The organism is Rhodococcus sp. As11 (assembly GCF_048957735.1).
GTDB lineage: Bacteria > Actinomycetota > Actinomycetes > Mycobacteriales > Mycobacteriaceae > Rhodococcus > Rhodococcus gordoniae.
Genome location: NZ_JARDJE010000006.1, coordinates 1 through 57500 on the forward strand (window position 1 = coordinate 1; position 57500 = coordinate 57500).

Annotated in this window: 54 protein-coding genes and 1 riboswitch (1 of these 55 running past the window's edge); of the genes, 26 read left to right on the forward strand and 28 right to left on the reverse strand. The window is 68.1% G+C overall.

The window, feature by feature from the left end; genetic code table 11:
• Window positions 1-228: 228 nt before the first annotated feature.
• The 4 genes from PV766_RS09580 to PV766_RS09595 form a co-directional block, all read right to left on the reverse strand.
• A complete protein-coding gene (locus PV766_RS09580) occupies window positions 229-999 on the reverse strand; it encodes an ABC transporter ATP-binding protein (protein ID WP_026003035.1) in 771 nt (256 codons plus the stop codon).
• Window positions 996-1781 (reverse strand): ABC transporter permease, encoded by a 786-nt coding sequence (locus PV766_RS09585; protein WP_064064618.1) that lies wholly within the window; start codon window positions 1779-1781, stop codon window positions 996-998. The genes PV766_RS09580 and PV766_RS09585 overlap by 4 nt, the downstream gene beginning before the upstream one ends.
• Window positions 1759-2772 carry an ABC transporter substrate-binding protein gene (locus tag PV766_RS09590; protein WP_064064617.1) on the reverse strand — a complete coding sequence of 338 codons (1014 nt, stop codon included), beginning with the start codon at window positions 2770-2772 and terminating at the stop codon, window positions 1759-1761. Before PV766_RS09590 ends, PV766_RS09585 begins: the two co-directional genes overlap by 23 nt.
• A gap of 36 nt (window positions 2773-2808) precedes the next feature.
• A riboswitch (TPP riboswitch) is annotated at window positions 2809-2905 on the reverse strand.
• Window positions 2906-3729: 824 nt separating this feature from the next.
• Window positions 3730-3876: a hypothetical protein gene (locus tag PV766_RS09595; protein ID WP_167352103.1), complete on the reverse strand. Its 147-nt coding sequence runs from the start codon at window positions 3874-3876 to the stop codon at window positions 3730-3732.
• A 220-nt stretch (window positions 3877-4096) separates the two neighbouring features.
• Here PV766_RS09595 and PV766_RS09600 point away from each other — a divergent pair, with 220 nt between their 5' ends.
• On the forward strand, window positions 4097-4291 hold the full coding sequence (locus PV766_RS09600) for a hypothetical protein (protein ID WP_059381617.1): 195 nt from the start codon (window positions 4097-4099) through the stop codon (window positions 4289-4291).
• Window positions 4292-4348: 57 nt separating this feature from the next.
• Here the strand turns inward: PV766_RS09600 and PV766_RS09605 are convergent, their stop codons facing one another.
• On the reverse strand, window positions 4349-4546 hold the full coding sequence (locus tag PV766_RS09605) for a CsbD family protein (RefSeq protein ID WP_016933004.1): 198 nt from the start codon (window positions 4544-4546) through the stop codon (window positions 4349-4351).
• Window positions 4547-4665: 119 nt separating this feature from the next.
• On the opposite strand from PV766_RS09605, the gene PV766_RS09610 reads away from it, so the two are divergent.
• Entirely contained in the window at window positions 4666-4842 is a 177-nt protein-coding gene (locus PV766_RS09610) for a hypothetical protein (protein WP_165369246.1), read from the forward strand.
• Window positions 4843-4855: 13 nt separating this feature from the next.
• Here PV766_RS09610 and PV766_RS09615 read toward each other — a convergent pair whose 3' ends face one another.
• Window positions 4856-5875 carry a magnesium transporter CorA family protein gene (locus PV766_RS09615; protein ID WP_084421872.1) on the reverse strand — a complete coding sequence of 340 codons (1020 nt, stop codon included), beginning with the start codon at window positions 5873-5875 and terminating at the stop codon, window positions 4856-4858.
• A gap of 29 nt (window positions 5876-5904) precedes the next feature.
• The gene (locus tag PV766_RS09620) at window positions 5905-9387 is read right to left on the reverse strand and encodes a protein kinase domain-containing protein (RefSeq protein ID WP_421096929.1); all 3483 of its coding nucleotides are present in this window, start codon (window positions 9385-9387) and stop codon (window positions 5905-5907) included.
• Window positions 9388-9545: 158 nt separating this feature from the next.
• On the opposite strand from PV766_RS09620, the gene PV766_RS09625 reads away from it, so the two are divergent.
• The 7 genes from PV766_RS09625 (at window position 9546) to PV766_RS09655 (ending at window position 18337) form a co-directional block, all read left to right on the forward strand.
• Window positions 9546-9905: a hypothetical protein gene (locus PV766_RS09625; RefSeq protein WP_016934846.1), complete on the forward strand. Its 360-nt coding sequence runs from the start codon at window positions 9546-9548 to the stop codon at window positions 9903-9905.
• 7 nt (window positions 9906-9912) lie between these two features.
• The gene (locus tag PV766_RS09630) at window positions 9913-11040 is read left to right on the forward strand and encodes a class I SAM-dependent methyltransferase (protein WP_421096930.1); all 1128 of its coding nucleotides are present in this window, start codon (window positions 9913-9915) and stop codon (window positions 11038-11040) included.
• A 95-nt stretch (window positions 11041-11135) separates the two neighbouring features.
• Window positions 11136-11978: a Bax inhibitor-1/YccA family protein gene (locus PV766_RS09635; protein ID WP_064064614.1), complete on the forward strand. Its 843-nt coding sequence runs from the start codon at window positions 11136-11138 to the stop codon at window positions 11976-11978.
• A 134-nt stretch (window positions 11979-12112) separates the two neighbouring features.
• Window positions 12113-13498 (forward strand): cystathionine beta-synthase, encoded by a 1386-nt coding sequence (locus tag PV766_RS09640; RefSeq protein WP_064064613.1) that lies wholly within the window; start codon window positions 12113-12115, stop codon window positions 13496-13498.
• Window positions 13499-13511: 13 nt separating this feature from the next.
• Window positions 13512-14663, forward strand: coding sequence for a cystathionine gamma-synthase (locus tag PV766_RS09645; RefSeq protein WP_129976966.1), 1152 nt, complete (start codon window positions 13512-13514; stop codon window positions 14661-14663).
• Window positions 14664-14915: 252 nt separating this feature from the next.
• Window positions 14916-16826, forward strand: a complete 1911-nt coding sequence (locus PV766_RS09650) for an SEC-C domain-containing protein (RefSeq protein WP_421096931.1) — start codon at window positions 14916-14918, stop codon at window positions 16824-16826.
• A gap of 149 nt (window positions 16827-16975) precedes the next feature.
• Window positions 16976-18337, forward strand: a complete 1362-nt coding sequence (locus PV766_RS09655) for an NlpC/P60 family protein (RefSeq protein WP_165369245.1) — start codon at window positions 16976-16978, stop codon at window positions 18335-18337.
• A 108-nt stretch (window positions 18338-18445) separates the two neighbouring features.
• On the opposite strand, the gene greA is transcribed toward PV766_RS09655, so the two are convergent.
• Window positions 18446-18940: a transcription elongation factor GreA gene (greA, locus tag PV766_RS09660; RefSeq protein ID WP_016933815.1), complete on the reverse strand. Its 495-nt coding sequence runs from the start codon at window positions 18938-18940 to the stop codon at window positions 18446-18448.
• Between the two features lie 245 nt (window positions 18941-19185).
• Window positions 19186-19614 carry a DUF4307 domain-containing protein gene (locus PV766_RS09665; RefSeq protein WP_064064609.1) on the reverse strand — a complete coding sequence of 143 codons (429 nt, stop codon included), beginning with the start codon at window positions 19612-19614 and terminating at the stop codon, window positions 19186-19188.
• A 162-nt stretch (window positions 19615-19776) separates the two neighbouring features.
• Between PV766_RS09665 and mca the strand changes: the two genes are divergently transcribed.
• From mca to PV766_RS09680, 3 genes are read left to right on the forward strand one after another with little or no spacing between them, the layout of a single operon-like run.
• Complete coding sequence (gene mca / locus PV766_RS09670; RefSeq protein WP_207213539.1) at window positions 19777-20655, forward strand: mycothiol conjugate amidase Mca; 879 nt, start codon at window positions 19777-19779, stop codon at window positions 20653-20655.
• The gene (locus PV766_RS09675) at window positions 20652-20978 is read left to right on the forward strand and encodes a hypothetical protein (RefSeq protein WP_064064607.1); all 327 of its coding nucleotides are present in this window, start codon (window positions 20652-20654) and stop codon (window positions 20976-20978) included. The genes mca and PV766_RS09675 overlap by 4 nt, the downstream gene beginning before the upstream one ends.
• Window positions 20979-21021: 43 nt before the next feature.
• The gene (locus tag PV766_RS09680) at window positions 21022-23016 is read left to right on the forward strand and encodes a thioredoxin domain-containing protein (RefSeq protein WP_129976964.1); all 1995 of its coding nucleotides are present in this window, start codon (window positions 21022-21024) and stop codon (window positions 23014-23016) included.
• Window positions 23017-23020: 4 nt separating this feature from the next.
• On the opposite strand, the gene PV766_RS09685 is transcribed toward PV766_RS09680, so the two are convergent.
• A complete protein-coding gene (locus tag PV766_RS09685) occupies window positions 23021-23683 on the reverse strand; it encodes a TetR/AcrR family transcriptional regulator (protein ID WP_016934525.1) in 663 nt (220 codons plus the stop codon).
• Window positions 23684-23868: 185 nt separating this feature from the next.
• Here PV766_RS09685 and PV766_RS09690 point away from each other — a divergent pair, with 185 nt between their 5' ends.
• Complete coding sequence (locus PV766_RS09690) at window positions 23869-25983, forward strand: ABC transporter permease (protein ID WP_421096932.1); 2115 nt, start codon at window positions 23869-23871, stop codon at window positions 25981-25983.
• Here PV766_RS09690 and PV766_RS09695 read toward each other — a convergent pair.
• Window positions 25980-26897: a mechanosensitive ion channel family protein gene (locus PV766_RS09695; protein ID WP_064064603.1), complete on the reverse strand. Its 918-nt coding sequence runs from the start codon at window positions 26895-26897 to the stop codon at window positions 25980-25982. The two genes, PV766_RS09690 and PV766_RS09695, sit on opposite strands and share 4 nt — an antisense overlap.
• Before the next feature lie 74 nt (window positions 26898-26971).
• Window positions 26972-27640: a PAQR family membrane homeostasis protein TrhA gene (gene trhA, locus PV766_RS09700; protein ID WP_064064602.1), complete on the reverse strand. Its 669-nt coding sequence runs from the start codon at window positions 27638-27640 to the stop codon at window positions 26972-26974.
• A 157-nt stretch (window positions 27641-27797) separates the two neighbouring features.
• Here trhA and PV766_RS09705 point away from each other — a divergent pair, with 157 nt between their 5' ends.
• Entirely contained in the window at window positions 27798-28565 is a 768-nt protein-coding gene (locus PV766_RS09705; protein ID WP_064064601.1) for an isoprenyl transferase, read from the forward strand.
• Between the two features lie 37 nt (window positions 28566-28602).
• On the opposite strand, the gene coaA is transcribed toward PV766_RS09705, so the two are convergent.
• Window positions 28603-29535: a type I pantothenate kinase gene (gene coaA, locus PV766_RS09710; RefSeq protein ID WP_421096933.1), complete on the reverse strand. Its 933-nt coding sequence runs from the start codon at window positions 29533-29535 to the stop codon at window positions 28603-28605.
• Window positions 29536-29686: 151 nt separating this feature from the next.
• Here coaA and PV766_RS09715 point away from each other — a divergent pair, with 151 nt between their 5' ends.
• The 4 genes from PV766_RS09715 to PV766_RS09730 all read left to right on the forward strand — a co-directional run bounded on the left by PV766_RS09715 (window position 29687) and on the right by PV766_RS09730 (window position 34805).
• Complete coding sequence (locus PV766_RS09715) at window positions 29687-30877, forward strand: DUF885 domain-containing protein (RefSeq protein ID WP_129976961.1); 1191 nt, start codon at window positions 29687-29689, stop codon at window positions 30875-30877.
• Between the two features lie 95 nt (window positions 30878-30972).
• Window positions 30973-32268, forward strand: a complete 1296-nt coding sequence (glyA, locus tag PV766_RS09720; protein WP_421096934.1) for a serine hydroxymethyltransferase — start codon at window positions 30973-30975, stop codon at window positions 32266-32268.
• A 162-nt stretch (window positions 32269-32430) separates the two neighbouring features.
• On the forward strand, window positions 32431-33117 hold the full coding sequence (locus PV766_RS09725) for an isochorismatase family protein (RefSeq protein WP_421096935.1): 687 nt from the start codon (window positions 32431-32433) through the stop codon (window positions 33115-33117).
• 335 nt (window positions 33118-33452) lie between these two features.
• The gene (locus PV766_RS09730; RefSeq protein WP_081494094.1) at window positions 33453-34805 is read left to right on the forward strand and encodes a PhoH family protein; all 1353 of its coding nucleotides are present in this window, start codon (window positions 33453-33455) and stop codon (window positions 34803-34805) included.
• 55 nt (window positions 34806-34860) lie between these two features.
• Here PV766_RS09730 and PV766_RS09735 read toward each other — a convergent pair whose 3' ends face one another.
• Together PV766_RS09735 and PV766_RS09740 are read right to left on the reverse strand one after the other, a co-directional pair.
• Window positions 34861-35286: a carboxymuconolactone decarboxylase family protein gene (locus PV766_RS09735; RefSeq protein ID WP_064064596.1), complete on the reverse strand. Its 426-nt coding sequence runs from the start codon at window positions 35284-35286 to the stop codon at window positions 34861-34863.
• A 69-nt stretch (window positions 35287-35355) separates the two neighbouring features.
• Window positions 35356-35778: a limonene-1,2-epoxide hydrolase family protein gene (locus tag PV766_RS09740; protein WP_129976958.1), complete on the reverse strand. Its 423-nt coding sequence runs from the start codon at window positions 35776-35778 to the stop codon at window positions 35356-35358.
• Between the two features lie 161 nt (window positions 35779-35939).
• Between PV766_RS09740 and PV766_RS09745 the strand changes: the two genes are divergently transcribed.
• Window positions 35940-36530, forward strand: a complete 591-nt coding sequence (locus tag PV766_RS09745) for an LGFP repeat-containing protein (RefSeq protein WP_242496753.1) — start codon at window positions 35940-35942, stop codon at window positions 36528-36530.
• A 123-nt stretch (window positions 36531-36653) separates the two neighbouring features.
• On the opposite strand, the gene PV766_RS09750 is transcribed toward PV766_RS09745, so the two are convergent.
• Both PV766_RS09750 and glpX read right to left on the reverse strand, forming a co-directional pair.
• Complete coding sequence (locus PV766_RS09750; protein ID WP_421096936.1) at window positions 36654-38069, reverse strand: class II fumarate hydratase; 1416 nt, start codon at window positions 38067-38069, stop codon at window positions 36654-36656.
• 91 nt (window positions 38070-38160) lie between these two features.
• Window positions 38161-39195: a class II fructose-bisphosphatase gene (gene glpX, locus PV766_RS09755; protein WP_016693944.1), complete on the reverse strand. Its 1035-nt coding sequence runs from the start codon at window positions 39193-39195 to the stop codon at window positions 38161-38163.
• Window positions 39196-39377: 182 nt separating this feature from the next.
• Between glpX and PV766_RS09760 the strand changes: the two genes are divergently transcribed.
• Window positions 39378-39947, forward strand: coding sequence for a DUF4245 domain-containing protein (locus tag PV766_RS09760; protein ID WP_255162362.1), 570 nt, complete (start codon window positions 39378-39380; stop codon window positions 39945-39947).
• A gap of 36 nt (window positions 39948-39983) precedes the next feature.
• On the opposite strand, the gene PV766_RS09765 is transcribed toward PV766_RS09760, so the two are convergent.
• The 3 genes from PV766_RS09765 to PV766_RS09775 are packed head-to-tail and all read right to left on the reverse strand — an operon-like array spanning window position 39984 to window position 42174.
• The gene (locus tag PV766_RS09765; RefSeq protein WP_421096937.1) at window positions 39984-40241 is read right to left on the reverse strand and encodes an exodeoxyribonuclease VII small subunit; all 258 of its coding nucleotides are present in this window, start codon (window positions 40239-40241) and stop codon (window positions 39984-39986) included.
• Complete coding sequence (xseA, locus tag PV766_RS09770; RefSeq protein WP_129976956.1) at window positions 40238-41503, reverse strand: exodeoxyribonuclease VII large subunit; 1266 nt, start codon at window positions 41501-41503, stop codon at window positions 40238-40240. Before xseA ends, PV766_RS09765 begins: the two co-directional genes overlap by 4 nt.
• Window positions 41500-42174 carry a lipid droplet-associated protein gene (locus PV766_RS09775; protein WP_129976955.1) on the reverse strand — a complete coding sequence of 225 codons (675 nt, stop codon included), beginning with the start codon at window positions 42172-42174 and terminating at the stop codon, window positions 41500-41502. Before PV766_RS09775 ends, xseA begins: the two co-directional genes overlap by 4 nt.
• Window positions 42175-42274: 100 nt before the next feature.
• Here PV766_RS09775 and PV766_RS09780 point away from each other — a divergent pair, with 100 nt between their 5' ends.
• Window positions 42275-43276, forward strand: a complete 1002-nt coding sequence (locus PV766_RS09780) for a 4-hydroxy-3-methylbut-2-enyl diphosphate reductase (RefSeq protein WP_064064589.1) — start codon at window positions 42275-42277, stop codon at window positions 43274-43276.
• 79 nt (window positions 43277-43355) lie between these two features.
• On the opposite strand, the gene PV766_RS09785 is transcribed toward PV766_RS09780, so the two are convergent.
• Complete coding sequence (locus PV766_RS09785) at window positions 43356-44201, reverse strand: DUF6542 domain-containing protein (protein ID WP_129977290.1); 846 nt, start codon at window positions 44199-44201, stop codon at window positions 43356-43358.
• A 54-nt stretch (window positions 44202-44255) separates the two neighbouring features.
• Complete coding sequence (locus PV766_RS09790; protein WP_421096938.1) at window positions 44256-45419, reverse strand: DNA recombination protein RmuC; 1164 nt, start codon at window positions 45417-45419, stop codon at window positions 44256-44258.
• A gap of 77 nt (window positions 45420-45496) precedes the next feature.
• On the opposite strand from PV766_RS09790, the gene PV766_RS09795 reads away from it, so the two are divergent.
• Window positions 45497-46675, forward strand: coding sequence for an exonuclease SbcCD subunit D (locus PV766_RS09795; protein WP_421096939.1), 1179 nt, complete (start codon window positions 45497-45499; stop codon window positions 46673-46675).
• Window positions 46672-49650 (forward strand): AAA family ATPase, encoded by a 2979-nt coding sequence (locus tag PV766_RS09800; protein WP_421096940.1) that lies wholly within the window; start codon window positions 46672-46674, stop codon window positions 49648-49650. The genes PV766_RS09795 and PV766_RS09800 overlap by 4 nt, the downstream gene beginning before the upstream one ends.
• Window positions 49651-49657: 7 nt before the next feature.
• On the opposite strand, the gene PV766_RS09805 is transcribed toward PV766_RS09800, so the two are convergent.
• Window positions 49658-50899, reverse strand: coding sequence for an AI-2E family transporter (locus PV766_RS09805; RefSeq protein WP_421096941.1), 1242 nt, complete (start codon window positions 50897-50899; stop codon window positions 49658-49660).
• Window positions 50900-51053: 154 nt separating this feature from the next.
• On the opposite strand from PV766_RS09805, the gene PV766_RS09810 reads away from it, so the two are divergent.
• Entirely contained in the window at window positions 51054-51491 is a 438-nt protein-coding gene (locus tag PV766_RS09810) for a hypothetical protein (RefSeq protein WP_006550691.1), read from the forward strand.
• Between the two features lie 36 nt (window positions 51492-51527).
• On the forward strand, window positions 51528-52607 hold the full coding sequence (gene ychF, locus PV766_RS09815) for a redox-regulated ATPase YchF (RefSeq protein ID WP_421096942.1): 1080 nt from the start codon (window positions 51528-51530) through the stop codon (window positions 52605-52607).
• Window positions 52608-52674: 67 nt separating this feature from the next.
• Here the strand turns inward: ychF and PV766_RS09820 are convergent, their stop codons facing one another.
• Together PV766_RS09820 and PV766_RS09825 are read right to left on the reverse strand one after the other, a co-directional pair.
• On the reverse strand, window positions 52675-53352 hold the full coding sequence (locus PV766_RS09820) for a response regulator transcription factor (protein ID WP_255162373.1): 678 nt from the start codon (window positions 53350-53352) through the stop codon (window positions 52675-52677).
• Entirely contained in the window at window positions 53313-54512 is a 1200-nt protein-coding gene (locus tag PV766_RS09825) for a sensor histidine kinase (RefSeq protein WP_255162375.1), read from the reverse strand. Before PV766_RS09825 ends, PV766_RS09820 begins: the two co-directional genes overlap by 40 nt.
• A 100-nt stretch (window positions 54513-54612) precedes the next feature.
• Between PV766_RS09825 and PV766_RS09830 the strand changes: the two genes are divergently transcribed.
• Entirely contained in the window at window positions 54613-55527 is a 915-nt protein-coding gene (locus PV766_RS09830) for a hypothetical protein (RefSeq protein ID WP_421096943.1), read from the forward strand.
• Window positions 55528-55604: 77 nt separating this feature from the next.
• On the opposite strand, the gene PV766_RS09835 is transcribed toward PV766_RS09830, so the two are convergent.
• From PV766_RS09835 to PV766_RS09845, 3 genes are all read right to left on the reverse strand, one after another.
• Window positions 55605-56105 (reverse strand): AAA family ATPase, encoded by a 501-nt coding sequence (locus PV766_RS09835; protein ID WP_242496750.1) that lies wholly within the window; start codon window positions 56103-56105, stop codon window positions 55605-55607.
• Window positions 56106-56220: 115 nt separating this feature from the next.
• Window positions 56221-57009, reverse strand: coding sequence for a hypothetical protein (locus PV766_RS09840; RefSeq protein ID WP_371053593.1), 789 nt, complete (start codon window positions 57007-57009; stop codon window positions 56221-56223).
• 75 nt (window positions 57010-57084) lie between these two features.
• On the reverse strand, window positions 57085-57500 hold the end of the coding sequence (locus PV766_RS09845; RefSeq protein ID WP_421096944.1) for a pseudouridine synthase. It continues 559 nt past the right edge of the window; 416 of the gene's 975 nt are visible here — the last part of the coding sequence; its start codon lies beyond the right edge, outside the window; it ends in the stop codon at window positions 57085-57087.

The window sequence follows — 57500 nt, forward strand, 5'->3', positions numbered from 1 at the left end:
TGGCACCACCACTACCTCGACCGACCGGAATCAACATCACCCATCTGTCTCAGACAGGTTGACAACTACCGAATTGCCGTAGCGGCTGACGATTCTCGTCGCGGATGGACGTGTGAACCGGAAGTCGACGAGGGCGCACCCGGCCTCTCGCCGGAGAGAAGTTCCCCTGCGGCTGCCCCTGGCCGGGCACGTGGAGGGTGTCGACCAGTAGATCCCCGAGGCGGGCGACTATCTCGGCGACATCCTCCGCTCCTCCTCACGACGTGAACGATGCAGGACCTCCATCAGTTCGTGCTCGAGCGCCACGAACTCGCTCGACACGCACGTCTCCAACGTTCGCGGCCTGGGCAGGGGCACGCGCACCTCGTGCTGCACGCGGGTCGGACGCGGACCGAGGACGACGACACGGTCGGACAGCAGCACCGCCTCGCGCACATCGTGCGTCACCATCAGCACCGTCCACCGATGCTGCTGCCACACCTCCTGCAGCCACAGCTGCATCTCGGTGCGGGTGAGCGAATCCAGCGCCCCGAACGGCTCGTCGAGCAAGAGCACGTCGCGCCCTTGCAGCACGGTGCGGGCGAGCGACGCGCGTTGACGCATGCCACCCGACAGTTGGTGCGGAGCAGCATCCTCGAAGCCGGACAGGCCGAAGGTCGGCAGCAGCTCGCGGGCGCGGGCTCGGGCGTCGGATCGTCGCACACCCTGCACCTCGAGGCCCAGGGTGCAGTTGTCGAGCACCGTCCGCCACGGGAACAGCAGGTCCTTCTGCGGCATCAGCGCGACCCGTCCGGGCGCGGCGGGAAAGTCGCCGATGAGAACCTCACCGGCGTCGGGCTGTTCGAGTCCCGCGACGATCGAGAACAGTGTCGACTTGCCGCACCCGCTCGGTCCGATGAAGGACACGAATTCGCCCGGCGCGACGGAACAGTCGATGCCGTCGATCACCGCCCGGTCGCCGTACGCCTTGTGGACCGACGCCACCGTCACTGCACTCATGTCGCATCCTTCGTGAGCGCCCACGGCGCGACCAGCCGTTCGACGACGTACGTCAGCGCGTACAGCGTGAGCGACAGGACGGCGGTGACCGCCACCGCCGCGAGCACGAGATCGGTTCGGAACGAGTTCTTCTGGGCGCTCATGTAGATGCCCAGACCGGATGTCGCGCCGACGTATTCGGCGAAGACCGCACCGACCACCGCGTAGGTGATGCCGATCCGCAGGGCGGTGAAGAAGCGGGGGAGTGCGCCGGGCAGGCGCACGTAACGGAACTGCTGCCACCGCGACGCACCCATGCTGCGCAGCAACGCTCCCGCCTCCCGGTCGGCCGCCGCGAATCCTTCGAGAAGACCGATGGCGACGGGGAAGAACGTCACCAGCGCGATGACGAGGATCTTCGGCAACAACCCGAAACCGAACCAGATGATCATCAACGGCGCGATCGCGATGATCGGCAGGGTCTGCGACACCACGAACAACGGCACGAAGGCCTGTCGCAACCACGGTGAGAAGTCCACCGCGATCGCGAGAGCCCACGCGAGTGCCAGTGACACGGCGAACCCGACGAGGGTCACCTGCAGCGTGGACCAGGCGTGCCCGGCGATGTCGACGCGATGCACCCACCCCTGCGTGAGAACGCGTGCGGGGGAGGGCAACACCTGCGGGCGGATACCGCTCACCACGACGTACGTCTGCCAGATCCCGACCAGCACCCCGGCGACGAGTACGGCGGGAACGAATCGACGTGCGCGGCCCGTGTTATCGGTCTTCGAGATAGTCATCGGTGACATAGGTCGACCAATCGGGCTCGGTCGTCAACGGGCTGCCGTCGGGTCCGGACAGCAGGCCGTTCTCGTAGAGAAACCGGGCGTAGCCCGACCATTTCCCGGCGTCGAGGACCCCGACGGCACCGGAGGCGTCGCGCATGTACTCGGCGGCGAGCATGCGCTGACTCTCGTAGACGAGTTCCTCGTCGGGGAAGGCACCCGGATTCGCGTCGATCAGGGCGCGTGCCCCGCGATCGGGGTCGTCGGCCGCGATCCGGTAACCCTGGTCCAGAGCCTGCACGAAAGCGCGGGCCTGCTCCGGGTTCTCCGCCATCCAGTCCTCGTTGCCGTCGACGACGATCGCATACGCGTCCGGGAAGCCGTAGTCGGTGAAGCGGAAGTACCGCATCGGCAGGCCGCGGTGCTCTGCCTCGAGACCCTCCCATGCCAGGTACGACACGGTGAAGTCCGCGGTGGACGAGTAGACCGCCTCGTACGAGGACGTTCCGAGCGTCACGTTCTCGAACTCCCCGCGGCCGCCGTCGTTGCGGATCACCTCGGCGAGCATCTCGTCCTCACCGGGGTTCGCGAAGCCCGCGAAGGTCTTGCCGTCGAGATCGGCCGGCCGCGTGATCTCGGCATTGTCGGCCCGCACGGCGATTCCCGTCGCCCAGTGCTGCAGAGGTGCGAGGACCGCGACGGTCCGCGACCCGGCGGCCCTGGCGATGGTGGAGCCGGCGTGCGTGGAGATCCCGAACTCGGCGCTCCCGGCGTCGACGAGGGTGTCGGGCGTCGCATTGTTGTACGGCAGGATCTCGACGTCGAGGCCTGCATCGGTGAACAGCCCCTCCTGCTGCGCCACGTACAGGCCGGTGTGGTTGGTGTTGGGCGTCCAGTCCAACGCGAATCGGATGGTGTCGCTCCCGGAATCGGACGAGCACCCGGTGACCGCGGAGAGTGCGGCGACGAGGGTGAGCAGTCCGGCGAGAGTCCGCCGCGCGTTCACTGCGCGGAGCGGGAGCGGAACGATATGGGGGCAGGCACGGTCATGTCGGGACATCCCTTCGTCAGCATTACCTGATCAGGTTCGACGGGTGTGATCTCAGCCCCGCTCGTGCGGAGCACCCCGTGTCACGGGCGACCCTAGCACTGCGGCTCCCACACGCACCTCCGGGGCGGCGTCGGTCCGCGTACGACTACGCGACGCGAGGACGGCGAAGGGTCCGTCGGTGAACCCCGACGGGCCCCTTCTTCTGCTGTTTTCCGTGGAGCAGACCCCGCTCGACGGTATTCGGGCGTACGAACCGCTTCGGCGGTGTTCGATGCACACGAACCGAGCGGGGGGTGCGTGCATCGATGGGAGCCGTAGAAGCTGCTGCGGTGATCGGAAGTGCCCTGACGGCACCGATGGTGTCAGGACCGGCACCGGCGTCGCGTGCCTCTCGTAGGTCGGACTCGGACAGACACTGCACGACCAGTACGAGTTGTGGCACCACGAACTTCCCGGTCCCGCGCAGCGGAGGCGGAAAGTGTTGTGCGGCGGACAGTCTCTCGGCGGTTTCATCACCGGCTGCTTCGCGGAACGGGACTTCGACGGAGATCGGTCTCGACGGCGTTCCCCGGTCTGTTCGGCGACGCACCCACGGTGTCGCCGGAGGTCTTCGAAGATCCGGGAATCGTCCACCGGTGGCTCGACTACGACGAGGAGGGCACAGCGGCGTCGTCACCCCGACGAAACGCGGTGCACCGATCGGGGGAGCGAGGTGACGTCGATTGCGGAGCCGGCGCGGAATCACACCGCCCGAGACGGATCATCCGCACGAACGCAGATCGGTTCTGCCCGGCTACGACCATATCGACGTGCTCACTGCGGCAGCCGAACAGAACGCAGCCGAACAGAACGACGGGCAGCCCGAGCCGGTATCGCCGGCACCGGCCGACTACGCGGCCGGGTGAGGTGTGATCAGGCGCCGCGTGCGGAGAAGAGCGAGGTGTAGTCGTGCGGGCCGCTCACCTCGGCGACAGCGGTGACGGCGTCGATCTCGGCGTCGGCTTCCGGAGTGGTGGGCGCGAGGAAGAGAGGGTTGTCGAATTCTTTGTTCTGGCTCATGGCCGTCCTTTCGGGTGCGGTCGGGGAGACCCCGGCCGTGGGGCAATGCGAAGAAGAGGGGCCGCGGTACACGCGGCGGGGAACTCTCACGTCCGGTCCGGAACCTTCGGGCACCGAGGTGCGAGGTTGCTCATCCCATGCGAGCCGAACGATGCTCCCACCCTACACCAGAAGCTTCGCGCGACGTTTGATCGGCGAGTTGCGTGGGAAGACACTCGGCATGGCTACCTACAGAGTGATCGATCCGACCGGTAACGTCGTGGACACCAAGGAAATCGAGAGCGCGGACGACGCTCACGCCTGGTTCGTCGACCAGCGCGCCGACAACAGCGAACTCGGCTGGCGCATGGAAGCGCAGAACGAACAGGACGGTACCTGGCACTTCTTCGACGACACCGAGGGCACCTCGAAATAGTCCCCACACACACGCGGTGCCGGTAGTCGCAACTACCGGCACCGCGTGTATCGGGGACTACTTCTTGAAAGCGTCCTTGACGTGCTCGGCGGCATCCGAGACCTTGTCGCCGGCCTGCTTCAACCCGCTGGAGGTCTGGTCGCCGCGACCCTCGGCTTCGAGATCACGATCACCGGTTGCCTGACCGGTGTTCTCCTTGATCTTGCCGCCTGCTTCTTCTGCCTTGTGCTTTGCCTTGTCGACGAAGTCGGCCATGGGTCCTCCTATGTCATCGAACGTTGCCCTTACGGAGTACCCGACTCGAACCGAGCGAAACCGAACACGGCGTACTCGTCCGTGTCAGACTTCGACGACAGACAGCCAGGAGGAGATCGATGTCGCATCCCACCAACCCCGGGCCCGAGGGCGACGACCCGATCGGTGACGCCCCGGACGCCGACCCCGAACTCGTCCGCGACGGTCCCGTGCAGCACCGTCGATCCGCGGGGGCGGTGATCGCCACCGTCGCGGTGGTCGTCGTGATCGTCGTGCTGCTCGTCGTCCTTCTCTGAGCGCGGCGAGGGATCACAACCAGTCCCGCTTCTTGAACAGCACGTACAACGCGATCGCCGACACCGTGATGATCGCGACTCCGGTGAGCATGCCCCACCACTCGCCGAAGCCGGGATAGGGCACGTTCATGCCGTACCAACCGGTCACAGCGGTGGGGACCGCGATGATCGCGGCCCATCCCGTCAGTTTCTTCATCACGATGTTCAGACGGGCGTCCTGCAGCGACAGGTTCGTCTCGAAGACGGTGTTCACCATCTCGCGGAGCGACTCGGTCCACTCCGCCGCCCGCATCACGTGGTCGTACAGGTCGTTGTACGAGCTGTCGAGTTCGGGGTGACGGTTGTTCTCGGCGCGGGTGCGCATGACCGCGTTGATGATCTCGCGCATCGGCAGCACCACTCGCCGAAGTTGCACGAGTTCCTTGCGGAGACGGTAGACGCGACGCTGGATGTACCGAGTGGACGCCTGATCCTCGAAGAGGCAGTCCTCGAGGTCCTCCGCGGCGTCGTCGAGTTCCTGAATGGTCTCGAACTGCCCGTCGACGACCGTGTCGAGCAGGCCGTGCACCAGCGCCCCGGGCCCGTACTGGAGCAGGTCCGAGTTCTCGTCCCACCGGCGCACCACCTCGTCGATGTCGAACGGGCTGCCGCGCCGTACCGTCACGACACCCCGGGGCAGGACGAACGCGGAGATGCGGGTGGTGTGCAACCGGGACTCGTGGGCCTGATCCTCGTCCTCGGAATCCGGAGAGAGGTGTGTCGCGTAGACGGTGAGGAAGGTGTGCGTGGCGTAGCGGGTGGCCTTGGTCCGTTCTCCCTGCGCGAGCGAATCCTCGACCGCATACGGGTCGAGGTTCCATTCCTCGGCGAGTTCGAGCAGGTCCGCGTGCTCGGGGTTCCACAGGTCCACCCACACGAGGGCGTCGGCGTCGGCAAGATGATCCGACACCGCGGAGAGGGGAAAGCCCTCGTCGACGAGTTTCCCGTCGGTCCATCGCCGGGTCCGGATAGGTCTGTCGTTTCGGTCCGTCACCTCGGCAGTGTCCCCGAATCCCGCGGGGTTCACACCACGGGACGATCTTCGTCCTCGGCGAGTCGTACCGCGCGTTCCAGGAACTGCGCGTCGACCCGTGCCCAATCGTCCGGCCACCGGTCCTCCTGCATCCGTCGGTGGAGCGCCCCGAGAGTGCGGGTCGCTCGTGGGCCGCCGTCGACGAGATAGCGCACCATCCCGCGCGACGCGCACTCCGCAGCCACCATGGCGAGCGTGCGTTCGGCCTCCTGCGTGCGTCCGTCGGCGTTCAGGCAGCAGACGAGCAGCCTGATGGCCTGCAGGTGTGCGCGGGGACGCAGGTCCGCGGTGCGGCGTACCCACAGCTGTGCCCAATCGACCGCGCGTTCCGCGGCGCCGGATTCGTCGCTCTCGCAGAGCAACCGGATGGCGGTGGCGTCCTCGAGTTGGAGCCTGATCTCCACGGTGCCGTCCGGATTCGGGCGGTCGGAACCGGGCATCGTGCGGGTCGGGGTCGGCACAGCGCCCAGTCCCAGACGCACTCGCTCGTTCTCGAGGCGTGCCCGTAGCCGCGGCAGGTCGTTGAGCGCTGCTGCGCGCAGTCCTTCGTCCAGCAGTGCCGTCGCGGATTTCCGATCGCCGTGCATCATCTTCATGCGTGCTGCAGTCGCGAAGCGTGCGATCATGAAATCTGTTGCCCCGCCGTCTATTCCCAACAGGTTGCTCTCGTCGAGCAGTGTCTCGGCCTCGGCGGTCCGTCCTTGTTCGTAGAGCAACTCGCCGAGCATCGCCGCGGCGAGCCGGCCCGAATGCGTATGGATGCCGCCGTGGCGGCGGGCTCGCCGCAACGCGGTGCGGAAGTACTTCTCCGCGCCCTCGACGTCGAGTTGTTCGTTGACGGCGATGCCGCACAGGCACTGCCCGTAGATCGCGGCGAAGGGTCCTCGGGTCTCGCGATGGAAGGGCGCCGCCCATTCCTGACGACGCACGGCCGAATCGAAGTCGAAACGGAAGATGTCGGCGTAGGACGCGAAATCCGCTGCGGCCGAGACGACCCACGGATGCACGGCCGACGGATCGTCGAGACATGGAGCGACGAGCGCGTCGATGCCGTCGATCCGATCGGAGTTCATGAGCAGAGAGGCTTCGACCGCATCGGCCTCGAGGCGCAACGCGTAGGGATCCTGGCCGGCCGTGACGCCCGAGTCCACGAGGTCGCGCACGGTCGCCAGAGCGCTCCGGGCGAGACTCAGCCGCTGCAACGCGCTGTTCGCCCACGCCTGCGCCAGCAGCAACCGCGGTTCGCGTGCGACGGCCTGCGGCGGCAACGTGTCGATCAGCGCGAGCAGGGGAGCGATGTGCCCGTGCTCCATCAGATACATGCCGTCGGCGGCGAGCAGATCGACGGCGAAATCCGTATCGCCGGCCTCCATCGCGTGGTCGACGGCCTCACGCAACATGTGATGCCGCGCAAACCAGTCGGCAGCCGTGCGGTGCAGTCCGGCGATCTTCTCCGGATGGTCGCGCTCGAGGCGGCGCCGGAGGAAGTCCAGGAACATGTGGTGGTACCGGAACCAGACACGCTCGTCGTCGAGGTGCCGCAGGAACAGGTCGCGTTCCTCTGCTTCCTCCAGGACGGCCTGACTGCGCGGGTCACCGGTCAATGCTGCGGCAAGGCTGCCGCTGACGGATTCGGTGATGCACGTGGCCAGCAGGAACTCGTACATCCGGGGTTCGAGTGTGGAGAGCACGTTGTCGGCGAGGAACTCACCGATCGCGTGGTGCCGTCCCGTGATGTTCTCGATCATCCATGACGGATCGTCGCTGTCGCGCAACGACAACGACGCGAGTTGCAGTGCCGCCACCCAGCCTTCGGTGCTTCGGTTCAGGTCCTGGACGTCCTCCGGCCCGAGGTCGATGCCGCTCACGCCGCGCAGGAACGAATCGGATTCGTCGACGTCGAAACGCAGTGCAGTCGAATCGAGTTCGACGAGCTCGTCGCGCACCCGCATGCGGCTCAGCGGAAGGCCGGAACGGTTGCGGCTGGTCACGACGAGTTGCAGGTGGTGGCAGCCCCTGTCGAGCAGGAAGTCGAGGGCGGCGCACGTCTCGGGCGAACTCACCCGGTGCCAGTCGTCGACGAAGAGTGTCGCGGCGGTGTCGGATCGGTGCAGATCGTCGATCAGTGTGGACAGTACGTAACGTTCGGCGTCGTTCCCGTGAACGTCGAGGATCTGGGCGAGTTCGCGTGCCAGCGAAGGCCGCACCTGTTTCATCGCCTCGATCAGGTGCGCGAGGAACCACAGCACGTTGTCGTCGTCGTCGTCGACCGTCAGCCAGGCGACCTGGGCACCCTCGTCGGCGAGAACGTCCCGCCATTGCGCGGCGAGAGTGGATTTCCCGAAACCCGTAGGGGCGTGGATGGCGATGAGACGACGTCGTCGTCCGGCCTGCAACAGCGAGATCAGCCGACGGCGTTCGACGAGCGGACGGGTGGTCGACGGCGGACGGAACCTGGTCGACGGCGCGACGGTCGGTCCCGTGGGGCCCGAGAGCACCCCCGACGACGGCCCTGTGACGGGCAGATCCGCCGGTGTCTGCGGTGGACTCGTCGGAGGAGGACCGGGCAGGGCCATCTCGTCGACCGGTAGGCCGTGAGCTCGTTGGATATTCCGCAGGATCTCGCCGAAGGCGGCCGCCGTCTGGGGCCGGTCGTCGGGGTCGGTGGCCATTCCGCTTTCGAGCGCGGCGCACACGTCGTCGGGGATGCCGTCGTCGCGCAGATCGGGGATCGGTTCGGAGGTGATGCGGACGAACTGTGCGACGACCCTCTCGCCCTCCTTCCGCTCGAAGGCCGCGTGCCCGGTGATCGCGGCGAACAGCGTCGCGGCGAGTCCGTACACATCGGCCGCGGGTGTCGGTGCCCGGCCGCGCAACACCTCGGGTGCGGTGAATGCCGGGGAGCCGGTGATCTCCCCGGCCGTGGTACGGAAACCGTCGCCGATGCGCGCGATGCCGAAGTCGGTGAGCTGCGGCTCGCCGTACTCGGTGAGCAGGATGTTGCCCGGTTTGACGTCGCGGTGCAGCACGTCGGACCGGTGCGCGGTTTCGAGAGCACCGGCCATCCTGACGCCGAGCCGGACCGCCTCGGGCCACGACAGCACCCCGTACCGGCGCAGGCGGGTGTCGAGCGAGTCGTGCGGGTGGTAGTGCATCACCAGATAGGGCAGGTCGTCCGTGGCACCTGCATGAAGCACGGTGACGATGTGCGGATGCCCGGACAGCCGTCCCATCGCCCGTTGCTCCCGCAGGAATCGCTCCAGATCCGCGGGTTGGGGCGCCCACCGGAGGACCTTGACGGCGACATCGCGGTCGAGCGATTCCTGCCTGCAGCGGTAGACGACACCGAAACCGCCGCGGCCGATCTCCTCGGCGCCGGTGAAACCGGCGTCGTGCAGCGCACGCACGATCGCGGACTCGGCCACGTCGACGATCGGTGCGCGTTGAGTGGTGGCCGGATCGTTCTCGGGCATCGGCGCGATCACCTCGGGGAGCTGTTTCCCCAGGATAGTCTCGAAATGTGCACGCCCGCCGCAGATCGTGCGTCGCCCCTGGTCTACCGTGGTCCGGCCGGACCACGGTGCCTCACCGGGAACGGACAAACGACACTGCGACCAGAAGTGGGACATAGATGAAGAAGACTCTCGCGGCGCTGTTCGGTGCAGGTGTGGTCCTGCTCGCGGCGGCGTGCGGATCCTCGGACGGATCGGGCTCGGCCGAGGAGACCACCACCACGACGGCGACCGCTTCGGCCTCGGCGGAGGCCGGCACCACGGGCACCACCGTCGAACTCGGCAAGAGCTACGAAGAGAACTGCGAGGCACTGCTGCCCTACCTCGACGAGCTCGAGGGGTGGGGTCAGGACCGCGCCGCAGCGGCCCAGGCCGTCGCCGACGCGCAGCAGCAGCTCCCGGCATGGCAGGACCTCAGCGAAGAGGAGCAGGCCGACACCCTGCGTGCCATCGAGAACGCCGGGAAGGGCGAGTGCTGACGGTCGAGTGTTGATCGACGAGTTGTACGACAGGTTGAGGCGCTTCCCGGACGTGGAAGCGCCCAACCTGTTCGCCGTCGACGGGGCCGACCGTCTGCTCCTCGACGAAGCCGCCCCCGTCCTCGACTCGGCCTCGCCGGGCACCGTCGTCGTCATCGACGACCAGTACGGCGCGCTGACCCTGGGCACGGTCGTCCGCTTCGGGGTGGAGGAGATCCGGGTGCATCAGGATTCGGTGGTGGCCGAGCGCGCCCTGGCCGCGAACGCCGAGCGTGAGGGCCTCACCGATCGTTACCGCTTCGGCGCTCTCGACGCCGATCTGCTCGCCGGGGCCCGCGTGGTGCTGCTACGGCTTCCCCGCTCGCTGTCGGCGCTCACCGAGATCGCCGAGACGATCGCCCGCCACGCCGACCCCCAGGTCGTCGTGTTCGCCGGTGGCCGCGACAAGCACATCGGCCTCGCGATGAACGACGTGCTCGGTGCGTCCTTCGCCGAGGTCCGTGCGTCCCGGGGACGCCAGAAGTCGCGGGTGCTCACCGCGCGCGGGACGACGCCCGGACCCGCCTCGTATCCCGTCCGTGAGCACCTCGCCGAACTCGACCTCACGGTCGTCGCGCACGGCGCTGCCTTCGCCGGCCCCCGTCTCGACATCGGTACCCGATTCCTCCTCGACTTCTTCCCCCGCATCCATGCGGACGTGCAGGTCGCGGTGGATCTCGGCTGCGGCACCGGCATCCTTGCCGCGATGCTCGCCCGGCAGCTTCCCGACGCCCGGGTGATCGCGACCGACCAGTCCGCCGCCGCGGTCGCCTCCGCCGCGGGGACCGCCGCCGCGAACGGCTTGTCCGACCGTGTCGACACACTCCGCGACGACGCCGCCGGCTCGATCCCGGCCGGGTCGGTCGACCTCGTGGTGTGCAATCCGCCCTTCCACCTCGGCGCGGCCGTGCACACCGGCGCCGCCCGCAAGATGTTCGACGCCGCGGCCCGGATCCTCCGGCCGGGAGGACAGATGTGGACGGTCTACAACCGTCACCTCGACTACCGCCCCGCGTTGTCCGGCATCGTCGGCGCGACCCGCGTCGAGGGCCGCAACCGCAAGTTCACCGTGACCCGGTCGGTACGGAGCCGGTAGAGTCCGATTAGTCCGAGCTTTCCCGACGATCGGGAACTCGTGAGGTCACTGCCTCGTTGAACGGACAGAAGCGACCACGAGAAGGGAAGTGCACGGTGCGCACCACCAGTAACCCGGTGTTCCGCAACCTGCCCAAGCAAGAGGGCGGCGGATACGCCACGTTCGGCTCTGCGACGGCGGGCGCCGCGCAGGCCACTCAGCAATTCGGGCAGCCGCAGACGGATCCGTGGGCACGTCCCACCGACCAGCGGACCATGACGATCGACGATGTCGTCACCAAGACCGGCATCACACTCGGCGTGCTCGCTGTCTCGGCCCTCATCTCCTACGTGCTGGTCAACTCCAACGTCGACCTGGCGGCCCCGTTCGTCATCGGTGGCGGTCTGATCGGCCTCGTCCTGGTGCTGGTCGCGACGTTCGGCCGCAAGATGGACAACCCGGCCATCGTTCTCGCCTACGCCGTGGCGGAAGGCTTCTTCCTCGGCGCGCTGTCGTTCATGTTCACCGACATCACCTTCGGTGGCACGGGCGGCGCGACCCTGATCGCTCAGGCCGTCCTCGGCACCTTCGGCGTGTTCTTCGGCATGCTCGTCGTGTACCGCACCGGCGCCATCCGCGTCACCCCGCGCCTGACCCGCATGATCGTCGGCGCGCTCGTCGGTGTCCTGGTCCTGGCTCTGGGCAACCTCATCGCCGGCTTCTTCATCGACGGTGGTCTCGGCCTGCGCGACGGTGGCCCGCTCGCCATCGTCTTCAGCCTCGTGTGCATCGGCATCGCGGCGTTCAGCTTCCTGCTGGACTTCGATTCCGCCGATCAGCTGATCCGCGCACAGGCTCCGGAGAAGGCCGCGTGGGGCGTCGCCCTGGGCCTGACCGTCACCCTGGTGTGGCTGTACGTCGAGATCCTGCGACTGCTCAGCTACTTCCAGAACGACTAGCAGGACTCCACGAAGACCCCGGGCCACGGTCCGGGGTCTTCGTCGTCCTCGGAGGTGGACCGTGTTCCCGGGCCGGCAGGGGAGCGTGTACACCATCACCCCGACGAAAAGTCACGACGTGGGAACATGGAGTCATGCGCATTGCGGATTCCGTCGTCGACCTCATCGGAAACACACCTCTCGTCAAGCTCAACACGGTGGTGAAACCCGGCTCGGGGCTCGTAGCGGCGAAGATCGAGTACCTCAATCCCGGCGGCAGCTCCAAGGACCGCATCGCGGTGAAGATGATCGATGCGGCCGAAGCGTCGGGTGAACTGAAGCCGGGCGGCACGATCGTCGAGCCCACCTCCGGCAACACCGGCATCGGCCTGGCCCTGGTCGCGCAGCAGCGCGGCTACAAGTGCGTGTTCGTGTGTCCCGACAAGGTCGGCGAGGACAAGCGCAACGTGCTGCGGGCCTACGGCGCCGAGGTGATCGTGTGCCCGACCGCCGTCCCGCCGGAGCACCCCGACAGCTACTACAGCGTCTCCGACCGTCTCGCCCGTGAGCTCCCCGGCGGCTGGAAGCCGAACCAGTACTCCAACCCGGGTGGCCCGGCGAGTCACTACGAGACCACCGGCCCGGAGATCTGGAACGACACCGACGGCAGGATCACGCACTTCGTGGCGGGCGTCGGCACCGGTGGCACCATCTCCGGCACCGGCCGGTACCTCAAGGAGGTCTCCAACGGTGCGGTGAAGGTCGTCGGCGTCGATCCCGAGGGTTCGGTGTACTCGGGGGGCACCGGCCGGCCGTATCTCGTCGAGGGTGTCGGTGAGGACTTCTGGCCCACCGCCTACGACCCGTCGATCCCCGACGAGATCATCGCCGTCTCCGACGCCGACTCGTTCGAGATGACCCGTCGCCTCGCCCGTGAGGAAGGGCTGCTCGTCGGCGGCTCGTGCGGTATGGCCGTCGTCGCCGCACTGCGGGTCGCCGAGCGCGAAGGCCCCGACGCGGTCGTCGTCGTGCTGCTGCCCGACGGTGGCCGCGGCTACATGTCGAAGATCTTCAACGACAAGTGGATGGCCAGTTACGGCTTCCTCCGTGCACCGCTCGACGGTAAGCCCGACGACTCCACCGTCGGTGACGTGCTGCGCGGCAAGAGCGGCGACCTGCCCGATCTCGTGCACACCCACCCCTCCGAGACGGTGCGCGACGCCATCGAGATCCTCCGCGAGTACGGCGTGTCGCAGATGCCGGTCGTGGGCGCCGAACCGCCCGTCACCGCAGGTGAGGTCGCCGGCTCGGTCAGCGAACGCGAACTGCTCAGCGCCGTCTTCGAAGGTCGCGCGAACCTCGCCGATCCGGTCGAGAAGCACATGAGCCCGCCGCTGCCGAACATCGGCGTGGGTGAGTCCATCGACGCCGCCACCAAGGCGTTCGGCGACACCGATGCGCTCATGGTGATCGACGACGGCAAGCCCGTCGGCGTCATCACCCGCCACGACCTGCTCGGATTCATCTCTCAAGGCCGATAGGACACAGATCTTCATGACCGACCAGAACCAGCACGGTTTCGCGACCCGCGCCATCCACGCCGGGTACGAGCCCGATCCGCAGACCGGTGCCGTCAACGTGCCGATCTACGCGTCGTCGACCTTCGCCCAGGACGGCGTCGGCGAGATGCGCAACGGCTTCGAGTACGCCCGCACCGGCAACCCCACCCGGCGTCCCCTCGAGGCGAACCTGGCAGCGCTCGAGAACGGCGCCTACGGCCGCGCGTTCGGCTCGGGTATGGCCGCCACCGACTGCCTGCTCCGTTCGGTGCTGCGTCCGGGCGACCACCTGGTCATCCCCAACGACGCCTACGGCGGCACCTTCCGCCTCATCGACAAGGTGTTCACGCAGTGGGGGATCGAGTACACCCCGGCCGCGGTCAACGACGCCGACGAGGTGCGCGCGGCCGTCCGCCCGAACACCAAGCTCGTGTGGGTCGAGACGCCCACCAACCCGCTGCTCAACATCGGCGACATCTCGGCGCTCGCCGACATCGCGCACGAGGGCGGCGCCAAGCTCGTCGTCGACAACACCTTCGCGTCGCCCTACCTGCAGCAGCCGATCACCTTCGGTGCCGACGTGGTGCTGCATTCGACCACCAAGTACATCGGTGGGCACTCCGACGTGGTCGGCGGCGCGCTGGTGACGAACGACGAAGAGCTCGACACCGCCTTCGCGTTCCTGCAGAACGGCGCGGGTGCCGTGCCGGGTCCGTTCGACGCCTTCCTCACGCTGCGCGGCATCAAGACGCTCGCGGTGCGGATGGAGAAGCACTCCGACAACGCCGAGAAGCTCGTCGACTTCCTGGCGGGACACCCCGCCGTGAGCACGGTGCTGTACCCGGGGCTCGAATCGCATCCGGGCCACGAGTACGCGGCTCAGCAGATGCGTCGCTTCGGCGGCATGATCTCCGTGCGCCTCGCCGGGGGCCGCCAGGCCGCGCTGGACTTCTGCAAGCGCACCGAGATCTTCACCCTCGCCGAGTCGCTCGGTGGCGTGGAGTCGCTCATCGAGCATCCGGGCGCGATGACCCACGCCTCCACGGCAGGCTCGCTGCTCGAGGTCCCCGAGGACCTCGTCCGCCTGTCGGTGGGCATCGAGGACGCCGCCGACCTGCTCGCCGACGTCGAGCAGGCACTCGGCTGACGGGCCCGTCCGGGTAACTCGCACGAGAACACGAGAAGAAGGCGTCCTCCGGGGCGCCTTCTTCTCGTTGCGTCCGCATGAAGAGAACGGTCCCTGTGCGAGTGTCGGATCCACGACCGTTGCGATCACCACACCGACCGGAGATGCCGGTCGCCATGTTCTGCGTCCGGTCGTGCAGGTGAAGGTCGTGGGCGACGTGCGGAGAAACCGCATCGTCCCCGGAAGCAGTGCCGCGGGCCGTACGATCCAGTGGTGACGGACAGCGAACATCCCGAATCCGCCCTGTGGGACACCGTGCTCGATACCGTACGGCGCCACGGACCCATGACGATCGACGAGGTGGCCGACCATCTCGAAGACCACGGATTCGGCTCCGCCGAGCAGGTGATGATCGACCTCGAACAGTCGCAACCGCATCCGCTGCTGTTGTGGTTGTCCGACGACCGTGTCGCGGCGACGGATGTGCTGTTCGAGGGCAGGACGCTCACGCACCGTCTCACGGCCGACGATCTCGCCCGGAACTCGATCCCGGTCGACGACATCGAACCGCTCCTGATACTCGTCTCCGAGGACGACGAGTTCGATCTCGTGCAACCGGAAGAATCCGAAGAGACTGCAACGCAGGATGACCCGGATGCGGGGGTGGGCGGCCGTCGGGAGATGATCGTCTTTCCCGACGGGGCGCTGGCGGGTCACGGACCGGGAGATCTGCTCGCCCTCACCGCGCGGGACGGCCGCCTGTCGTTCGCGCCGGTCCACGGTGAAGCCCGAAGCGGCGTGAGCGAATTCGTGCACGCGCTCGAGCAGGGGATCGCCCGCGAACAGGTGGCGAGCCTCGAGGCCGCGTTCGTCGACGTACTCGCCGAATCGTCCGGGACGTTCTCCGCGCCGTCCCTGCCGCTCGGGGAACTTCTCGCCGAGGCCGGCTTGGTGCGCAGTGGGGATCTGGTGGCGCCGAACGGATTCGACTTCGACGGATACTTCGACCGGGCGATGTTCGAGATCTACGCCGAACAGCTCGGGATACCCGTCGACGCCGTGCCGGGTGTGGCCCTCTTCGCGTCGCTGGTCGAAGCATTCGAACGCGGCGACGACGACGATTTCGAAGAACGCTTCGCCGTGGGGAAGTCGGGTCTGTACTCGGTGCTGTCCGATCCCGAGATCGCCGAGACCGTCCACGACGAGCTGGTGGGGGAGAAGCTTGCCCCCGAGGCGATCGAGCAGGCTGCGCTGTGGTTGCTCGATCACGCGCCCCGACGCGCGGCGGGCGCAGCGCACTGGATCGCCGGCCGCGCGGCCGAGTCCACCGGACGGATCGCGGAGGCCGAACGGCACTACGAACGTTCGGCCGATCTCGATTCCGCCTTCGACCTGCCGTTGTTCGATCTGGCACGGTTCGCCTCCGACCGCGGGGATGCGGTGCGGGGTCTGTCCCTGCTCGCCCGGGTGCCGGGTGGCGACGAACATCCCCTCTACGAACTGCTCGACCGGTACCGGCCGAAGGAGGTGCCGGGCCTCGGACGCAACGACCGTTGCTGGTGCGGGTCGGGCCGCAAGTACAAGGCATGTCACCTCGGACGCGCCGAGCATTCGCTCGAGGAGCGGTCCGACTGGCTGTACATGAAGGCGGCCATGCACGCCCTGGAACCGGCGTGGGCGGAACACCGGGTCGCCCTGGCGGAGGCCCGTTCGGGTTACGGGGACGACGACGCCGTGGCCGAGGCGGTCGCCGATCCGCTCGTCGAGGACGTCCTGTTGTTCGACGCCGGCGCGTTCGCCGATTTCGTCGAGCGTCGCGGGGAGTTGCTGCCCGAGGACGAGTCGGAGCTGGCCCGCTCCTGGCTCGCCGTCGCGCGGTCGGTCTTCGAGGTCGAGGCGAGTGTGCCGGGGGAGACACTCGCGCTGCGCGACGTCCGCACCGACCGGGTGGTGGAGGTGTCCGCGCCCTGGCTGACGGGTGAGATACCCGCCGGCACGCTGCTGTGTGCCCGCGTCATGCCGGTAGGCGAAGGGCGATGGGTGATGCCGGGCGGATGCGAGCCGGTGACGGAGGACCAACGGGAGACGCTCGTCGCCCTGCTGGCCGAAGAGACGGTCGATCCCGTGGACATCATGGACGTCCTGACCCACCCGGACGCCGCCGACTTCTATCCGGCTCCGTAGTTCAGGTCACTCCGGTCACACGAATCCCACCGGTCTCAATACTGGAACGTGTTCCTGAATATATGTGATAAGAACATTCGGAAGCCGTACTGGTGATCGACCTCACAGTTACGGTGGGAGCGGTTGATGGATGGATGTGGGGGTAGCGGATGTCGATGGACCCGTCTGCGGTCATCGTGGCAGTGGCTACGGCAGCAAGTGCGCTCGTGCAGGGCGTGGACCTACCGGCAGAGATCAAGGATCGGATCGACGGGGCGATCGAGTCGTTCGAGGCAGGTGCGGAGAACACCGACACGGACGTGGCGAATTTCGTCGCCTCGTTGCCCGAACCGATGCAGCAGGGTGCCCAGCAGGCGGTCGCGGACGCGACAACGGCGGTCGCAGGGGCGATCGAGCCCCACCTGCCCGAGGAAGCGGCCGCAGAGTTGCATCCCGCCGATCCGCAAGCGGCTCCGCCCGCCCTGGCGCCCGAACCTCCGGCCGCCCGGCCGGGGCCGTTCGGGATACCGGTGCAGCCACCGGTCACCGGCACGGTCGGAAACCCGCAGCCGGGAGCCACGATCCCGGGCACCGGGATCACGTTGCCGTCGATCCCGGCGATCCTTCCCGGAACGCGGCTCGCGCCCATCGGCGCGATCGCGGTGTTCGCGCCGTGGCTGAAGAAAGCGGGCGAACTGTGCGAGGGTGTCTCGGCGCCGGTCCTCGCCGCTCTCTACTCCGCAGAGAACGGCTTCCGATACGGCCCGGCCGCCCCGGTCTCCCCGGTCGGTGCGCGCGGCCCTGGGCAGTTCATGCCCGGTACCTGGGACCAGTACGGCAAGGATGCCGACGGCGACGGCAAGGCCGACGTCCTCGGCATCGCCGACCCCGTCATGGCCTCCGGCAACCTCCTGTGCGACAACTACAAGCTCATCGACGACTGGAAGAAGCGCGGTCTGGTCGAGGGCGACACGCTCGATCTGACCCTCGCGGCCTACAACGCGGGGGTCGGCGCGGTGAAACGTTCCGGTGGCATGCCGTCCGGTCATCCCGACTACGAGAACCAGACGAAGCCCTACGTCGCGAAGATCCGGGCGACCGAGCACGTCTTCGCGCGTATGCTCTCGCCGTTCCTGGGTCGGGGTATCGGAGGCGGCGCCGGCGACATCGGCAACCGCGTCGTCGACCTCGCGTTCAAGTACCTCGGCCTGCCGTACGTCTGGGGTGGCGGCAACATCAACGGGCCGTCCGGTGGCGGATTCGACTGTTCGGGCCTGACCTCGTACGCCGTCTTCGCCGCGACGGGTGTCGCGCTGCCGCGTACGTCCGAGACCCAGTGGCACGTCGGCACCGAGATACCGCTGTACGCGGCACGTCCCGGCGACCTGCTGTTCGGCAACTGGCAGGCCGGTGGTCCCGGCCACGTAGCGATCTACATCGGCGGCGGGCAGATGGTGCACGCACCCACTACCGGCGATGTCGTGCGGGTGGGGCCGGTCTTCCCCGGCATGAAGGCGCGCCGCATCTTCTGAGAAGGCGCACCTTCCGGAAACCTGCCGGGAATGCACGAGGGCCCGACCGGAGAACATCCGGTCGGGCCCTCTGCACGAAGCTCTGCCTAGGAGCTCTGCTTCACGGGATCAGCCGCGGTAGGGTTCCGCGCTCACCAGCGTCACCTTCATGGTGTTGCCGTTGGGCAGGTTGTACTCGCGGGTCTCGCCGACCTTCGCGTCGATCAGGGCGCCACCGAGGGGCGAGCTGGGGGAGTAGGTCTCGAGCTCGCTGTTGCGGGCACCCTCTTCGCGGGTCGCGATCAAGAACGTCTCCGTGTCGGTCTCGTCGCCTCCGTAGTAGACGGTCACGACGGAACCGGGGAGGGCGACGCCCGACTCGGTCGGAGCGACGCCGACCTTGGCGGTGCCCAGCAGCTCCTGGAGCTGACGGATGCGGGCTTCCTGCTGGCCCTGTTCCTCGCGGGCCGCGTGGTAGCCGCCGTTCTCCTTGAGGTCGCCTTCCTCGCGACGCTCGTTGATCTCGGCGGCGATGACAGGACGATTCGCGATGAGCTGGTCCAGCTCGGCCTTGAGTCGGTCGTACGACTCCTGCGTCAGCCAGGTCACCTGGGTCTCGGTCATCCTCGATCACTTCCTTCGGGTTGGAGCCCCCGGCTCCGTGGACAAGTCGTGCACATGCAACGACCGCAACAGCACGACCGCCGTCGTCCCCCCATGGCTTCAGGCTGAACGGAAGTCGTACTGTCTGTTGATGCTCTTATGCAGCAATACACGGCCCCAAAGGGTGGAACCGTGTATCCGGCCATTTTAGCATCTTTGCGGTCCGCACTCCGGGAAAGCGCTGGAAGGCGGGTGTGGGAGCAGGATCAGGGTGCGCGCAGATAGTCGGGCGCCTCGGTACTGCAACCGTAGCTGTCGCCCATACCGGGACGCTGGGACGTCTTCACCGTGGAAGTGAGCACGACGGTCTGCGAATCGGACGCGGGGACGAGGACCTCGCGCCGGCCCGTCTCACTCCCGTCCTTCGAGCGGGCCCGGATGATGCAGACGGAATCCTGCGACGGATCGTCGCGCGTGACCTTGAGTTGGATGTCGATGGTGCTGTCGTCGATGATGTCGAAGGCGACGACCTCCGACTCGATCGGAGTCGAGTTGTTCTGGAACAACACGAACGCCAGGACGAGCCCCGCGAGCAGGCCGGCCACGGTGAAACCCCAGCGTTTGCCGCGTGTCGATACGCCGGAGCCGGGGTATCGGGACGACGGGTACCGGTCGGTGGGGGTGGTGTTGCTCATCACTTTGCTTTCGCAGCGGGAGAATGGATCGGGCGTCGCCGCAGGGCCACGGCTGACGACGGAATTATCAGGTGGAACTATAGAGGACGGATCCGGTGCGACCGCGACGCGGGCGCGGGGACGGTTCCGGCGAAGCAGACGACCTGAGGTGGAGGAATACACGTGAGCGGACTACGGCTCATGGCCGTGCACGCCCATCCCGACGACGAGTCGAGCAAGGGCGCGGCCACGATGGCCCGGTACTCGGCCGAGGGGCACGAGGTCCTGGTGGTCACGCTCACGGGCGGAGAGCGCGGCGACATCCTGAACCCCGCGATGGACGTACCGGGCATTCGCGAACGCATGAGCGAGGTGCGTCAGGAGGAGATGGCCGAGGCGGCCCGCATCCTCGGAGTGCGCCAGCAGTGGCTCGGCTTCGTCGATTCCGGCCTGCCCGAGGGCGACCCCAAGCCGCCGCTGCCCGAGGGATGCTTCGCGGTCATCCCGCTCGACGAACCGGTCCGCCGGCTCGTGCAGGCGGTGCGCGAGTTCCGTCCCCACGTCATGACCACCTACGACGAGAACGGCGGTTACCCGCACCCCGACCACATCCGGTGCCACGAGGTGTCGGTCGCGGCGTACGAGGCGGCGGCCGATCCGGATTTCCATCCGGAGCTGGGCGAGCCCTGGGCGGTGCGCAAGCTGTACTACTCGCACGGTTTCATCCGTAAGCGGCTCGAGTTGTTCCGCGAGGAGTACGAGCGTCGCGGGGAGCCGTTCCCCATGGAGCAGTGGCTCAGCAAGTGGCGCACCGAGCAGGGCGACATCATGGGACGCGTGACCACCCAGATCACCTGTGGCGACTACTTCCCGAAGCGCGACGACGCGCTGCGGGCGCACGCCACCCAGATCGACCCCAACGGATCGTTCTTCGCGGTGCCGTTGGACATTCAGCAGAAGGTGTGGCCGACCGAAGAGTTCGAGTTGGCCAAGACCCGCGTGACCACGGAGCTTCCGGAGACGGATCTGTTCGCGGGCATCGAGGACGGACAGGGCGAATGACGATAGGTACGCTCGCGGTCGATGTTCTGGCCGTCGAGATTCTGGCCCAGGAGCCGACCGGCCCCGAGTTCGGCAAGGCGTCCCCGCTCGGACTCGCCATCGTGGTGGTCCTGCTGGTCGCGACTGCGCTGCTGATCCGGAACATGAACAAGCGGCTGAAGAAGCTGCCCGAGAGTTTCCAGCCGGAGCATCCCGGGCCCGACCAGGCCGTGGACGACGGCACGTTGCCGGGTGCGATTCCCGGCACCGCGGATGCGGAGGGGGCGGGCGAGCCGAAGAAGGTCACCGGCCCGGAGCGTCCCGAACCCACCAAGGGAAGCTGACGACCCTCCGCCGCCGAGGGTTCTCCTTCCGTAGCGTGGGGGCATGGCGAATCGACTGGCCGACGCCCTGAGCCCCTACCTGCGGCAGCACGCCGACAATCCGGTCCACTGGCAGGAATGGGGCGAAGCCGCTCTCGCCGAGGCGGTCGAGCGCGACGTGCCGATCCTGCTGTCGATCGGCTATGCGGCCTGCCACTGGTGTCATGTCATGGCGCACGAGTCGTTCGAGGACGAGGCCACCGCCGCCGTCATGAACGAGAACTTCGTGTGCGTCAAGGTCGACCGCGAGGAAAGACCGGACATCGACGCGATCTACATGAACGCGACCGTCGCGACGACAGGCCGGGGCGGGTGGCCGATGACCTGCTTCCTCACGCCCGACGGTGGCCCGTTCTATTGCGGCACGTACTACCCGAGCACGCCGCGTGGGGGCATGCCGTCCTTCACGCAGCTGCTCCATGGGATCACCGACACGTGGCACAACCGTCGCGACGAGGTCGCGCAGGCCGCCGAGGCCGTCGTCTCCGAGCTCCGTCGCAGCGGCGGTGGACTGCCCGCCGGGAGTGTCGCGATCGACGGTGCTCTGCTCGACGCGGCGTCGGCCGCGATTGCCGCCGACGAGGACCGCGAACACGGTGGCTTCGGTGGCGCACCGAAATTCCCGCCGTCGAACCTCCTCGAGGGACTGCTGCGCGGATACGAGCGCACCCGCTCCGCCGACACGCTCGGTCTCGTCGAGCGCACGACCGGCGCAATGGCGCGGGGCGGGATCTACGATCAGCTCGGGGGCGGGTTCGCGCGCTACAGCGTCGACGCCGCGTGGACGGTGCCGCACTTCGAGAAGATGCTCTACGACAACGCGCTGCTGCTGCGGCTGTACGCGCACCTCGCGCGGGTGACCGGTGCGGAACTGCCGACGCGCGTCGCGCGGGAGACCGCCGAGTTCCTGCTGCGCGACCTGATCACCCCCGACGGCGGATTCGCGTCGGCCCTCGACGCCGACACCGACGGGGTCGAAGGCCTCACCTATGTGTGGACGCCCGACCAGCTCGTCGAGGTGCTGGGCCCGGACGACGGCCGGTGGGCGGCGGACGCGTTCACCGTCACCCCCGGCGGCACCTTCGAGCACGGCACCTCGGTGTTGCAGCTGCTCGACGAGCCGGACGATCCGGCGCGACTCGCCGACGTGCGGGCCCGCCTGTTCGCCGCTCGCACACGGCGCCCCCAGCCCGGACGCGACGACAAGGTCGTCACCGCGTGGAACGCCTTCGCGATCACCGCGCTGGCCGAGGCAGGCGTCGCGCTGGGTGAACCTGCCTGGATGGACGCCGCGACGAGGTGCGTGCAGTTCCTGCTCGACCGGCACCTGATCGACGGCCGGCTGCGCCGCGCGTCGCTCGGGGGTGTCGTCGGATCACCGGCGGGTGTGCTCGAGGACTACGGGGCTCTCGTCACGGCGCTGCTCGCCGTGCACCAGGGGACGGGGGACCGGCGCTGGGTCGAGCGTGCGACGGAACTCGCCGACGTCGCGCTCGCGCAGTTCGCGGATCCGGAACGTCCCGGTAGCTGGTTCGACACCGCACACGACGCCGAATCGCTGGTCGCCCGGCCCCGCGATCCGGTCGACGGGGCGACGCCGTCGGGAGCGTCGCTGATCGCCGAGGCGCTGCTCGGCCTGTCCGCGCTCGTGCACGACGACTCCCGCTACGCCGATTCCGCCGCGCTGTCGCTGTCGACGGCGGCGATCCTGTTCGAGAAGGCGCCACGGGCGGGAGGGCACTGGCTGACGGTCGCCGAGGCGTCGGTGCGCGGGCCGCTCCAGGTCGCCGTAGCGGGCGGCGGTGAACTCCTCGACGTGGCCCGCCGCCTCGCGCCCGGGGGAGCGATCGTGGTGGGCGGCGAACCCGACTCGTCGCCGTTGCTCGCCGGTCGTCCCCTGGTCGACGGTGGCGCCGCGGCCTATGTGTGCAGGGGGTTCGTATGCGACCGTCCGGTGACGACGGCGACAGGTCTCCGCGAGGTCCTGTCCGCGGTCTGATCGGTCAGGGCCAGGCGGACGCTGTGCGTGAGTCGAGGAAGTCGCCTTCGCTCGTCACCGGCGCCTCGAACATTCCCGCGCTCGCGTCGATCAGGAATCGGGCGAATCCCGTCCAATCGGGTTCGATGCCTTCGCGTTCGAGGCGTGCCTCGTAGTCGGCACACGCATCGACGACGAGCTTGCCCAGCAGTCGCGCCCGTCCGGTGACGACGGTGTCGGGCAGGTGGGCGACGCATGCTCTGGCTCGTTCGATCAGGACGTCGAGGTACGGATCTTCGACGGTCGTTCTCGCCGCGATGTCGGCCATCGACGGTACCGCTCTCAACTGGCGTAGGAATCGAGCCCGCCAGCTCGGGACCGGCATCGAGGCGAGTTGGTCGGTGAACGGCAGGATGAGGCAGCTCAGGTAGTCGCGGAGGCCGGGTTCGGGCCCGAGCAGGGCCAGGAGTTCGACTCGTCGCCGGCGGGTGTCCTCCGCGTAGCGGGTGAGCATGGCGCGGACGAGTTCCTCGCGGTCACCGAAGTGGTAGTTGACGGCGGAGTGGTTGGCGTTACCGGCGTGTTCGGCGATGCGCCGATTGGACACGCCGTCGACGCCGTGGGTGGCGAACAGTTCTTCCGCCGAGTCGAGTAGCGCTCGTCGCGCCTGGTCCCCGTGGGTGCTCACGCTTCTCCTGTCGCCTTCTTCTCGGCCGAACGGCCCGCTGATGGATGGGACGAGCGTCACCAGTGTCTCAGCTTGGCATATTCAAGACACGCAGCGTAAATTTTTAAGTCACGTAGCGTATTTCTGTGGAGCCGATATCGGCCGGAAAGCGTGCAGTCCGTGTCCGGATATCGAGGAGTTCATTCATGACCGATACCGCTACCAGCGAGAAGAACGAGCCGCCGGGAAGCGACGGCCTCACCGAGGCCGAACTCGCCCGTGCGCGGAAGGAGCACATCGGCCGCTACATCGCGATCTTCGTGATGCCGTTCCTGATGGTCGGAATGATGATCACCGGCTATCTGTACGCGATGCACGCGCCCGCCCCGCACGACATACCGATCGCCGTCGCCGGATCGTCGCAGCAGCAGGCCTACGACTTCGCCCGCGCGCTCGAAGACGCCGACGCCGAGGCGGTCGACGTCCGTGTGATCGGGACCGACGATCAGGCGCGCGACCTCGTGCTCTCGCGGGAGGTTGCGGGTGCGGTCACGCTGTCCCCGCAGGGCACTGCCACCGTGTACACCGCGGGTGCGGCCGGGGCGTCGCAGTCGTCCGTGGTCACCGGACTGGTGGTTCCGCAGGTGCTCGCGCAGGGTCTCGATCTCACCGCCGAGGACCTCGCCCCGCTGCCGGACCACGACATGGCCGGCCTGGGTGTGATGTTCATGGTGCAGGCGCTGATGCTCGCGGGCTACATGCCCCTGAGCATCATGCTGTCCAACTCGCCCGAGCTGCTGCGATTCCGTCGCATCGTGCCTCTGCTCGCCGGATGGTCGGTGCTGATCGGCACACTCGTGTGGCTCGTCGCCGGCCCGATCCTCGGCGCGATCGAAGGCCCGATCGCGACGGTGCTGGGAATCTGCTGGCTCTCCATCTTCGCCGTGGGCTCGGTGCAGGTGTTCCTCACCCGGATCCTCGGACCGATGGCTGTCCTCGCGGGAATGCTCTTCGTGATGGTTCTCGGCGTCCCCGCGTCGAACCTGGGAATGTCGGTCTACTCGCTACCGTCGATCTACCCGTGGTTGCACGGCTTCCTGCCCACCGCGGCCGCCGGCGAATCGCTGAGGTCGGTCGTCTACTTCGGCGGTGAAGGCCTCGGCGGCCACATCCTGGTGCTGGTCGTCGGTACCGTGCTGGCCCTCGCCGCGACACTCGGTGTCGACGCCCTGAAGCGTCGCCGCAACCCCGATGCCGGTGATCCCGAGATCACGATGCCCTCGCTCACCACCGGGCCGCGTCCGCAGAGCGACCGAGTGCGGTACCTGACCCTGGCGTTCTTTCCGTTCGCCATGGTCGTGCTGATGCTCTCCATCATGCTCGGCGCGATGTACCAGCCGACCCCGCGTGAGATGCCCGTCACCGTCGTCGGCGCGACCGCCGAACAGGCGGACCGGACGGTCGCCGGTCTCGAACAGAGCATGGCCGGTCTGTTCGATCTGCGAATCTCGGATTCGGTCGACGACGCGCGCGCCGAGGTGCAGGACCGTGAGATCGTCGCGGCCTTCGTCCTGCCGTCCGCCCAGTCGCCCACCGCGACGCTGATCACCAACGAGGCTGCGGGTACGAGCCAGCAGCAGGTCGCGCAGCGGGTCTTCGAGCAGGTCGCCGGGGGCATGCATCTGCCCCTGACCGTCGAGAACATCGCACCGCTGCCGGGTTCCGACACCATGGGAACGGTGACGCTCTACGTCGCGATGGGCTGGATCATGTCCGGTTTCATGGTGATCGTCGTGGCCGGCGGTGCGCAGCCCGCCGCGATGGTCCTGCGGCAGATCGTGCCCATCGCCGCGGGATGGGCGCTGTTCATGTCCGCCGTGCTGTGGGTGATCGCCGACCCGATCACCGGGGCCGTCGACGGGCACTTCCTCCCGCTGTGGGGTATCGGGATCCTCGCGACGTTCACCACCTCGATGTTCACGTTGGCGCTGCACCGCCTGTTCGGGCTGCTCGCCGTCGTCCCTGCCGTCGGCATCCTCATGTTCGTCGGCGTGCCCGCCTCGAACGGTGCGATGTCGGTGTACATGACGCCGGAGGTCTTCCGGTTCCTGCACGGTGTGCTGCCGATGCCGGCCGCTGTGGAATCGGTGCGGTCGGTCCTCTACTTCGGAGGTGACGCCGTCGGCCCGCACCTCGTCACGTTCACGATCTGGGGAGTGGTGTCGCTGCTGTGCGTCATCGTCATCGATCGCATCCGTGCTGCACGCAGCGGTGAGTCGAGCGAGCAGTCGGAGGACGTGGCCGGGGCGGTGCGGAGCTAGGAGACCGGGGCGGCCGCCAGCGCGATGTTCGGGGTCTCGATGTCGTTCTGCTCGAAGGCCTCGAGCACCGCGCGGGTGAGGCTGCGGCGGATGGCCCACTGCTTGCCGGCGCGTACGCGCACCGTCAGGCGGAGGGTCACCGCACCCGCGGTGACGGAGTTGACGCCCAGCAGTTCGGGCTTCTCGAGTACGTCCGGCGCGATGTCCTCGCGTTCCACGCCGTCGAGGACGGCGCGCAGTGCGATCCGGCAGGCGCGCTCGACGTTGACGCTCGGCGCGATCGGGACGTCGACCACGGAGACGGCATGTCCCTGGCTCATGTTGCCGACGCGCAGGATCTCGCCGTTGCGGCAGAACCACAGGGTGCCGTCGATGTCGCGCACGGTCGTCACGCGCAGACCGACCGACTCGACGGTGCCCACCGCGTCGCCGAGGTCCACCACGTCGCCCACGCCGTACTGGTCCTCGAGCAGCATGAACATTCCCGAGATGAAGTCCCGCACGAGGTTCTGCGCACCGAAACCGAGCGCGACACCGGCGATACCGGCCGAGGCGATGAACGGGGCGACGTTGAAACCGAGGGTGTCGAGCGTCTGCAGCACCACCCAGGCGAGCACGACGATCGATACACCGGACTTGAACACCGAACCGATCGTCTGCGCGCGCTGGACCCGGCGTTCGCGAGCCTGGGGGTCGCCGATGGCACGCTCGGCTCGTTCCTGCAGCGGCGCGAGGAACGATCGTCGTGGTGTCCCGGATCGCACGCGTGGCTTCGTCATGCGGTCGATCAGCCGGTGGAGGACGTAGCGGAGCACGACGGCGACGACGATGTAACTCAGGATCGCCAGCGGCCGGTGGATCAGCCAGTCCCGGTTGGTCTCGGTCAGTTCGAAGGCGAGCAACGGAATAGACATCCCTCGCGAGTCTACAAATGCGTGACAGTCGCTTCGGGTGGTGTGAGAAGTTGCACGAAGTGACCTGTGAGGTTTCAGTCCAGAATCACAAGCCACACCGCGATCGCGTGACACAGGGCCGCGACCACCGTGGCCGCGTGGAAGAACTCGTGGTGTCCGAAGGTCGCGGGCCACGGGTCGGGCCAGCGCGTGGCGTAGAGAATCGCTCCGCCGCTGTAGAACAGGCCGCCGACCAGCAGTAACAGCATCGGGGTGAGCCCGACCTCGGCGACCAGCTGTCCGGCGACGGGCACGATCGCCCATCCGAGCACCAGATACAGGGGTACGCCGACCCATCTCGGCGCGGTCGGCCACAACATCTTCAGTGCCACACCCGCGAGCGCTCCCGACCACACGACGATGAGCAACGGCCGTCCGGATCCGGGTGGCAGTGCCAGCGTCGCGAACGGGGTGTAGCTGCCCGCGATGAACACGAAGATCATCGAGTGGTCGGCACGCTTCATCCACACGCGCGCCCGCGGACTCCAGGTGAGGCGGTGGTAGAGCGCGCTGATCCCGAACACGCCGCACACCGTGAGGCTGTAGACGGTCGCGGGAAGCACGGCGCCCGGGCGGGCGGCGAGGAAGGCCGCGGCCGAGACGAGTGCGGCGCCGGCGATGACGGCCACACCGAACGCCCAGGCGTGGATCCATCCGCGCATCCGCGGTGTGACGGGCAGTTCCTCGAGGCCGAAGGCCGTCATACGTGCGCTCCTCCCTGTACCGAACGGTAACCTACGCACCCGTAGGTTTGTTCCGTCGACACGTTACAACGTGGAACCCTGTGGCGGGAGACTCTGTGACCGCCGCCGCGACCGCCGGTACCCCTGGGCGTAATGTGACTCGGGTGGTGATGACGGGGTGAGCGTCCGCGGATTGCTGTACCGGCTCTACGAGCGCCGGCTGCTGAAAGAACTCGACGGGGCACGGCATCCGCGGCACGTCGCGGTGATGTGCGACGGCAATCGGCGTTGGGCGCGCGAGAACGGCTTCACCGACGTCAGTCACGGCCACCGCGAGGGTGCCAAGAAGATCGCCGAGCTGCTGGGCTGGTGCGACGCCGCCGGCATCGAGAGGGCGACGATCTATCTGCTGTCCACCGAGAACCTCCGACGCGAGCCGGAGGAGCTCGACGCACTGCTCGAGATCATCTCCGACGTGGTGGAGGAGATCTCCGCGCCCGGGCAGAACTGGAGCGTGAAGATCGTCGGCACCACCGACCTCCTCCCGTCCGATCACGCCAAGCGACTGCACGAGGCCGCGGCCGGAACCGCCGGACGCACGGGCACGCACGTCAACGTGGCCGTCGGGTACGGCGGTCGCCAGGAGATCGTCGACGCCGTGCAGTCGCTCCTGCGGGTGCGCTACGCGCAGGGGCTGCGCGGTGAGGACCTCGTCCAGTCCGTGACGGTCGACGGCGTCGACAGTCACCTCTACACGTCCGGTCAGCCCGATCCGGATCTCGTCATCCGCACCTCCGGCGAGCAGCGGCTGTCCGGCTTCCTGCTCTGGCAGTCCGCCTACTCGGAGATCTGGTTCACCGAGGCGTACTGGCCCGAGTTCCGCCGGGTCGACTTCCTGCGCGCCCTGCGCGACTACGCCGCACGGCACCGCCGTTTCGGCGCCTGACCGGACTGCCCGGTCCGGCGCGGAACGGCGGGCCGCTTCAGAGCTTGCGCAACCGGAGCCGGTTGATGGCGTGATCCGAGTCCTTGCGCAGGACCAGGGTCGCGCGCGGCCGTGTCGGCAGGATGTTCTCCACCAGGTTCGGCAGGTTGATCGAGTGCCAGATCTCCTTCGCGGCACTCATCGCGTCCCGGTCCGACAGGTTCGCGTAGTGGTGGAAGTGCGCCTCCGGATCGGCGAAGGACGTATTACGCAGCGCGAGAAAGCGCTCCACGTACCACTTCTCGATGTCCTCGATCCGCGCGTCGACGTAGATCGAGAAGTCGAACAGGTCGGAGACCATCAACCGTGGCCCGGTCTGCAACACGTTCAGGCCCTCGATGATGAGGATGTCCGGCTGACGGACGATGTGGTACTGCCCCGGGATGATGTCGTACGAGATGTGTGAGTAGATCGGCGCCGCAACCTCTTTCGCGCCGGACTTGACCTCGGTGACGAACCGCAGCAGCTTGCGCCGATCGTAGCTCTCGGGAAAGCCCTTGCGATGCATGATGTTGCGCCGCACCAATTCCTTGGTGGAGTAGAGGAAGCCGTCGGTGGTCACGAGATCCACCCGGGGGTGATGGTCCCACCGTGCCAGCAGCGCCTGCAGCACACGGGCCGTCGTGGACTTACCGACAGCCACCGAGCCGGCCACACCGATCACGAACGGCACCTGCTGATCGGGATGCTTCTCCCCGAGGAAGGTCGCCGTGGCCGCGAACAACCGCTGCCTGGCCGCGACCTGCAGGTGGATCAACCGGGCGAGGGGCAGATACACCTCCGCGACCTCCGCGAGGTCGATCTGCTCGCCCAGGCCCCGAAGCCCGACCAGTTCGTCCTCGGTGAGGATGAGGGGAGTCGACTTCCGCAGCGTCCGCCACTGCTTGCGGTCGAACTCGATGTACGGGCTCGGTTCGTTCAGACGAGCCATCGGCACGGCTTCCCGGCGGCGCGGTGGATGCGGCGTTGCATGTCCATGTAACGGATTGTGCTCGCTGACACACGGTGATGCCGCGTCGGGGTCCCCACTCCGGCAGGTTCTCCCGTGTCGGGCCGCCGACGAGAGACTAGGCTCGGCCGGTATGGGAGCCGACGACTTCGTGAACGAATATCTGCTGCTGGGTCTGGCTTTCGACAGGCTCGAGGAAGGATTCGTCGACGCCTACACCGGCGATCCCGCGCTGCGGCGGAAGGTCGAGAACGCTCCGGCTCCCGATCCCCGTGATCTATCGCACATCGCGCGGCGCCTGCGGGACGAACTGCGCGGTGCGGGTCTGTCCGACGAGCGCACCCGCTTCCTCGACGTGCATCTGCGCGCACTCGACTGCTCGGCCCGCAAGTTCGCAGGGGAGGAGATCGGTTTCGTCGACGAGGTCGAGGCGTACTTCGACGTGCGCATCGCTCCCGGCGACGAGGACACCTACCGCGACGCGCACCGTCGCCTCGATGCGCTGCTTCCCGGCCCGGGTTCGCTCACCGAGCGGATGCAGGCCCACCGCAAGTCCGAGGTGATCCCTGCGGATCGCCTCGCCGACTGCGTCGAGGCGTTCTCGGGTGCGCTGCGCGAGAAGGTGCGGGCGATCTACCCGCTGCCCGATACCGAACGTGTCGAGTACGAGGTCGTCGGCGACAAGCCGTGGTCGGGTTTCAACTACTACCTCGGTGACTACCGTTCGCGGGTCGCGATCAACTCCGATCTCGAACAGACCATGGCGCACCTGCCGCGGCTGATCGCGCACGAGGCGTATCCGGGGCACCACACCGAGCATTGCCGCAAGGAGGCCGGTCTCGTCGCCGCCGGGCAGGCCGAGCAGACGCTGTTCCTCGTCAACACCCCGCAGTGCCTCATGGCCGAAGGCCTCGCCGATCTCGCGCTCGAAGCGATCGTCGGCCCGGGCTGGGGGAAGTGGGCGCAGGAGATCTACGCCGATCTCGGGCTCCGGTTCGACGGCGAACTCGCCGAGGAACTGGCCGAGGCGTCCGAGCAGTTGCTGCCGGTGCGTCAGGACGCCGCGTTGCTGCTCCACGACCGCGGGCGCAGTCACGACGACGTGGTCGAATTCCTGCAGCGCTGGTCGCTGTCGAGCCCCGAACGTGCCCGGCAGTCGCTGCGGTTCCTGTCGTCACCGTTGTGGCGCGCCTACATCAGCACCTACGTCGAGGGCTACCGGCTTCTCGGCGGCTGGCTCGGGCAGGTTCCGGTCGGAGCCGAGCGTGCCGAACGGTTCCGGCGCCTGCTCGACGAACCCCTGGTGCCCAGCAGCCTGCGGTGAACCGCAGGTCGGTCGGGTACCGGCTACCGGGGCGGTGGACGGCCTTCGTAGACTGGAGGTCGTATCCCTGACGCCCTCTGCTTGGAGAGATCTCGATGACCGCTGCGCCCGGCGCCGACGTGAACACTGCCGCACTGAACGACCTCGACCCGGAGGTCGCCGAGGCCATGGCCGGCGAGTTGTCGCGTCAGCGCGACACGCTCGAGATGATCGCGTCGGAGAACTTCGTGCCGCGCGCCGTGCTGCAGGCCCAGGGCAGCGTCCTGACCAACAAGTACGCCGAGGGTTACCCCGGCCGCCGCTACTACGGCGGCTGCGAGAACGTCGACATCGTCGAGGACCTCGCCCGTAACCGCGCCAAGGAGCTGTTCGGCGCCGAGTTCGCGAACGTCCAGCCGCACTCGGGCGCGCAGGCGAACGCCGCGGTGCTCATGGCGCTGATGACGCCCGGCGAGAAGCTGCTCGGCCTCGACCTCGCGCACGGCGGCCACCTCACGCACGGCATGAAGCTCAACTTCTCCGGCAAGCTGTACGACGTCGCGTCCTACGGGGTCAGCAAGGACGACCACCGTATCGACATGGACGAGGTCCGCGACATCGCCGTGCGCGAGAAGCCGAAGGTCATCGTCGCCGGCTGGTCCGCCTACCCGCGTCACGAGGACTTCGCGGCCTTCCGCTCCATTGCCGACGAGGTCGGTGCGTACCTGTGGGTCGACATGGCGCACTTCGCCGGCCTGGTCGCCGCGGGGCTGCACCCCTCGCCCGTGCCCTATGCCGACGTCGTCTCCACCACTGTGCACAAGACCCTCGGTGGTCCGCGTTCCGGCCTGATCCTCGCCAAGCAGGAGTGGGCGAAGAAGATCAACTCGGCTGTCTTCCCCGGTCAGCAGGGCGGACCGCTGATGCACGCCATCGCTGCGAAGGCCGTGGCGCTGAAGATCGCCGCCGGCGACGAGTTCAAGGACCGTCAGCAGCGCACCCTGTCCGGTGCCCGGATCATCGCCGAGCGCCTGTCGCAGTCCGATGTCGCCGACAAGGGCATCTCGGTGCTCACCGGCGGCACCGACGTGCACCTGGTCCTGGTCGACCTGCGCAACTCGCAGCTCGACGGCCAGCAGGGTGAGGACGCGCTCCACGAGGTCGGCATCACCGTCAACCGCAACGCCGTGCCGTTCGACCCGCGGCCCCCGATGGTCACCTCGGGCCTGCGCATCGGCACTCCGGCGCTCGCGACCCGCGGTTTCGGCGACGAACAGTTCACCGAGGTCGCCGAGATCATCGCGCAGACGCTCATCGGTGGCGCCGACGCCGAGTCGCTGCGCACCCGCGTGAGCGTCCTGGCACAGTCCGTGCCGCTGTACGAGGGCCTCGAGGACTGGCGTCTGATCTGACGGTTTCCTCCTGTCGCCGACCGGCCCGCACCGACCTTCGGTGCGGGCCGGTCGCGTATCCGGGACGGGACGCATCCCACCGCGCGAGTTGGTTAGGGTAGCCTACGCATGCCGACATCGTCGGCCGTCGCACGTGCACCCCGACCAGCAGAAGGAAGTCGCATGGCCATCCCGAGCATCGATCCGTACGAGTTGCCCACCGGCGACGAGATTCCCGCTGCTCGGGTGGAGTGGACGCTCGATGCGTCCCGCTGCGCACTGCTCGTCCACGACATGCAGAAGTACTTCATCGACGCCTACCGTCGCGACGCAGAGCCGCTCGCGACCGTCGTGCCCAACATCGTCCGCCTCCGTGAAGCGTGCCTGGCCGCCGACATCCCCGTCGTCTACACCATGCAGCCCGGCGACCAGCATCCGTCGCGTCGCGGCATCCTCGCCGACTTCTGGGGCGTCGGCCTGAGCACCGGTCGCGACACCGAGATCATCGACGAACTCACACCCGGCCCGAACGACATCCAGGTCACCAAGTGGCGGTACTCGGCGTTCCAGCGCACCGACTTCCGTCAGCTGCTCGCGCACAACGGCCGCGACCAGCTGATCGTCACCGGTGTCTACGCCCACATGGGCTGCATGCTCAGCGCCGCCGACGCCTTCATGAGCGACGTGGCACCGTTCATGGCCCTCGACGCCACCGCCGACTTCTCCCGCGACGAGCACCTCACGGCGCTGCAGTACGTCGCGAAGCGGGTCGGCCGGGTCGAGACCACGAACGCACTGATCGAATCGATCGCCGCGTCGGCGCGCTGCCGCGACCGCGAGACCGAAGAACTCACCGCGTCGCTGCGCTGACCCGAATCCGGATTTCGGCGGATCCGACCCCGGCGAGCGGGGTCGGATCGACGACGTTCGTGCATACCTCTGAGGCGCACGAACACTCCCGAGACGACGTTTACGGAAACTTCACCGACACGCATACTCCACCAGCGAGCGAATCGTCCGGATCGGCGTTAGCGTCTGGGGTGTAGGCGGCGCAGGTGCCGACTACACGGGAGGTCCCTGATCGTGTGGCTGACACAGTCCGAACGAGGGGGCCGGCACCGGGCCTTCGTGGTCGTGACGACACCGGGGACCCACCGGCCCACCGAATACGTCCGGGCGGTGCCGTCCGGGCCGAGGAGCCCCACGTGAACGCAACACGCTCCGTCCCCACCCGCTCCGGTCCTGCCGCTGCGAAAGAACCCGCTGTACGCACCTACGTACTGGACACTTCAGTGTTGCTCTCCGACCCTTGGGCGGTCACCAGGTTCGCCGAGCACGAAGTCGTCCTTCCGCTGGTGGTGATCGGCGAACTCGAAGGCAAGCGGCACCACCACGAACTCGGCTGGTTCGCCCGCGAATCCCTCCGGCTGCTCGACGACCTGCGGCAGCGGCACGGACGCCTCGATCAGCCCATCCCCATCGGGGACGAGGGGGGCACCCTGCACGTGGAGCTCAACCACACCGATCCGATGGTCCTGCCCGCCGGATTCCGCACCGACACCAACGACTCCCGCATCCTCGCGTGCGCCCTGAACCTGGCCACCGAGGGACGCGACGTGGTGCTCGTCAGCAAGGACATCCCGTTACGCGTCAAGGCCGGGGCCGTCGGCCTCGACGCCGACGAGTACCACGCCCAGGACGTGGTGATCTCGGGATGGACGGGCATGACCGAACTCGAGGTCGATCGGGAGCTCATCGACGAGATGTTCTCCGAGGGCATCGTCGACATCGACGACGCTCGGGATCTGCCGTGCCACACGGGGATCAGGCTCCTCGGCGGTTCCTCCAGCGCACTCGGCCGGGTCACCGCCGACAAGCGGGTGCAGCTCGTCCGCGGCGACCGGGAGGCGTTCGGACTGCACGGACGCTCCGCCGAACAGCGCGTCGCCCTCGACCTGCTGCTCGACGAATCCGTCGGCATCGTCTCCCTCGGCGGCAAGGCCGGAACCGGAAAGTCCGCGCTGGCACTGACGGCCGGACTCGAAGCCGTCCTGGAAAGACGAACCCACCGCAAGGTGGTGGTCTTCCGGCCGCTCTACGCGGTCGGCGGACAGGAACTCGGCTATCTTCCGGGTACGGAGGCCGAGAAGATGAATCCGTGGGGCCAGGCGGTCTTCGACACCCTCGAAGGACTCGCCAGCCCGGCGGTGCTCGAAGAGGTGCTCAGCCGCGGAATGCTGGAAGTGCTGCCGCTCACGCACATTCGTGGCCGGTCGCTGCACGATTCGTTCGTCGTCGTCGACGAGGCGCAATCGCTCGAACGCAACGTGCTGCTCACCGTCCTGTCGCGGCTCGGTGCGGGATCGCGCGTCGTGCTCACCCACGACGTCGCCCAGCGCGACAACCTGCGTGTCGGCCGGCACGACGGTGTCGCGGCGGTCATCGAGAAACTCAAGGGGCATCCGTTGTTCGCACACGTCACGCTCACGCGCAGTGAGCGCTCGCCGATCGCGGCGCTGGTGACGGAGATGCTCGAGGAGTTCGCTCCGGGCGCCTGAACCCCGAGCTCGATCGAACGGCGCGTCCGGCATCCCGCCGGGCGCGCCGTCGTCGTCAGGCCTCGTCGGAGGCGGTCTTCTCGGAGAGGGGGCCGAGTTCGGCCTCGAGGACTTCCTGGACCACGCGCATCGCGGCGAGTCCGGCGGGGGCACCGCAGTACGCCGAGCAGTGGATGACGGATTCGACGATCTCCGCGCGGCCGAGCCCGTTGCGCAGCGCTCCGCGGACGTGGCCGCGCAACTCGTTCTCGGCACGCAACGCGATGAGCATGCCGAGGTTGAGCAGGCTGCGGCTGCGCCGGTCGAGACCGGGGCGCGACCACACGGCACCCCAGGCGTGTTCGGTGACGAATTCCTGCATCGCCTCGGAGTCGGTGCCGCGGGAGCGTTCGAACGCTCGCTCGACGAAGTCGTCACCCATCACTTCGCGCCGGATCTCCAGACCCGTCGTGAATCCCGGAGTGTGCTCGGCGTCGGACATGTCATCGCTCCCTGCTGATCCGTCACCGAACGGTTCGGTGACGAACGGATTCTATGCGGGCGTCGACGATCAGGAACGACGTAGTACGGCGCGCAGTACCCCCACGGCGGTGCCGCGGAGGAAGGTGAGGACGTCGAAGTGGTCGTCCCACACGGCGATCCGTCCGTCGCGTAACTCGAAGGTGCCGCACACCCAGAACTCGATGCGCACCGGACCGAAACGCAGGCTGTCGGTGCGCTCGGTGAGCACGATGTCGCCGTCGGCCGCGATGTGGTGGACGACGACACCGAATCCCACCGCAGGTCGTGCGAGACCGGCGAGGATCTGCCGCACCCGGGAAGCGCCGCGGATGGTGGGGAGCCAGGTGTTGTGCCACGCGATGTCGTCGGTGATCAGCGAGGCGGCGCGGTCGATGTCCTCCGCGGCCGTCGCCTCCAGGAAGTCGGTCACCGTCGCGACGGCGTTCTGTCCGGTGGCGGTCGGTGTGCTCATCGCTCTCCTCGGCGTCGGCTGCGTCGCATGGTAACGGGCACGGACCGGTGGTGGAACCGGATTCGCCCATGCCACAGAATCGCCCGAAACCGGGTTGTGTCGCGGGCGAGTCGGGCACCCTGACATCAGGTACCCGTCCTCACAGCGACAGGAGCGAACCGATGAAGCGAATTCCCCGACGCAGAGCGGCGTTGGTGGCGGCCGCGGCGGCGGTCGGACTGGTCGTCGCAGGCTGCAGCGACGACCGATCGGCGGAGGACACGGTGGACAGCGCGACCAGCGCGGTCCAGTCTGCCGCGGAGGGCGTGGCGTCCGGGGCGCAGAGCGCCGTCGAATCGATCACACAGGGCGACGATTCGCCCGAGGCCTCGGAACCCGCAGCGGATCAGTCCAGCGCCGTGCCCGGTCCGGGCGGTGAGCAGGTCGAACTCAGCGGACCTATCCTGCAGAAGTACAACGAGGTCGGTGGTGCGTCGAGCCCCCTCGGTGCGGCGACCGGTGAGCAGGAAGAGGTCGGCGACGGCTACGTCGCGGAGTTCGAGGGCGGCATCATCGCGTGGAGTCCCGATACCGATTCCCACATCGTGTGGGGTGAGATCCGCACGGCCTGGGAGGCCGCGGGCGGTGCCGGTGGCGACCTGGGCTTCCCGATCAGTGACGAGGAAAAGAACGCCGACGGTGCGAGGAGCAACTTCCAGTTCGGGTACATCACCTGGTCGCCCCGAGCCGGGACCGAGGTGGTCCAGGAGTGAGGTGACTCCCGGTGAGCCCTTGCTGTTCGCTCACGTCTTCGCCATCCGCTACAGCAAGTTGCTGTAGCGGATGGCGGAATTCGTAGCGAATGCAGACGGCTCTGTCGGTCGGAACTCTGCGGGTCAGGTCTCCTCGTCCACCCGCGTCATCGCCAGGACGTCGAGGCGGCGGTCCAGTTCCTCCTCGCTCAGGCGGTCGCCGACGAGGCCGCGGTCCACGACGGCCTGACGGATCGTCTTCTTCTCCTTCAGAGCCTCCTTGGCGACGGCCGCGGCCTCCTCGTAGCCGATCGCCGAGTTGAGGGGAGTGACGATCGAGGGCGACGACTCCGCCAGCGTGCGCAGATGTTCGACGTTCGCGACCAGCCCGGTGATGCAGCGATCGGCGAACAGCCGGGAGACGTTGGCGAGCAGCCGAATCGACTCGAGGACGTTCCGCGCCATGACCGGAATGTAGACGTTGAGTTCGAAGGCTCCCGCCGCACCGCTCCACGCCACGGTGGCGTCGTTGCCCACGACCTGCGCGGCGACCTGCGTAACTGCTTCGGGGAGAACGGGATTGACCTTACCCGGCATGATCGAGCTGCCGGGCTGCAGATCGGGGAGCCGGATCTCGGCCAGGCCGGTGAGCGGACCGGATCCCATCCAGCGGATGTCGTTGGCGATCTTCGTCAGCGACACGGCGACGGTGCGCAGCGCACCGGAGACCTCGACCAGGGCGTCACGTGCGGCCTGCGCCTCGAAACTGTCGCGGGCCCGCTGCAGATCCTCGAGTCCGGTGGTCTCGACGAGCACGGCCACTACGCGCGGACCGAAATCCGCCGGCGCATTGAGTCCCGTGCCGACCGCGGTGCCACCGATCGGCAGTTCGCCGAGGCGGGGGAGTGTCGCACGCAGACGTTCGATCCCGGCCTCGATCTGACGGGCGTATCCACCGAATTCCTGGCCCAGGGTCACCGGGACCGCATCCATCAGATGGGTGCGGCCGGACTTGACGACGGTGCGCCACTCCTTCGCCTTCCCGGCGAGGGCTCCGTGCAGGTGCTCGAGGGCAGGGATCAGGTCCCTGACCGTCGCCTCGGTCGCAGCGACATGCGTCGCGGTGGGGAAGGTGTCGTTCGACGACTGCGACATGTTCACGTCGTCGTTGGGGTGGACCGTGACCCCGGCCTTCGCGGCGAGTGAGGCGATGACCTCGTTGGTGTTCATGTTCGAACTCGTGCCCGAACCGGTCTGGAAGACGTCGATCGGGAACTGGTCGTCGTATTCGCCGGCGGCGATCGCATCGGCGGCGGCGATGATCGCATCGGCCCTCTCCGGATCGAGCAGACCCAGGTCCTTGTTCACCCGGGCGCAGGCGCTCTTGAGCAGACCGAGCGCGCGGATCTGTGCGCGTTCGAGTCCGCGCCCCGAGATCGGGAAGTTCTCCACGGCGCGCTGCGTCTGGGCGCGCCACAAGGCGTCGACCGGAACCTGGACCTCGCCCATCGTGTCGCGTTCGATACGGAACTGCTGAGAAGACTGTTCGGTGTCGGTCATGTCCTCCACGTTATGCCGCCGGAACGAACGAGGAGGGGCACTGCGACGAGAACTCGTGGCAGTGCCCCTCCTCGGGAGCGATCGGTGGCGATCAGGGCATGGGAGGCGGCGAGCCGGCGACACCGTGGAAGTCGATGGACGAGAACTCACTGAGCTTCTGCAGACGGTGGTACGCCTCGATCATGCGCACCGTGCCCGACTTGCTGCGCATCACGATCGACTGCGTCTCCGCGCCACCCGCGGAGTAGCGGACACCGCGGAGCAGCTCGCCGTCGGTGACGCCGGTCGCACAGAAGAAGATATTCTCGCCCGTGACGAGATCGGTGGTGGTCAGGACGCGATCGAGATCGTGTCCGGCGTCGATCGCCTTCTGACGCTCGGCGTCGTCCTTCGGCGCCAGGCGACCCTGCAGCGCGCCGCCCATGCAGCGCATCGCGGCTGCGGCGATGATGCCCTCGGGGGTACCGCCGATGCCGAGCAGCATGTCGACACCCGAACCCGGACGTGCAGCGGCGATCGCACCGGCGACGTCGCCGTCGGAGATCAGACGGATGCGGGCACCCGCCTCACGCACCTCCTTGATGATCTGCGCGTGGCGCGGACGATCGAGGATCGTCACGGTCAGGTCGGCATGCGCGATGTTCTTCGCCTTCGCGACGCGGCGGATGTTCTCCGCGATCGGGGCGGTGATGTCGATGACGTCGGCGGCCTCGGGGCCGACGGCGATCTTCTCCATGTAGAACACGGCGGACGGGTCGAACATCGCACCGCGCTCGGCCACGGCGAGCACCGCGATCGCGCCGGGAGCACCCTTCGACATGAGTGTCGTGCCGTCGATCGGGTCGACCGCGACGTCGCACAGCGGACCGTCGCCGTTGCCGACCTCCTCGCCGTTGTAGAGCATGGGCGCTTCGTCCTTCTCGCCCTCACCGATCACGACGACACCCTGCATCGACACGGAGCTGACCATGTGGCGCATCGCGTCGACCGCGGCGCCGTCGCCGCCTTCCTTGTCGCCGCGCCCGACCCACCGGCCGGCCGCCATCGCCGCGGCCTCGGTGACGCGGACCAGTTCGAGTGCGAGGTTGCGGTCCGGCGCTTCGCGGCGTGGGGTGCTGGCCGTCATGGGCTACTGCCTCCTGGAGACTTTCGGTCGACGCGGGTTGCGCCGGCAGAGGGAGCGGTCGCCGAGGGCGTCCGCACGATCCGTGTGTGTCGCACGGCTATTGTCTCATCACGGCCGATGGTGTGGGCCGTCGGACCCGCCCGGTCTGAACATGCCTGTTCCGTAGCTGTCAGACTGGACGGGTGGCATCCAAGAAACCTCGCATCCTGCAAGACGGTCGCGATATGGCGTGGTCGTTGATCCCGCTGCTCGTGCTGATTCTGTTCATCGCCGCGATCGCCAGCCAGTGCGAGTTCAAGCCCGGCGGACCCACAGCGGGCCCGGTGCCGAGTTTCGACATCGATGCCGGTCTGAAGTACGACGCGACGGAACTCGCATTCCCCATCCGTCATCCCGAGGTCCCCGAGGGCTGGCAGCCCAACTCCGGTAGCCGCAGCATCGTCTCCGGTAACCAGGGCGGCGATTCGAGCACCGTCGGTTTCATCACTCCGGAGGGTCGCTACGTGCGTTTCACCCAGTCGGATGCCGGTGAGGACGAGCTGGTGCGATTCGTCGCCGGGGGAGCCCGCACCGCCACCGACAGCCGCTCGATCGAGGGGCACGACTGGGTGGTCTACGGCGGCGAGGGAGTCGAAGCGCTCTGGGTGTCCGACTTCGGCGACGTGCGCATCCTGATCGGCGGCTCCGGCGACGAGGCCGAGCTCACGGCGCTGGCCATCGCTGCGGGCAGGGCCGAACCGCTCGAACCCTGATCCGGGCCGGGCCGGGCCGGGCCGGGGCGGTCGAGGTCAGTCCTCGTCGTCTTCGTCTTCGTCCTCGTCGTCCGCGAGCGAGAGTGCCTGCTCGACGCGTTCGCGGGCGCCGGCGAGATGCTCCTCGCAGCGTTTCGCGAGGGCCTCGCCGCGTTCCCACAGCTGCAGAGAGTCGTCGAGGTCGAGTCCGCCCTGTTCGAGCATCTTCACGACGTTGACGAGTTCGTCCCGAGCTCGCTCGTAGCCGAACTCCCGCACATCGGCGTTCGCGTCGTCGGTTCCCGCGTTCGTCACTGTTCCTGTCTTCCTTGTCGTTCGTGTCCCATGACGGCGGCGCGGGCCGCGCCGTCCGCAACCCGCACCCGCAGCTGGGTGCCGATCGGCATCTCGCCGAGTGTGCGTACCACCTCCGGGTCGCTGCCCGGCACGATCCGCTGGACCACGGCGTAGCCACGCGCCAGGGTCGCCGCGGGGCCGAGGGTCCCCAGCCGCGCCCGCAGATGTTCGAGTGTCGACGACTCCGACGAGATCAGCCGGGTGACGTCGCGTCGTGCCGCCTGCTGCAGCCGCTCGAGCTCCTCGTATCGCCGGTCGAGGTCGCGGAACGGATCGGCCAGGACGGGACGCTCGCGCATCTGCGCGATGACGTGTTCCTCCCGGCGCACCCAGTTGCGCAGCGCCGCCGCCGACCGAGTCCTCAGCTCGTCGACCAGATCGAGTTCGGCGACGGCATCGGGCACGACGCGCTTCGCGGCATCGGTGGGGGTCGCGGCCCGCAGGTCGGCGACGTGATCGCACAACGGACTGTCGGGCTCGTGGCCGATCGCGCTGACCACGGGGGTCGTGCATGCGGCGATCGCGCGGCACAGCGCTTCGTCGGAGAACGGCAGCAGATCCTCGACGCTGCCACCGCCACGGGCAAGAACGATCACGTCGACGTCCGGATCGCTGTCGAGCGCCTCGAGAGCCTCGATGAGTTGTGTGACCGCGGTGGGGCCCTGCACCGTCGCGTGGCGAACGTCGAACCGCACGGCCGGCCAGCGACGCTGCGCGACCGACAGCACGTCGCGTTCGGCTGCGCTGCCGCGGCTGGTGACCAGGCCGACGCGGCGCGGCAGGAACGGCAAGGGTCGTTTCAACCGCGGGTCGAACAGGCCCTCGGCGGCGAGCAACGCGCGCAGCCGCTCGAGGCGCGCGAGCAGCTCCCCGATGCCGACGGCCCGGATCTCGGTGACCCGCAGCGCGAGGCTGCCGCGACCGGGCCAGAAGGTCATCTTCCCGAACATGATCACGCGGCTGCCCTCGGTGATCGGCACCCCCGACTGCTGCAGGAGCTGCGGTGAGCAGGTCACCTGCAGGGACATGTCCACCGACGGGTCGCGCAAGGTCAGGAACGCCGTCCGGGTGCCGGGACGGGCGTTGATCTGGGTGACCTGACCCTCGACCCAGATGGTGCCGAGCTTGTCGACCCACCCGGCAACCTTCTGGGCGACGGTGCGGACGGGCCAGGGCTGCTCCGCGGAGTTCGGTCGTCCCGCGTTCTGTCCGGCCGTCACTTGTTACGCGCGCTGGTGATCCGGTTCGACAGCATCGTCACGAACGGAGTACGCGCGGCGTGAGCATTCTCGTAGTCGAGCAACGCTGTGAGTTCGTCCACCGACAGCGTGCGCAGACGGGCCCGCAACTGGGCGAGGGTCAGCGAGTCGTAGTCGAGGTACTCGACGATCTCGGACCGGTCTCCGGAGGCCTCGGCGACCTTCGTGTCCGTGCCTTCGGCGGACTTCGTGCCGGCCTTCTCCGCTGCCACCTTCTTCTCGGGCGCTTTCGAGGTCGCCGCACCGGACTTCGCCGGTGTGACCGCCGTCTCGGCGGCAGGCGCATCGGTCTCGGTCTCCGGCGGGATCGAGTACAGGGCGAATCGGCCGGGAACGCCGTTCGACGCGGCATTCGTCGAGGGAGCGGCGTCGTCCGACGACGAGGAGCCGTCGTCGTCGAAGGTCGCCCACTGTGCGGTCTCGGCGGGCTCTCCTCCGAAGACCTCGAAGAACTGGTCGCCCTTGATGGCGAGCGAGGTCATCACCTGTTGCACCCGCATCGTCGTCTGCAGGATCTGGCTCACCGTCGTCATCGGCAACGACACGGCTGTGCTCGGCAGCTTGAGGGTCTCTTCGTACGCGGTGACAGCAACGCCGGCAGCCACCCGTGCCAGGAACGGTGGACGGATCATGCCCCAAGACTGCCCGATGATCGGCGTGATTGGTAGCCGGGTGAGCCCCTCGGTTGCGAGCTGGGAAGCCCCTCTCCGACGCGCCCCGTAGTCTGGAGGCATGTCTGCGCCTGTTCCACTCGAAGTCGGGATCACACGGTCCGCCGGTCCCTCTGCCTCCGGAAAGCGCGTTCTGCTCGCCGAGCCACGCGGTTACTGCGCCGGCGTCGATCGTGCGGTCGAGACGGTCGAGAAAGCGCTCGACAAGTACGGCGCGCCGATCTACGTCCGCAAGGAGATCGTCCACAACCGCCACGTCGTCGACACGCTTGCCGAACGCGGCGTGGTCTTCGTCGACGAGACCGACGAAGTGCCCGAAGGCGCCGTCCTCGTGTTCTCGGCGCACGGTGTGTCTCCCGCGGTCCACGAATCCGCCGCTGCCCGGCAGCTGCGCACCATCGACGCCACCTGCCCGCTGGTGACGAAGGTCCACCAGGAGGCCAAGCGTTTCGCCCGCGACGACTTCGACATCCTCCTCATCGGTCACGAAGGGCACGAGGAGGTCGAGGGAACCGCAGGTGAGGCCCCCGACCACGTGCAGCTCGTCGACGGCCCCGACGCCGTCGACTCGGTGACCGTGCGCGACCCGGAGAAGGTCATCTGGCTGTCCCAGACCACCCTGAGCGTCGACGAGACGATGCAGACCGTGCAGCGCCTGCGCGAGAAGTTCCCGCAGCTGCAGGATCCGCCGAGCGACGACATCTGCTACGCCACCCAGAACCGGCAGGTCGCGGTGAAGGCGATGGCGCCCGAGTGCGATCTGGTGATCGTCGTGGGGTCGCGGAATTCGTCCAACTCCGTGCGACTCGTCGAGGTGGCTCTCGGTGCAGGTGCCCGGGCGGCCCACCTGGTCGACTACGCCAAGGAGATCGATCCGGCCTGGCTCGAGGGCGTCGAGACCGTCGGTATCACCTCGGGTGCGTCGGTCCCCGAGATCCTCGTCCAGGGCGTCGTCCAGTTCCTCGACGAGCGCGGCTTCCACGACGTGCAGTCGGTGACGACCGCCAACGAGACCCTGGTGTTCGCCCTGCCGCGCGAACTGCGCGCGTCGCGTCGTTCCTGAACAGGTAGTCCCTGAAGCGAAGACGACCGGTCACCGCCGTGAATCGGCAGGTGACCGGTCGTCTTCGTCGTTGTGCCGGTCAGTCCTCGTAGCGGTCGCGGTACCGCACACGCGGGGGCTCGTAACTCTGCGTGGGTGCGGGTGCGGGTGCGGGTGCCGGACGGCCGGGTTCCGGCTCGGGTGCCGGACGGCGCCGCGGCTCGCGTCCCTCCGGCGGCACCGGATCGGCAGGTCGGGAAGCACGAGCACGCTGAGCAGATCCTTCGGCACGGACACGCTGTGCACGAGGAGCGGGCTGCTCGGCCGCCGGAGACTCGGGGCGGGCGCGGCGACGCGGACGGGTGTCGGCGACCTCCCGGACCGACGCCTTCGCGGCCGGCGTCCCCCGGCCCGGGGTGGCGGTCGACGGTCGTCCCCGGGTCGCGCGCCTGGTCGGACGGTCGTCCGCGGCTCGGGACGGGCGGTCCTTCGGGGCACGCGGCTTCGCGCGCTCGCGCGGCGCCCGGGCCCGCACCCCGGTGTTCTGGCGGGTCGCGAAGATCCGGAAACCGCCGATGGCCAAGACCAGGACGGTTGCCAGCAGCATCGCCGGGAAACGGTTCACCAGCGGATAGGCGACGTTGAGCGCGAGATCCTTCAAGCCACCGGTGCTGCCGGAGGAGACGAGCTCCTGACCGATCGGCACCGCGAGGAGCAGCAGCAGGGGCGGCTGGGCCATGGCCGTGAACAGTCCGCGATAGCGCACCGCCACCACGGCCGCGAGGCAGCCGAGCACATAGAAGACGGTGAACGCAGTGGTCAGTTCGTTCCCGCGTGCGCTGTCGAGCAGCACCCCGAGAAGCGTCGTTCCGGCTGCGATCGCCACGGCACCCCACCAGGGCACACCGGGCACCGTAGGCACCAACGACCGCATGTCGAGCGGCACCGCCGAACGTGCACGTTGGGTTGCAGACACAACGTAGACATTAGCGTGACGATGTCAGCTCGCTTCGTCGACAGGACCGTCCGCGACGGCTCGTTCTGTCAGGGTGCTGCGACGCGGCCACGCGTCGACACGCTGGACCTCGGGCACCTCGCCGTCGAAGATCTCCAGGTCGTGGAGTTTGCGGGCCGTCACTCCCACCCGGGTGTCCATCGACGAGACCGTCAGGTTGAACGAATCGACCGCCTTGCCGAGCTGGTTGCCGAGCCGGTCGAGGTGCGAACCCACCACACCGAGCCGTTGGTACAGCTCACGGCCCAGCCTGTGGATGGTCGCCGCATCGCGGGAGAGTGCTTCCTGCCGCCAGGTGTGGGCGATCGTGCGCAGCAGCGCCACGAGCGTGGTCGGGGTGGCAAGGATGACGTTCCGGGTGAAGGCGTGCTCGAGCAGATCGGGATCGGCGCCCAGCGCGGCGTCGAGGAACGGATCGCCCGGCACGAACAGCACGACGAACTCGGGCGTCGGGTCGAAGGACTCCCAGTAGGCCTTGCCCGACAGCTGGTCGACGTGGGTGCGCAGCTGCCGTGCGTGGCGCGTGAGGTGACGGTCGCGCTCGTCGGGATCCTCGGACTCGGCGGCATCCAGATAGGCGGCGAAGGGCACCTTCGCGTCGACGACGATCTGCTTGCCCCCGGCGAGGTAGACCACCAGGTCGGGGCGCATGCCGTCCTTGCTCACCTGGGTGTCGAAGTCGCAGTGCCGCACCATCCCGGCGAGCTCGACGACTCGTTCGAGCTGGATCTCGCCCCACCGTCCGCGCACCTGCGGCGCGCGCAGAGCGGTGACCAGCTGCTGGGTGCGTGTGGACAGCAGCTGCGACGCGCGGTGCATGCCTTCGACCTGCTCGCTCAACCCCGCGTAGGCGTGCACGCGGTTGCGTTCGACGTGCTCGACCTGTCGGGCGAGCGCCCCCACCGCCTCGTTCAGCGGGCCGACGAGTCGCGACACCTGGTCGCCGATGGCACCGGACTGCCGCCTGGCGGCGTCCTCGCTCACCGCAGCGAGCGATTGGCGCAACTGCTCCTCGTTGTCGCGCAGGGCCGCCAGCCGGGCCTCGGCACGGACTGCGCGTTCGCCGTCGCGGGAGGCTCGGAGCAGCCAGCCGAGCACCACCCCGAGACCGAGTGCGACGAGCAGGCCGAGTGCCGTGAGTGCTGTCATGGGGCGGATGATGCCGCATCGAGGCGACATCCACCCGGCATCCGGGGATGTCGGTCCTCTCCTCTACCGTCTGTGCCATGCGGATCCTGCACACCTCCGATTGGCACATCGGCCGCACTTTCCACGGTGTCGACCTGCTCGCCGACCAGGCGCGTGCGTTGCGGGCCGTCGCCGATCTCGTGGCCGAACGCGGGATCGACGTGGTGGTCGTGCCGGGCGACGTGTACGACCGGTCCATCCCCAGTTCCGATGCGGTGGCCGTGTGCAATGCAGGACTCGAGGCGATCCGCGAAGCGGGGGCGATCATCGTCGCCACCTCCGGCAACCATGATTCGCCGGTCCGGCTCGGGGCGGGGGCCGCTTTCGCAGCGCACGGCGGTCTGCACCTGATCACCCGCGTGTCGCAGATCGGCAGCCCGGTCGTCCTGCACGACGAACACGGCCCGGTCTGCTTCTACGGCATCCCGTATCTCGAGCCCGAGATCGCCCGGGCCGAGCTCGGTGTCCCGGAGGCCCGCTCGCACCAGCAGATCCTCGACGCGGCGATGGAACGCGTGCACGCCGACGCCGCGGATCGCGACGGCCGCACCGTCGTCCTGGCCCACGCCTTCGTCGTCGGCGGCGAGCCCAGCGACTCCGAGCGGTCCATCTCCGTGGGTGGCGTCGAGACGGTCGCCGCGTCGTCGTTCGACGGCGCCGACTACGTCGCACTCGGTCATCTGCACTCTCCTCAGACGGTGAGCGAGACGGTCCGGTATTCGGGATCCCCGTTGCCGTACTCCTTCGGCGAGCGCTCGCACCGCAAGGCGGTGTTCGTCGTCGATCTCGACGCATCCGGTGCGGCGTCCGTCGAGCGTGTCGATCTTCCGGTGATCCGCGAACTCACCCGTCTCGAAGGCGAACTCGACGATCTGCTCGCCGATCCGGCGCATGCCGGGGTCGAGGATCACTACGTCTCCGCGGTGCTGACCGACGCGATCCGCCCGCTCGATGCCATGCGTCGCCTGCAGGAGCGGTTCCCCTGTGCCGTGCATGTCGAATGGCAGCGACCGGCCGGGTCCACGGAGGGCAGCTATCGCGACAAGGTGCGCGGGCGCAGCGACCGCGACATCGCCGCGTCGTTCCTCACCGATGTGCGTTCCGAACCGTCCGAGCGCGAGCGCGACTGGATCGACGACGCGCTGAGGGAGGTCGACCGCCGTCGCGGTATCGGCGACGAGAACGGCGCGTCGTGGCGAACGGACGTGTCGGCATGAGACTGCACCACCTCGAGATCGCGGCCTTCGGTCCGTTCGCCGAGACCGTCGAGATCGACTTCGACGAACTCGGCGCCGACGGCCTGTTCCTGCTGCACGGTCGGACGGGCGCGGGTAAGACGTCGATCCTCGACGCGGTCGCATTCGCGCTCTACGGCACCGTCCCCGGGGCGCGTGCCGACGGCCGCCGGTTGCTGTCCGACCACGCGCGTGTAGGTGCGGTGCCGAAGGTCCGGCTCGAAGCGACCATCGCGGGTCGCCGGCTGTGTATCGAACGCAGCCCCGAGTTCGAGCGCCCGAAGCTGCGCGGCACCGGCACGATCAAGCAACAGGCCAAAGCCACTCTCACGTGGCTCGACGGGTCGGGGGAGAACCTGTCGCGGATCCCGGAGATCGGCGATGTCGTCAAGTCGCTGCTGGGAATGAGCGCCGAACAGTTCTTCCAGGTGGTGCTTCTGCCGCAGGGCGATTTCGCCCGGTTCCTGCGCGCAGGCAGCGAGGAGCGCGGCAGGCTGCTCGAGCGACTGTTCGACACCACCCGTTTCGGAGACGTCGAACAATGGTTCCGTGATCGCCGGGGAGCCGGGACGAAACTGCTTGCCGAGCAACAGAAGAAGGTCGAAGTACTCGCGGCGAAGGTCGCCGCGTCCGCCGGGATCGAAGCGGGCGCCGACGCCGACCCGGTGGAATGGGCCGGTCGGCTTCTCGCCGAGGCCGCGGAGAACCGCGACGCCGCCGCCGCGGCGCTCGCGCGGGTCCGCACCGTCGACGAAGCCAATCGGCGCAGGCTCGACGAGGTCGTCGCTCTCGCCGACCGACTCCGCCGGCGCCGCGAGGCACTGAACGTCCTCGCCGAACTCGAGCAGACGCAGCCGCAGCGTGCCGCCATGGCGGCCGAACGCGACGCCGCGCATCGAGCGGTGGGTGTGACCGTCGTCGATCGGGAGGCCCACCGCCTCGCACGCGAGGCCGAGGCGGCTGCCGCCCGTGCCGAGGCCGCCGCGGTGCCGCTCGGGAACGACGACGAGGGTCGCGAACTGCTCGCCGCGATCGGGCCCACGCCGTCCGCCGCCGATCGCGACATCATCCGCCCACGCTGCGAGCAATGGTCCTCGGAGGCAGCGCGTCTCGATGTCCTCCTCGACCGCCGGCGCCGCCTCGCCGAGATCGAAGCCGAGCGCGAGAATCGCGCCGGGCGCCGGCGTGCCCTCACCGACGAGCGGCAGCAGGTGATCGACGAGCGTGTCGCGCTGCCCGAGCGGTCGGCCGCCGCCGCCGATGCGGTCGCCGAGGCCGAGCGGGCAGCGGCCATGCTCGCGGGTCTGTCGACCGCACGCGCCCACGCGGCCGACGCACTCGAGGCAGCCGTCGAACTCGCTTCGCGCCGAACCGAACTCGATCGCCTCGAAGGCCGGGTGCTGCAGCTGCACTCCGAATTCAACGAGGCGCGCGCTGCGCACCTCGACGTCCGGCAACGGCGGATCGACGGGATGGCCGCCGAACTCGCGGCACGTCTCACCGACGGAGAACCGTGTGTGGTCTGCGGTTCCACCGAACATCCCGCGCCTGCCCGCCCGGCGCCCGACACCGCGACGAAGGCCGACGAAGAAGGCGCCCACGCCGCCGAGCAGCGCGCCGCCACCGCGCTGGCCGAGGCGCGCGAGGCCGCCACCGACCTCGCCGGGATCGTCGCCGTTCTCCGGCAGCGTTGCGGCGACGTCGAACTCGCCGAGCTCACCGCCGCCCACGCCGAGGCGGTTCGCGCCCACGACGAGGCCGCCACCGTTGCGGGCCGGCTCGACCACCTGCGCGCGGTGGTCGAGGATCTGCGCAAGCGCGACACCGTCCTGGCCGAGCAGGAGAAGCGGCTCGACGCCGAACTGTCGGATCTCGCGCGCGAGGACGCAGTCCGCGCCGCCGAGATCACCGAGATCACCGAGCGCATCGTCGAGGCCGTCGGCGACCTCGATCTGCTCGCCCCCCGGCGCAGGGCGGTCGCCGCGTTGTCCGCCGCCGCGACCGCACTTCTCGATGCCCGCACCGCGGCCCTCCAGGCGCGGACGGCCGCCGACGAGCGTGCCGCCGACGCCCGCACTGCTGCCGTCGAGGCGGGTTTCGCTCACCTGGACAGTGCTCTCGCCGCGGTCCGGCGGCCCGAGCGACTCGCCGAGATCGACCGCGTCCTGCGTGCTGCCGACGACGAACGCGCCGTCGCCGGCTCCACGCTGAACGACCCCGCGATCGCCGCCCTCACCGGGGACGAGGTCGCCGACGTGACAGCGGCCCGCACGGTGGTGGACGACGGTGCCGCCGCGGTGGAAGCCGCTCTGAGTGCGGCCACCGAGGCCGAGCGCCGGCACCTCGACATCGAGACCTACACCCGGCGGCTCGAGCAGGCCTGCGCCGAACTCGCTCCGTTGCTCGACGAGCACGCCGAACTGTCCGCGCTCGCCGACGTCGTGGCCGGGATGGGCTCGAACGCCAAGAAGATGTCGCTCCGCTCGTACGTGCTCGCGGCACGACTCGAGGAGGTCGCCGACGCGGCCTCCGAACGGCTCCGCAGGATGTCCGGTGGCCGTTACGAATTCGTGCATTCCGACGCGGTCGAGAGCCGTGGCCGTCGCGGCGGTCTCGGCCTCGACATCCACGACGAGTACACCGGCGCCGTGCGGTCGACGAAGACGTTGTCGGGAGGGGAGTCCTTCCAGGCGTCGCTCGCGCTCGCCCTCGGGCTCGCCGACGTCGTCGCCGCCGAGGCCGGTGGGCTCGTGCTCGACACGATGTTCATCGACGAAGGGTTCGGCTCGCTCGACGCCGACTCCCTCGAGGCCGTCATGGGTGTGCTCGACGAACTACGCGCGGGAGGCCGCGTGGTGGGTGTGGTCAGTCACGTCGACGAGATGCGTCAGCGCATCCCGAGCAGGCTGCACGTGATCCGTGGCCGCTCGGGATCCACCGTCCGCGTGGCGAGCTGACCGTCCCTCACTCCTCGGAGGCGGCCGGCTCCGGCGGGGCAGGCTTGGCGTTCTTCGGATCGGGCACCGAGGTGTCGCCCGGAGCCGGCAGTGCCTTCGTCTCGTCCTCTCCCTCCCGGGCGCGTTCGTCGATCTGTTCGCCGATGTAGCGGATGACCACCGCGGTCACCGCCGCAGCAGGAACGGCCAGGAACGCGCCGATGATGCCGAACAACGACGATCCCGCCGTCACCGCGAGCAGCACCACGGCCGCATGCAGATTCATCGACCGCGACTGCAGCACCGGCTGCAGCACGTTTCCCTCGATCTGCTGCACCGCGATGATGAGGACGAGCACGATGAGCGCCGTGGTGAAGCCGTTTGCGACGAGCGCCACCAACACGGCCAGCGCACCTGCGACGAACGCACCGACGATGGGTACGAACCCGCCGATGAACGTGAGGATCGCCAGCACCGGGGCGAGTGGCACTCCGAGGATCACCAGGCCGATACCGATGAACAGAGCGTCGATGAAGCTCACCAGGGCCTGCGTGCGGATGAACCCGCCGAGCGTGGTCCACATCCGCCTGAGGATCTCGTCGAAATGGCGTCCGGCGCGGCGGCCGCTCACCCTGCGCAGCCAGGGCAGGAACCGCGGGCCGTCCTTGATGAAGAAGAACGCCAGCACAAGGACGAGAGCGAGCGTGACGAGCAGCGAACCTGCCGTGCTCACGCCGGAGAACACACCCCCGGCGATCGTGGCGGCACTGCCCTGCACTCGCTCGACCACCGCGTGGACGGCATTGTCGAGCTGCTCGTCGCGCAGATTGATCGGGGGTCCCTTCACCCACTCCTGCACGGTGTTGATGCCTTCGGTGGCCTTGTTGGCCAGGTCGGGCATCTGGGACACCACCGAAGGCACGATCCCGGCGATGATGCCGCCGACGACCGCGAAGAACATGACGAGGGTCAGGCCGGCCGCGCCGGCCGGCGGCACGCCACGTTTGGTCATGAAACGGGTGGGGGGCCACAGAATCGTGGAGACGACGATCGCGAGCGCGACCGGCAGTACGATCACCCACATCTTCTCGATGATCCAGCCGATCACCACGGCGGCAGCAGCGATGACGACGAGGCAGGCCGACCACTTGGCGAGCCAGATTCCGCCCGTGCCCAGCAGGCTTGCCCGGTCGGGTGTCACCGACGGCTTCTCACTGCTGTTGCCGCGGGGCGCGGTCTTCGATTCGGTCAACGACGGTCCTTCCGACATGTATCGAGCTCGATACCGATCGACAGTCGCCAATCTACGGTCACCGAGCGCCGCGCGTGATCCGGACGACACGACGGAAACGGCGATGAAGGGTCCCCGTCCGTGGCATTCTCGAAACGTGACGAACCGAACGAGCACGACCCGACGTCTGCGTGTGTCCGCTGCGACTGTGGCGATCGCCGCCGCCTTCGCGCTCACCGCGTGCAGCTCCGACGACACTCCCAGCGACGAGGACGTGCGCTCCTCGGCGGATGTCGCGGTCACGAGCGTTCAGGAGCAGGCAGAGGGCGCCATCTCGTCGGTGCAGAGCGTCGCGTCCAGCGCGGCCGAGCGGGCCGGCGACATCTTCGACAAGGCGAAGCTCGACGTCTTCGTCGCGGCCTTCCGCACCGGTTACCCGCAGCTGTCGGCCGACCGGGAGACGCAGGACATCGAGTCCATCGTCACCGAGACCTGCCCTCTCATCGACGAGGGTGCATCCGACCAGGAAGTGAACGCGAAGGTTCAGGAAGTCGCGGCCAACGGATCGACCGTGCCCGACGAAGATCAGGCTGCGCGCATCGCGCAGTTGGTGCGCGTGGCGTGCGGGTGAAGTGAGCCGGGGGTGGCCGCGTAGAATACCGATTCCGTGAGCCTTACCCTCGGAATCGTCGGTCTTCCCAACGTCGGCAAGTCGACGCTGTTCAATGCGCTGACCAAGAACGATGTGCTGGCCGCGAACTATCCGTTCGCCACCATCGAGCCCAATGTCGGCGTCGTCGAACTGCCCGATCCGCGGCTGAACCGGCTCGCCGAGATCTTCGGTTCCGAGCGCATCCTCCCGGCGACCGTCTCGTTCGTCGACATCGCCGGCATCGTGAAGGGCGCCTCCGCGGGTGAGGGCATGGGCAACAAGTTCCTCGCCAACATCCGCGAAGCCGACGCCATCTGCCAGGTCGTGCGTGTGTTCGACGATCCGGACGTGGTCCACGTCGACGGCAAGGTCGACCCGATGGCCGATATCGAGGTCATCGCGACCGAGCTGATCCTCGCCGACCTGGAGACGATCGAGCGGGCACTGCCGCGACTCGAGAAGGAATCCCGCAAGAACAAGGAACTCGTCGCCCAGCTGGAGGAGACGAAGAAGGCGCAGGCGATCCTCGAGGACGGCCGCACCATCTTCTCCGCCCAGGCCGAGGTGAAGAGCGAGCTGCTGCGCGACCTGCACCTGCTCACCGCCAAGCCGTTCCTGTACGTCTTCAACGCCGACGAAGCCGTCCTCACCAACGAGGAGCGCAAGGAAGAGTTGCGTCAGGCGGTCGCCCCGGCCGACGCGGTCTTCCTCGACGCCAAGGTCGAGTCCGAGCTCCTCGAGCTCGACGAGGACGAGGCGATGGAGCTGCTCGAATCCATCGGCCAGACCGAGGCCGGTCTGAAGCAGCTCGCGCGCGCCGGTTTCCACACACTCGGTCTGCAGACCTACCTGACGGCGGGTCCGAAGGAATCGCGAGCCTGGACCATCCGAAAGGGCGACACCGCCCCCAAGGCGGCCGGCGTGATCCACACCGACTTCGAGCGCGGCTTCATCAAGGCCGAGATCGTCTCCTTCGCCGACCTCGACGCGGCCGGTTCGATGGCCGAGGCGAAGGCCAAGGGTAAGGTCCGCATGGAGGGCAAGGACTACGTCATGGCCGACGGCGACGTGGTGGAGTTCCGCTTCAACGTATAGCAGCGTGCCGAATCTCCACTCCTCGCGATCGTGCGCAGCTCGGACCGGTCGATCGAGGGCGCTGCCCCTACACTCCGGAGCCGTCGACGAGACCGGCGTCGAGCGCCAGGACTGCCGCGTGTGTGCGGTTGCGCGCACCGAATTTGGCGAGGATCGACGACACGTGTGTCTTCACCGTCTCCCGGGTGACGTGGAGCGCTTCGGCGATCTCACGGTTCTCGGCACCTCGCACCAGCGCCTCGAGAACTCGTAATTCGGTCGGGGTGAGCGCCGGTCCGTTTCGGGCACGGTGGCGCGGCGTCGACATGAGATCGCGTACTCGTTCGGGAAAGAGGACCGAACGACCACCTGCGACGGTACGTACCGCGTTCGCCAATTCCGTGGCTCCGCTGCGTTTGAGGACGAAACCGGAGGCTCCGAGCCGTAACGCCTCGACGAGATAGGCGTCGTCGTCGAAGGTGGTCATCATGACCACCGCCGGTGCTTCGGGCGATCGCACGATTCGGCGCGCCGCTTCGAGACCGTCCAGTCGGGGCATCCGGACGTCGAGCAGCAGCACGTCGATATCGTCGCGCTTCTCGGTGAGTTCGATGGCGCCGACGCCGTCGGTGGCGGTCGCGACCACGTCGAGGTCGTCGACCGCCCCGAGGATCGTCGCGAGACCGTCGAGCACGAGTGGATCGTCGTCGACCACCGCGACCCTGATCACGATCCCTCCAGCGGGAATCGTGCCCGTACGATCCACGATCCGTCCTCCTCGTGGATGGTGAGAGTGCCCTCCGCGTGGTCGGCGCGGGTGCGCATCGTCGTCAATCCCATGCCTCGGCGACGGGAAGCGACACCCGGACCGGGGGAGCCGGTGGAATCTGCGATCCCGTTCCGCACGAGGATGTCCAGGATGTCGCCGTGGTTCAGTTCGACGCAGATGTGGCCGTCGCCGTGGCGGAGTGCATTGGTCAACGCCTCGCGCACCACTTCTACTGCTGCGGTCGCGGTGGGTTCCACGAGTCGCTTCGGCGGATCACCGGATTCGACGAGGTCGGCACCGGCAAGATCGGCCATCGACCGTATCTCCTCGAGGGGGTGCCCCCGGGCCGGTGCATCGTCGCTCGGTGCGGTCAGCCGGCCGATGGTGTTGTCCAGCTGTGCGAGAGCCGCACGGCCGAGTTCCTCGATCGCGTCGAGATGCCGATTCTGTTCCTGCGAAACGGCTTTGGCTGCCTGTGCTTGCACGGTCATGGCCGTGAGTGTGTGGCCGATCGAATCGTGCAGTTCGTGGGCGAGGCGTGTGCGCCACGTGAGTTCGGTGTTCGCTGCGCGAAGTTCGTCGAGACGGTCGGTGGCGGTCGGTGCGAGCATCATCGGAGCGAGTCGTCGCTCGAGGATCGCGGTGCCGACGAGCACTGCCAGGGCGACGATCACCGCGCCCAGCCCGATCGCCGCGCGCACCGGTGTCGGCATGCCGGTGAGAATCCCTGCCGATCCGACCCGCTCGGCAGGGAAGAACAGACCCACCCCACTCGGCAGACCGATCAGCAGTGCGATGAGTGCAACGGAACCGAGTGCCATGCTGGTCAGCGCCCACCACAGACCTTGCCGGCGTGCCGCCCAGTCGTGTGGATCGCGGGTATCGGGCACGGTGACGTCGAGGAGAGTCCGGGCCGCGGTGACCTCGAGGGATCTCACGCCCGGCGCGGTGAGGACCGCGCCTACGACGACGATCGTGAGCGCACCGAGCGCCGACACTGCCACGGTGATCTCCCAACGCCCGAGATCGATGTTCGTTGCGATCGCCGCACCGAACAGCACGCCCAGAGCGGCAACCGACGACGCCGCGGCCGCACCGATGAGCACGTGCACGCCGGCGAGCAGGACACGGGAGATCGTCACCGACACATCGGTCATTGAACCTCATGGAGGGCGCGCGGTGCCTCCCCCACACGGGGGAGAACGAACCCGTCTCTCGGGGGAGGTGATCCGATCCGGGAAGCGGGACCGTCGGAACATGAACACGATCTCTGCACCTGTACAGCACGCACCCGTCCCGATACAGCGAGTCCTGACAGCCGTGTCGATCCTGGCCTGCCTGCCCTATCTCGCTCTGAAACTGTCCTGGCTGAGCGGCTTCGATGTAGGTCTCGGTCCTGCCGCGGCGGAGTGGGGCACCACGATGTGGGTCATGAATCTGGGTACGGCGGCGATGGACTCGTACGCCGTGTTCCTCGCGGTCGCGTTCATCGCGTCGTGGCGCCGGCGCGTTCCGGACGTGGTGATCCTGGTGCCGATGTGGATCGCATCCGGTTTCCTCGCGGTCATCGTCGTCGGTCTGCCCGTACAGCTCGCGCTCGGAGTCGACGCGACCGCGCCGGCGGAGGAACCCGTCGTACTCGAAACCTGGGTGTGGTCTGTGGTCTACGCAGGCTTCTTCGTGCTCGGCGTCTCGCTGCTCACGAACTTCGCACTCGATGCACGCGCCCACTACGTGCCTCGAATCCGTCGTGCCTCCGGCGACGGCCGCATACTGCTCGTCGCAGCCACACTCGCCTGTGGTGTCATCGCCTCGAAGATCATGGGTTTCGTCGAGTCGGGTTTCGGTGGCACGGGTGTCGCCGACGCGACTCTGATCGGGGCGGCTGTTGCGGTCGTGCCGTCCCTCGCCTACGCCCAGCGGCGCGGGAACACATCGGCGGCGGTGTGCGTATGGTTTGCCGGTGCGCCCTTCTTCTCGATAGGGACGTACACGCTGGTGCTGACGGTGGTGCCACACGATCTCGCCGACATCCCCGGGCATGCCACGATCAGTGGGGTACTCATGCTCGCGCTGGGTCTGGTTGCGGGGTGGACGTTGCACAGCATGCTGGGCCGGCCGGTCGTGCTCGACGGCCGCCGAACCGCCCCGGAGCCGACAGGACGGACATGAGAATTCGCCCGAATGCGCTCAGCTTCCCCACATCTGCGCTTCGTCCGGGGTGCACCGGGTGAGGAAGCGGCAGAGCGTCATTCCGCGCGGGCCACGCCCCAGCGAACCACTTCGAGCGGTCCCTCCTCCGACGTCGGAGGTTCGAACCGCTCGAAGTACTCCGTCGCCGTCCGCTCGGTCAGCGGCCAATCGTCCGCCCACCTCCCGTGCCGGTCGCCGAGCCGGCCCAGGATGGTCTCGAGATCCGTCGCGATGTACACGGTCTCCGGCACGATGCCCTGCGGTGCGAGCAGTGTGCGGAACTCGTCACGTTGTCGCCGGAACCAGAATCCGAAGTCGAGCACGACATCGTTTCCCGCCGCGACAAGGCGCAGCAAGCGCGCCTTCAGATCTGCCGCCACCTCGGCAACGACGTCGGCGGAGGGCATCGTCGTGATCCCGCGATGCCAGAACTCCACCTCATATGACAAACGCGTCCAGCCCTCGTGCTCCAGGCGCTTGGCGTAGGTGCTCTTGCCGGCACCGGCCGGCCCGCACATCATCAGGACGCGAGGTCCTCGCGTCCTGTTCGCTGCCACCGGGCCGACGGTACACACCGCCACTGACATCGAGACCGGTACGCTCCGCTCGTCGCTGATCCGAATCGGATCGGACACGACACAATCCACACGCCCCGGGTGTCGGGGCACCGCGTCAGGTGGAGGCCTTCTCGGTCTTCGGTGACAGTCTGCCGAGCACCGCGCTTCCGATGATGCCGACGATGATCATGCCTATTCCGACGGCGTCGGGTACCGAATCGGTGACCCACCCGAAGATCCCTGCGACCAGCACGAAGGTCGGCAACCAGTCGATCAGCCTCAGGATGGACGGGGCAGGTTCGGACTCACCCTGCGTCGCCGCGAACTGCGCGCCGGCGTAGTCCGGATAGAACTCGGTGAAGGAGACCGCGAAGAAGATCGCCGCGAGCTGGAGCACCCAACCGGTCCAGAAGTTGCCCGGGTCGCGCATCACGGCGTCACCGATGAGCCCGACGATGGCGGAGAAGGTGAACGCACCCGCCCAGACCGCGGAAATCACATAGTTGATCTTCATGAACAGAGGAGACGTCCAGTAGTCCTGGGGCGTCTCCTCCTTCGCATAAGGAAGGGTGAACGGCCTGCGCGCGATCAGGGTGGTGAAGACGAACACAGCGAGCGCGATGTTGGTGAGTTCACCGGCCCAGATCTCCATCCAGTCGATCACCCCGTCCGATGCGATCAGGCCTACCGCGGCCAGCACGACGAAGAACGCCGCGCCGAACACATCGAGGGCGTGAATCTTCACGCCGCGGCGCATGCCTGCCCACATCGTCAACAGGACGAGACCGAGAGCGAAACACACCGCTTCTTCGAACCGCCCCGGGGCAGACAGGACGGACATGAGGATCCACGGTGCGATGCCCGACAGTGGTGACCGGAGGTAACCGTCGACGACCTTGGTCATGCCTACCAGCGTATTTCGTGGAGCCGGGCACGTCGGATCTTTCGGAGGATCGAGCAGGAATCCGCTCGACCGCCCTCAGCCCTCCGAAACCGGCGCTTCGTCCAGGATGCGCCGAGTGACGAACCGGCGTTCGGCGCCCGACAGGGGGTCGACGAATTCCAGTTCCCGCGCGAGCAGTTGGAGCGGGAGCGAATGGTCGTCCGGTGTCTCGGGCAGCAGGACGGGATACCAGTGGTCGCCGAGGATTCCGATGCCGAGCGCCGCCAAATGCACGCGCAGCTGGTGCATGCGGCCGGTGTGCGGGCGGAGAAGGGTGTGCAGAACGGTTCGTCCCGATCTGCTCACGCCCGACCCGAGCACCTCGAGCAGCGTCTCGGAGTTGGGTTCGCGGGTGTCGTCGACGACGACGCGCAGCTCGCCGCGGCGCGCCTCGATGTGATTGCGGTACAGCACGGGTACCGGACGTCCGGCGATCCGCGGCGCTGCCGGAT

Coding starts and splice junctions, on each gene's coding strand:
- PV766_RS09580 (WP_026003035.1), bottom strand. CDS start 999: ATGAGTGCAGTGACGGTGGCGTCGGTCCACAAGGCGTACGGCGACCGG.
- PV766_RS09585 (WP_064064618.1), bottom strand. CDS start 1,781: ATGACTATCTCGAAGACCGATAACACGGGCCGCGCACGTCGATTCGTT.
- PV766_RS09595 (WP_167352103.1), bottom strand. CDS start 3,876: ATGAGCCAGAACAAAGAATTCGACAACCCTCTCTTCCTCGCGCCCACC.
- PV766_RS09600 (WP_059381617.1), top strand. CDS start 4,097: ATGGCTACCTACAGAGTGATCGATCCGACCGGTAACGTCGTGGACACC.
- PV766_RS09605 (WP_016933004.1), bottom strand. CDS start 4,546: ATGGCCGACTTCGTCGACAAGGCAAAGCACAAGGCAGAAGAAGCAGGC.
- PV766_RS09610 (WP_165369246.1), top strand. CDS start 4,666: ATGTCGCATCCCACCAACCCCGGGCCCGAGGGCGACGACCCGATCGGT.
- PV766_RS09620 (WP_421096929.1), bottom strand. CDS start 9,387: ATGCCCGAGAACGATCCGGCCACCACTCAACGCGCACCGATCGTCGAC.
- PV766_RS09625 (WP_016934846.1), top strand. CDS start 9,546: ATGAAGAAGACTCTCGCGGCGCTGTTCGGTGCAGGTGTGGTCCTGCTC.
- PV766_RS09640 (WP_064064613.1), top strand. CDS start 12,113: ATGCGCATTGCGGATTCCGTCGTCGACCTCATCGGAAACACACCTCTC.
- PV766_RS09645 (WP_129976966.1), top strand. CDS start 13,512: ATGACCGACCAGAACCAGCACGGTTTCGCGACCCGCGCCATCCACGCC.
- PV766_RS09655 (WP_165369245.1), top strand. CDS start 16,976: ATGTCGATGGACCCGTCTGCGGTCATCGTGGCAGTGGCTACGGCAGCA.
- greA (WP_016933815.1), bottom strand. CDS start 18,940: ATGACCGAGACCCAGGTGACCTGGCTGACGCAGGAGTCGTACGACCGA.
- PV766_RS09665 (WP_064064609.1), bottom strand. CDS start 19,614: ATGAGCAACACCACCCCCACCGACCGGTACCCGTCGTCCCGATACCCC.
- PV766_RS09675 (WP_064064607.1), top strand. CDS start 20,652: ATGACGATAGGTACGCTCGCGGTCGATGTTCTGGCCGTCGAGATTCTG.
- PV766_RS09680 (WP_129976964.1), top strand. CDS start 21,022: ATGGCGAATCGACTGGCCGACGCCCTGAGCCCCTACCTGCGGCAGCAC.
- PV766_RS09690 (WP_421096932.1), top strand. CDS start 23,869: ATGACCGATACCGCTACCAGCGAGAAGAACGAGCCGCCGGGAAGCGAC.
- PV766_RS09695 (WP_064064603.1), bottom strand. CDS start 26,897: ATGTCTATTCCGTTGCTCGCCTTCGAACTGACCGAGACCAACCGGGAC.
- trhA (WP_064064602.1), bottom strand. CDS start 27,640: ATGACGGCCTTCGGCCTCGAGGAACTGCCCGTCACACCGCGGATGCGC.
- coaA (WP_421096933.1), bottom strand. CDS start 29,535: ATGGCTCGTCTGAACGAACCGAGCCCGTACATCGAGTTCGACCGCAAG.
- PV766_RS09715 (WP_129976961.1), top strand. CDS start 29,687: ATGGGAGCCGACGACTTCGTGAACGAATATCTGCTGCTGGGTCTGGCT.
- glyA (WP_421096934.1), top strand. CDS start 30,973: ATGACCGCTGCGCCCGGCGCCGACGTGAACACTGCCGCACTGAACGAC.
- PV766_RS09725 (WP_421096935.1), top strand. CDS start 32,431: ATGGCCATCCCGAGCATCGATCCGTACGAGTTGCCCACCGGCGACGAG.
- PV766_RS09735 (WP_064064596.1), bottom strand. CDS start 35,286: ATGTCCGACGCCGAGCACACTCCGGGATTCACGACGGGTCTGGAGATC.
- PV766_RS09740 (WP_129976958.1), bottom strand. CDS start 35,778: ATGAGCACACCGACCGCCACCGGACAGAACGCCGTCGCGACGGTGACC.
- PV766_RS09745 (WP_242496753.1), top strand. CDS start 35,940: ATGAAGCGAATTCCCCGACGCAGAGCGGCGTTGGTGGCGGCCGCGGCG.
- PV766_RS09750 (WP_421096936.1), bottom strand. CDS start 38,069: ATGACCGACACCGAACAGTCTTCTCAGCAGTTCCGTATCGAACGCGAC.
- glpX (WP_016693944.1), bottom strand. CDS start 39,195: ATGACGGCCAGCACCCCACGCCGCGAAGCGCCGGACCGCAACCTCGCA.
- PV766_RS09775 (WP_129976955.1), bottom strand. CDS start 42,174: ATGATCCGTCCACCGTTCCTGGCACGGGTGGCTGCCGGCGTTGCTGTC.
- PV766_RS09780 (WP_064064589.1), top strand. CDS start 42,275: ATGTCTGCGCCTGTTCCACTCGAAGTCGGGATCACACGGTCCGCCGGT.
- PV766_RS09790 (WP_421096938.1), bottom strand. CDS start 45,419: ATGACAGCACTCACGGCACTCGGCCTGCTCGTCGCACTCGGTCTCGGG.
- PV766_RS09795 (WP_421096939.1), top strand. CDS start 45,497: ATGCGGATCCTGCACACCTCCGATTGGCACATCGGCCGCACTTTCCAC.
- PV766_RS09800 (WP_421096940.1), top strand. CDS start 46,672: ATGAGACTGCACCACCTCGAGATCGCGGCCTTCGGTCCGTTCGCCGAG.
- PV766_RS09805 (WP_421096941.1), bottom strand. CDS start 50,899: ATGTCGGAAGGACCGTCGTTGACCGAATCGAAGACCGCGCCCCGCGGC.
- PV766_RS09825 (WP_255162375.1), bottom strand. CDS start 54,512: ATGACCGATGTGTCGGTGACGATCTCCCGTGTCCTGCTCGCCGGCGTG.
- PV766_RS09830 (WP_421096943.1), top strand. CDS start 54,613: ATGAACACGATCTCTGCACCTGTACAGCACGCACCCGTCCCGATACAG.
- PV766_RS09840 (WP_371053593.1), bottom strand. CDS start 57,009: ATGACCAAGGTCGTCGACGGTTACCTCCGGTCACCACTGTCGGGCATC.